Source organism: Paenibacillus sp. EKM10P (genome assembly GCF_011800655.1).
In the GTDB taxonomy this organism is placed as follows: Bacteria; Bacillota; Bacilli; order Paenibacillales; family Paenibacillaceae; genus Paenibacillus; species Paenibacillus polymyxa.
In genome coordinates this window covers 1-57671 of record NZ_JAALET010000015.1, presented here as the reverse complement: position 1 = coordinate 57671, position 57671 = coordinate 1, and the positions used below count along the sequence as shown (strand labels likewise).

The 57671-nt window shown below is 40.0% G+C and carries 49 protein-coding genes and 1 pseudogene (1 of these 50 running past the window's edge); 44 read left to right on the top strand and 6 right to left on the bottom strand.

Annotation, left to right across the window (positions count from 1 at the left end; all coding sequences use genetic code 11):
- From HFE01_RS23310 to corA, 6 genes are all read left to right on the top strand, one after another.
- Window positions 1-780, top strand: partial view of a DUF3048 domain-containing protein gene (locus tag HFE01_RS23310; protein WP_107735083.1) — the 3' portion only. It extends 315 nt beyond the left edge of the window; 780 of the gene's 1095 nt are visible here — the last part of the coding sequence; the start codon falls outside the window, past its left edge; its stop codon occupies window positions 778-780.
- Between the two features lie 188 nt (window positions 781-968).
- Window positions 969-1583, top strand: a complete 615-nt coding sequence (locus HFE01_RS23305) for a DUF47 domain-containing protein (RefSeq protein WP_007428879.1) — start codon at window positions 969-971, stop codon at window positions 1581-1583.
- 14 nt (window positions 1584-1597) lie between these two features.
- Entirely contained in the window at window positions 1598-2587 is a 990-nt protein-coding gene (locus HFE01_RS23300; protein WP_016819805.1) for an inorganic phosphate transporter, read from the top strand.
- A 241-nt stretch (window positions 2588-2828) separates the two neighbouring features.
- On the top strand, window positions 2829-4277 hold the full coding sequence (locus HFE01_RS23295) for an amino acid ABC transporter substrate-binding protein/permease (RefSeq protein WP_016819806.1): 1449 nt from the start codon (window positions 2829-2831) through the stop codon (window positions 4275-4277).
- Entirely contained in the window at window positions 4270-4998 is a 729-nt protein-coding gene (locus tag HFE01_RS23290; protein ID WP_013369518.1) for an amino acid ABC transporter ATP-binding protein, read from the top strand. Before HFE01_RS23295 ends, HFE01_RS23290 begins: the two co-directional genes overlap by 8 nt.
- A 537-nt stretch (window positions 4999-5535) precedes the next feature.
- Entirely contained in the window at window positions 5536-6495 is a 960-nt protein-coding gene (gene corA / locus HFE01_RS23285) for a magnesium/cobalt transporter CorA (protein ID WP_167438491.1), read from the top strand.
- Between the two features lie 6 nt (window positions 6496-6501).
- Here the strand turns inward: corA and HFE01_RS23280 are convergent, their stop codons facing one another.
- On the bottom strand, window positions 6502-7008 hold the full coding sequence (locus tag HFE01_RS23280) for a tyrosine protein kinase (RefSeq protein ID WP_107735085.1): 507 nt from the start codon (window positions 7006-7008) through the stop codon (window positions 6502-6504).
- A gap of 229 nt (window positions 7009-7237) precedes the next feature.
- Here HFE01_RS23280 and HFE01_RS23275 point away from each other — a divergent pair, with 229 nt between their 5' ends.
- The 4 genes from HFE01_RS23275 to rlmD all read left to right on the top strand — a co-directional run bounded on the left by HFE01_RS23275 (window position 7238) and on the right by rlmD (window position 11339).
- Window positions 7238-7528 carry a YerC/YecD family TrpR-related protein gene (locus HFE01_RS23275; RefSeq protein WP_007428885.1) on the top strand — a complete coding sequence of 97 codons (291 nt, stop codon included), beginning with the start codon at window positions 7238-7240 and terminating at the stop codon, window positions 7526-7528.
- Complete coding sequence (locus tag HFE01_RS23270; RefSeq protein WP_107735086.1) at window positions 7528-8316, top strand: sirohydrochlorin chelatase; 789 nt, start codon at window positions 7528-7530, stop codon at window positions 8314-8316. The genes HFE01_RS23275 and HFE01_RS23270 overlap by 1 nt, the downstream gene beginning before the upstream one ends.
- Before the next feature lie 177 nt (window positions 8317-8493).
- Complete coding sequence (locus tag HFE01_RS23265) at window positions 8494-9375, top strand: diacylglycerol kinase (RefSeq protein WP_019686192.1); 882 nt, start codon at window positions 8494-8496, stop codon at window positions 9373-9375.
- 224 nt (window positions 9376-9599) lie between these two features.
- Window positions 9600-11339 carry a 23S rRNA (uracil(1939)-C(5))-methyltransferase RlmD gene (gene rlmD, locus HFE01_RS23260; RefSeq protein ID WP_107735087.1) on the top strand — a complete coding sequence of 580 codons (1740 nt, stop codon included), beginning with the start codon at window positions 9600-9602 and terminating at the stop codon, window positions 11337-11339.
- A 490-nt stretch (window positions 11340-11829) separates the two neighbouring features.
- Here the strand turns inward: rlmD and HFE01_RS23255 are convergent, their stop codons facing one another.
- Entirely contained in the window at window positions 11830-12042 is a 213-nt protein-coding gene (locus tag HFE01_RS23255) for a hypothetical protein (RefSeq protein WP_107735088.1), read from the bottom strand.
- An 84-nt stretch (window positions 12043-12126) separates the two neighbouring features.
- Window positions 12127-12663: a sigma-70 family RNA polymerase sigma factor gene (locus HFE01_RS23250; RefSeq protein WP_107735089.1), complete on the bottom strand. Its 537-nt coding sequence runs from the start codon at window positions 12661-12663 to the stop codon at window positions 12127-12129.
- Between the two features lie 536 nt (window positions 12664-13199).
- On the opposite strand from HFE01_RS23250, the gene HFE01_RS23245 reads away from it, so the two are divergent.
- The 34 genes from HFE01_RS23245 to HFE01_RS23085 all read left to right on the top strand — a co-directional run bounded on the left by HFE01_RS23245 (window position 13200) and on the right by HFE01_RS23085 (window position 55368).
- The gene (locus HFE01_RS23245; RefSeq protein WP_107735090.1) at window positions 13200-14822 is read left to right on the top strand and encodes a restriction endonuclease subunit S; all 1623 of its coding nucleotides are present in this window, start codon (window positions 13200-13202) and stop codon (window positions 14820-14822) included.
- A 105-nt stretch (window positions 14823-14927) separates the two neighbouring features.
- Window positions 14928-17351, top strand: coding sequence for an N-6 DNA methylase (locus HFE01_RS23240; RefSeq protein WP_107735091.1), 2424 nt, complete (start codon window positions 14928-14930; stop codon window positions 17349-17351).
- Window positions 17341-18849 (top strand): type I restriction-modification system subunit M, encoded by a 1509-nt coding sequence (locus tag HFE01_RS23235; protein WP_107735092.1) that lies wholly within the window; start codon window positions 17341-17343, stop codon window positions 18847-18849. The genes HFE01_RS23240 and HFE01_RS23235 overlap by 11 nt, the downstream gene beginning before the upstream one ends.
- Complete coding sequence (locus HFE01_RS23230; RefSeq protein WP_167438492.1) at window positions 18842-20008, top strand: restriction endonuclease subunit S; 1167 nt, start codon at window positions 18842-18844, stop codon at window positions 20006-20008. Before HFE01_RS23235 ends, HFE01_RS23230 begins: the two co-directional genes overlap by 8 nt.
- A gap of 35 nt (window positions 20009-20043) precedes the next feature.
- Complete coding sequence (locus HFE01_RS23225; RefSeq protein ID WP_107735094.1) at window positions 20044-22953, top strand: type I restriction endonuclease subunit R; 2910 nt, start codon at window positions 20044-20046, stop codon at window positions 22951-22953.
- A 42-nt stretch (window positions 22954-22995) separates the two neighbouring features.
- Window positions 22996-24909: a helix-turn-helix domain-containing protein gene (locus HFE01_RS23220; protein WP_107735095.1), complete on the top strand. Its 1914-nt coding sequence runs from the start codon at window positions 22996-22998 to the stop codon at window positions 24907-24909.
- Window positions 24910-25057: 148 nt separating this feature from the next.
- Window positions 25058-25444, top strand: coding sequence for a hypothetical protein (locus HFE01_RS23215; RefSeq protein ID WP_243208244.1), 387 nt, complete (start codon window positions 25058-25060; stop codon window positions 25442-25444).
- A gap of 286 nt (window positions 25445-25730) precedes the next feature.
- Entirely contained in the window at window positions 25731-26135 is a 405-nt protein-coding gene (locus HFE01_RS23210; RefSeq protein ID WP_107735096.1) for a hypothetical protein, read from the top strand.
- A gap of 90 nt (window positions 26136-26225) precedes the next feature.
- Entirely contained in the window at window positions 26226-26516 is a 291-nt protein-coding gene (locus HFE01_RS23205; protein ID WP_243208243.1) for a hypothetical protein, read from the top strand.
- Window positions 26517-27363: 847 nt separating this feature from the next.
- Window positions 27364-28659 (top strand): hypothetical protein, encoded by a 1296-nt coding sequence (locus tag HFE01_RS23200; RefSeq protein ID WP_107735097.1) that lies wholly within the window; start codon window positions 27364-27366, stop codon window positions 28657-28659.
- 2 nt (window positions 28660-28661) lie between these two features.
- Window positions 28662-30377, top strand: coding sequence for a hypothetical protein (locus HFE01_RS23195; protein ID WP_107735098.1), 1716 nt, complete (start codon window positions 28662-28664; stop codon window positions 30375-30377).
- A 204-nt stretch (window positions 30378-30581) separates the two neighbouring features.
- Window positions 30582-31718: a DNA cytosine methyltransferase gene (locus HFE01_RS23190; protein ID WP_107735099.1), complete on the top strand. Its 1137-nt coding sequence runs from the start codon at window positions 30582-30584 to the stop codon at window positions 31716-31718.
- Entirely contained in the window at window positions 31711-32799 is a 1089-nt protein-coding gene (locus tag HFE01_RS23185; protein WP_107735100.1) for a restriction endonuclease, read from the top strand. Before HFE01_RS23190 ends, HFE01_RS23185 begins: the two co-directional genes overlap by 8 nt.
- Before the next feature lie 612 nt (window positions 32800-33411).
- Window positions 33412-36933 (top strand): hypothetical protein, encoded by a 3522-nt coding sequence (locus HFE01_RS23180; protein WP_107735101.1) that lies wholly within the window; start codon window positions 33412-33414, stop codon window positions 36931-36933.
- A gap of 85 nt (window positions 36934-37018) precedes the next feature.
- Complete coding sequence (locus HFE01_RS23175) at window positions 37019-37216, top strand: DUF5659 domain-containing protein (RefSeq protein WP_025686111.1); 198 nt, start codon at window positions 37019-37021, stop codon at window positions 37214-37216.
- Window positions 37217-37235: 19 nt separating this feature from the next.
- On the top strand, window positions 37236-39071 hold the full coding sequence (locus HFE01_RS23170) for a DNA primase family protein (RefSeq protein WP_107735102.1): 1836 nt from the start codon (window positions 37236-37238) through the stop codon (window positions 39069-39071).
- A gap of 260 nt (window positions 39072-39331) precedes the next feature.
- Window positions 39332-39484, top strand: a complete 153-nt coding sequence (locus tag HFE01_RS23165; protein ID WP_167438493.1) for a hypothetical protein — start codon at window positions 39332-39334, stop codon at window positions 39482-39484.
- A 558-nt stretch (window positions 39485-40042) separates the two neighbouring features.
- A complete protein-coding gene (locus HFE01_RS23160) occupies window positions 40043-41308 on the top strand; it encodes a DNA modification methylase (RefSeq protein WP_107735103.1) in 1266 nt (421 codons plus the stop codon).
- A gap of 18 nt (window positions 41309-41326) precedes the next feature.
- Window positions 41327-41488 carry a hypothetical protein gene (locus HFE01_RS23155; RefSeq protein WP_167438494.1) on the top strand — a complete coding sequence of 54 codons (162 nt, stop codon included), beginning with the start codon at window positions 41327-41329 and terminating at the stop codon, window positions 41486-41488.
- A 163-nt stretch (window positions 41489-41651) separates the two neighbouring features.
- Complete coding sequence (locus HFE01_RS23150; protein ID WP_044787549.1) at window positions 41652-42305, top strand: hypothetical protein; 654 nt, start codon at window positions 41652-41654, stop codon at window positions 42303-42305.
- A 61-nt stretch (window positions 42306-42366) separates the two neighbouring features.
- Window positions 42367-43110 (top strand): hypothetical protein, encoded by a 744-nt coding sequence (locus tag HFE01_RS23145; RefSeq protein ID WP_044787548.1) that lies wholly within the window; start codon window positions 42367-42369, stop codon window positions 43108-43110.
- A 159-nt stretch (window positions 43111-43269) separates the two neighbouring features.
- On the top strand, window positions 43270-44115 hold the full coding sequence (locus HFE01_RS23140; RefSeq protein WP_107735104.1) for a tyrosine-type recombinase/integrase: 846 nt from the start codon (window positions 43270-43272) through the stop codon (window positions 44113-44115).
- A gap of 175 nt (window positions 44116-44290) precedes the next feature.
- Entirely contained in the window at window positions 44291-45841 is a 1551-nt protein-coding gene (terL, locus tag HFE01_RS23135; RefSeq protein WP_107735105.1) for a phage terminase large subunit, read from the top strand.
- Window positions 45842-45947: 106 nt separating this feature from the next.
- The gene (locus tag HFE01_RS23130; protein ID WP_107735116.1) at window positions 45948-46796 is read left to right on the top strand and encodes a copper amine oxidase N-terminal domain-containing protein; all 849 of its coding nucleotides are present in this window, start codon (window positions 45948-45950) and stop codon (window positions 46794-46796) included.
- 128 nt (window positions 46797-46924) lie between these two features.
- Window positions 46925-47212 carry a hypothetical protein gene (locus tag HFE01_RS23125; RefSeq protein ID WP_174820586.1) on the top strand — a complete coding sequence of 96 codons (288 nt, stop codon included), beginning with the start codon at window positions 46925-46927 and terminating at the stop codon, window positions 47210-47212.
- Between the two features lie 635 nt (window positions 47213-47847).
- Entirely contained in the window at window positions 47848-49155 is a 1308-nt protein-coding gene (locus HFE01_RS23120; protein WP_107735107.1) for a phage portal protein, read from the top strand.
- Between the two features lie 779 nt (window positions 49156-49934).
- Entirely contained in the window at window positions 49935-50549 is a 615-nt protein-coding gene (locus HFE01_RS23115) for a DUF4355 domain-containing protein (protein WP_107735109.1), read from the top strand.
- A 30-nt stretch (window positions 50550-50579) separates the two neighbouring features.
- Window positions 50580-51410 (top strand): phage major capsid protein, encoded by an 831-nt coding sequence (locus HFE01_RS23110; RefSeq protein WP_107735110.1) that lies wholly within the window; start codon window positions 50580-50582, stop codon window positions 51408-51410.
- Window positions 51411-51507: 97 nt separating this feature from the next.
- Window positions 51508-51726, top strand: a complete 219-nt coding sequence (locus HFE01_RS23105) for a hypothetical protein (protein WP_107735111.1) — start codon at window positions 51508-51510, stop codon at window positions 51724-51726.
- Window positions 51719-52030: a phage head-tail connector protein gene (locus HFE01_RS23100; RefSeq protein ID WP_107735112.1), complete on the top strand. Its 312-nt coding sequence runs from the start codon at window positions 51719-51721 to the stop codon at window positions 52028-52030. Before HFE01_RS23105 ends, HFE01_RS23100 begins: the two co-directional genes overlap by 8 nt.
- A complete protein-coding gene (locus HFE01_RS23095) occupies window positions 52030-52317 on the top strand; it encodes a hypothetical protein (protein ID WP_107735113.1) in 288 nt (95 codons plus the stop codon). Before HFE01_RS23100 ends, HFE01_RS23095 begins: the two co-directional genes overlap by 1 nt.
- The gene (locus HFE01_RS23090) at window positions 52314-53465 is read left to right on the top strand and encodes an Ig-like domain-containing protein (protein ID WP_107735114.1); all 1152 of its coding nucleotides are present in this window, start codon (window positions 52314-52316) and stop codon (window positions 53463-53465) included. Before HFE01_RS23095 ends, HFE01_RS23090 begins: the two co-directional genes overlap by 4 nt.
- Before the next feature lie 64 nt (window positions 53466-53529).
- Window positions 53530-53655: an SHOCT domain-containing protein gene (locus tag HFE01_RS27720; RefSeq protein ID WP_010348683.1), complete on the top strand. Its 126-nt coding sequence runs from the start codon at window positions 53530-53532 to the stop codon at window positions 53653-53655.
- 90 nt (window positions 53656-53745) lie between these two features.
- Entirely contained in the window at window positions 53746-55368 is a 1623-nt protein-coding gene (locus HFE01_RS23085; protein WP_107735115.1) for a recombinase family protein, read from the top strand.
- 27 nt (window positions 55369-55395) lie between these two features.
- Here the strand turns inward: HFE01_RS23085 and HFE01_RS26985 are convergent, their stop codons facing one another.
- The 3 genes and pseudogenes from HFE01_RS26985 to HFE01_RS27440 all read right to left on the bottom strand — a co-directional run.
- On the bottom strand, window positions 55396-55683 hold the full coding sequence (locus HFE01_RS26985; RefSeq protein WP_174820587.1) for a hypothetical protein: 288 nt from the start codon (window positions 55681-55683) through the stop codon (window positions 55396-55398).
- 443 nt (window positions 55684-56126) lie between these two features.
- Window positions 56127-56531, bottom strand: coding sequence for a hypothetical protein (locus HFE01_RS23075; protein ID WP_199767821.1), 405 nt, complete (start codon window positions 56529-56531; stop codon window positions 56127-56129).
- Between the two features lie 12 nt (window positions 56532-56543).
- A pseudogene (locus HFE01_RS27440) lies at window positions 56544-57671 on the bottom strand (hypothetical protein); the annotation flags it as partial.

The following is a 57671-nucleotide window of genomic DNA, read 5'->3' as shown; positions in this document are numbered from 1 at the left end:
GTTCTTGCAGAAGGCGGAATTACCCGTTTGGTAGCTTTTTTCCAAAGTCATGGTGGTGATGTGAAGATCGGTCCGGTCCGAAGCATCCGACCGTATTTGATTGAACTGGGCGAAACCTATGGTGCGTTGCCGATACATGCAGGGGGAAGTACAGATGCCTATGCGATTTTACAGCAGCAGCGGAAGGAGCATCTGGACGAGATTTCAAATGGAGGGGCTTACTTCTGGCGAAGCAAAGACCGTCGTCCTCCACATAATTTATACACAGATGTGAGCAGACTGCGTAAAGGAAGCGATAGCAAAGGGGATGCCAAGCAGACGGAGGTTCCAGTATATCGTTATCTTAAAACTGGCGAAACTCCAGTTATGGTGGACGAGAGTGTTGCCTCTTTGCACATCCGATTTTTGTTAAAAAGCTATCGCGTATCTTATACCTATGATCCAGCTGATCAACGATATAAGCGTTTTGTGAACGAAAAGTCACATCTAGATCAAAATAATAATCAACAGCTCTCAGCGGCCAATGTGATTGTGATGAGCACGAGGCATCGAACGTTGGATGATGTAGGTAGACTAAGTGTTGAGCTGGACGGTAGCGGAGAAGCCATGGTGTTTCAACAAGGAAAGCTAATACGTGCTGAATGGCAGCATATATCTGGCGATGCGATTCGGTTTATGAAAAATGGGGTTGAAATCCCGTTAACGCCAGGTACATCCTATATACATGTGGTACCTGCAGATACTTCACTAGCCGAACATGTAACAACAGAAGCAAGTTAGAAAACGTAATACTCCTTTTTAGGGAAAAATTGTCGGATAATGACCTTCCATGTCGGGCATTGTATACGTATATCTAGAAATTTGCTTTTACAAACATTACAAAAACATTGATGAGTGTGATAAGATAGCAAAGGTTGTCTATTGCAGTCGAAACAGGTTGCGGATATTTTCGTAAAGGGGTAATCGTTATGAGATTGAAGAAAAAGGATATATTCTTCGAGACGTTGGAAAATATGGCAGATACGATCGTGCAAGCAGCCGATTATTTTGCCCAACATACTTCAAATCTTCAAGATGTGACTTTGTTTACCAATGAGATGAAGAAGTATGAAAATAAGTGTGATGATTACACACACACGATTATTACTGAGTTGAACAAGACCTTCATTACGCCGCTCGAACGCGACGACATCATGGAACTGACAACGACCATGGATGATGTGCTGGACGGTCTTGAAGCGACAGCCTCTCGTTTTTATATGTACAACATTACAGAGCCGGACGAGTATATTGTGCAGTTCGCTGATATTTTGCGTCAATCAGCTTACGAAATTCAAAAGGCTGTACATTTGCTTTCACAGAAAAAATTGCTGGCTATTCGTGAATACACCATTCGCCTGAATGATTTGGAAAATCAGGGGGATGAATTACTGCGTATTTGCATCAAAAACCTGTTTGCAACTGTAACTGATCCTATTGAGCTGATTAAACGCAAAGAATTGTACGAACGCCTTGAAACGACAACGGATTCATGCGAGGATGTTGCAAATATGCTGGAATCCATCATTATGCGTAACTCGTAAGGGAGTCCTTTTACATGGATACAAGTTTACTGGTACTAGGTATTGTTATTTTTCTTGCTCTGGCATTTGATTTTATTAATGGATTTCATGATACGGCGAACGCAATTGCTACTTCGGTCTCGACCCGTGCATTGACGCCGCGACGTGCGATTATTATGGCTGCGGTTATGAACTTTCTCGGAGCGATCTTGTTTACCGGGGTTGCCAAGACCATTGGTGGAAGTGTCGCTGATCCAACCAAGCTTACGAACGGAATTGATATCGTCATTGCGACGTTGATCGCCGCTATTATCTGGAATCTCTTGACTTGGTGGTTCGGTATTCCTTCATCCTCTTCCCATGCATTGATTGGTGCGTTGGCCGGAGCGGTGTATGTAGGTGCAGGACAGGATAAATTAAATTGGAGCGGCTTCATCGGGATTGTTGAGGGTCTTATTTTCTCCCCGTTGATTGCTTTTGTTGTCGGATACATTGTGATGATGATTTTGAAATACATCTTTGCTTATCGCAGTCCGCATACGGTGAACAAGGGTTTCCGTACCATGCAGGTGATTACGGCAGCTATTCAGTCGTTTACGCATGGTACGAATGATGCTCAGAAGGCGATGGGGATTATCACGTTCGCACTCGTCTCGGCAGGGTATCAAGACCATTTGGAAGTACCTATGTGGGTGAAAATCTCAGCTGCAACAGCCATGGCGCTTGGTACGTCTATTGGGGGCTGGAAGATCATCAAGACGATGGGAACTAAGATTTTTAAAATTGACCCAATCAATGGATTTGCAGCCGATGTTTCGGGGGCTTCCGTTATATTCACAGCTACTTTGCTCCATTTGCCAGTAAGTACCACTCATGCCATTACTTCGGCGATTCTGGGTGTAGGGTCTGCGAAGCGTTTTAGTGCGGTTCGCTGGTCACTAGCTGGTCGTATTGTAATAACCTGGGTAATAACGATTCCAATTTCTGCGCTATTGTCAGGTTTGATATTCAAAATTCTTTTCTAGTTTTCTTCATGGTTTCTAGAAAAAGAACATACAATATAGGATACACAATAAGCTTCCGTCCGCTTTTTGCGGCAGGGGCTTATTGGCATTCTCGGGCAAAAATGCATCTCTAAAGTTTACACATCCAGATAGTTCCATGAGATGTTTTTTAAAAAATACCTGACATCAAAGTAGTCAATTTTTAATAACTCCTGTAGAATAAACAGAAAACTTTGAACCGTTCAACTGACTGGAGGATCTTATGCAAAAACCAAGAAAACTAATAGCACTCATGATTTGTTTGTTTTCTGTGGTTGCCCTGGCCGGTAATTTCGGTGTAGTGGCCCACGCAGAAAATAAAACAAAGTATGATATCGGCACGGATACAACGTTCGCGCCTTTTGAGTTTGAAGATGTAAATGGTAAATTTGTCGGAATTGATATGGATTTACTGGCAGCTATTGCTAAGGACCAGAATTTTGAGTATACCGTTAAGCCACTTGGCTTTAACGCGGCAGTGCAGGCCCTTGAAACGAATCAAGTGGATGGTGTCATTGCCGGGATGAGTATTACAGATGAACGCAAGCAAAAATTTGATTTTTCTGAGCCCTATTTCGACTCAGGTGTTGTCATGGCGGTCCGTAAGGATAATGATACGATTAAACGCTATGAGGACTTGAAAGGACAGCGTGTCGCTGTCAAAACAGGAACACAAGGCTACACATTCGCGGAATCCATTAAGGCAAAATATGGCTTTACTACCGTTCCGTTCGACGATTCTTCTCAAATGTATGATGAAGTTAAAACAGGTAACTCTGTTGCCTGCTTTGATGATTATCCGGTACTGGCATACGGTGTGACTCAGAATAATGGTCTTAAGCTGGTGACTGATAAGGAAAAAGGTGGCTCTTACGGTTTCGCTGTCAACCAAGGCAAAAATGCGGAGCTGCTGGAAAAATTCAATGCAGGGCTTGTGAATCTTCGTAACAGCGGGGAATATGACAAAATTATGTCCAAATACCTGGGAGAATCCGGCAAAGGTGTGGCTCCTGTAGAACGCAGCCGCTGGGAACTCATTTCCGCTTCGCTGCCTGCGTTGATTAAAGGGATGGGAAATACGCTGTTGTACACCCTGGTATCCTTGCTCGTAGCCTTTTTGCTGGGACTGGTGTTTGGCTTTATGAAAGTGAGCCATAACAAGGTGTTCCGCGGTATTGCAACTGTTTTCGTTGATGTATTCCGTGGTATTCCACTGATCGTACTTGCATTCTTTATTTACTTCGGTATCCCACAGGCACTCGATTTTAAAATGCCGCTTTTTGTCGCGGCGGTGTTGACGTTATCCCTAAACGCTGGTGCTTATGTGACCGAAATCATCCGCGGGGGTATTCAGTCCATTGATCCGGGACAAATGGAAGCCGCTCGTTCGCTTGGTTTGCCGTATCGGACAGCCATGCTGAAGATCATTTTGCCACAAGCCGTGAAAATCATGATCCCGTCGTTTATCAATCAGTTGGTTATTACGTTGAAGGATACGTCCATTCTGTCGGTTATCGGTCTGGTTGAATTGACTCAATCGGGCAAAATCATTATTGCACGGACGTTCCAATCCTTTGATATTTGGCTGGTCGTTGCGGTGATGTATCTTATCGTCATTACAGTCCTGACCAAAATTTCCAACCGTCTTGAAGGGAGAGTTCGCCGTGGGTAAGATTATCGTTAAAAATCTGAAAAAAAGCTATGGCAGTAACCAGGTGCTAAAAGGCATTGACATGCAAGTGCGGGAAGGCGAAGTTGTATGCGTCATTGGACCTTCAGGTTCAGGGAAAAGTACGTTTTTACGTTGTATGAATATGCTGGAGGAAATTACAGCTGGTGAGGTCATCGTCGATGATTACAAATTAGGTGACAAAAACGTGGACATTAACAAGGTCCGTGAAAATATAGGGATGGTGTTTCAGCATTTCAACCTGTTCCCGCATATGACGGTGCTCAAGAACATTATGTTCGCGCCGACTGAGCTGGGTAAACAGACGAAGACAGAGGCCCGTGAGACAGCTATGAAGTTGCTGGATCGCGTAGGTTTGGCCGATAAGGCAGATGCATTGCCAGGACAGCTTTCCGGCGGCCAGAAGCAGCGTGTGGCGATTGCACGTGCGCTGGCAATGAACCCAGACATTATGCTGTTCGACGAGCCAACCTCGGCGCTTGATCCTGAAATGGTGGGCGAAGTGCTCGGCGTAATGAAAGATCTGGCTCGCGAAGGCATGACGATGATGATCGTAACGCATGAGATGGGCTTTGCGCGGGAAGTAAGCGACCGTGTCGTATTTATGGACGGTGGTTACATCGTGGAAGAAGGAACACCGCAAGAGGTATTTGGTAATCCGAAAAACGAGCGGACTATAAGTTTCTTGGAGAAAGTATTGTAAGTGGGCAGGGTTTACTTTGAGCGCAGATAGAGATGTGTGTGACGCTCCGCGTTCCATTTGATCTTCCGATCGCTGTTGCCCCTGAATTTTTTTGGATTGTATGACACATGAAAAGGCTAGAATTCAGGGGCAAAGGCGAGCGCTTCGCTTCTCCAGATTCAAATGGACCACTACGCTACTGCCCGCTGAATCTGCTCCTTTGTCGCAAAAGCTGCGCCACTTTTAAATAGGTGGGGATAGGCAGAGGGAATTGGCGCAGCGCTCTGCTTGCTGCGCCGAGGGGGATATAGCGAGTAAGCATCATTCGATTTGAATGGTGGAACAGGGCATCCCACAACTGTATAAGAAATGAAAAAAGATTTAAGGGGTAACGAATGAATTATTTTAAGGATATCTTCGGGAGCGTGCTGGCCCGGAGATATCCTTTTCTTCATTAGAGCATATGAAACCTAGAACTTGAGATTTGTATAATGTGGAATGGCTTATATAAAATATAAATAACACATAAGACGGCAGTATATGCGAGGGGGACGTACGGTGATACGTACATTGACTATAGGGCACGATCATCAGGTGACGGTGGGACAACCGTTAGAGCAGATTGTCATGGAAGATTACATATGGATCTGGGCTGACTTTAACGAGCCTACAGATCAAGAGTCAGAGCTGCTGACGAGTTATTTTCATTTTCACCCGCTGGCAGTAGAGGATTGTATGCATGTTCTGCAACGTCCCAAGCTGGATTATTACGAGAATGTACAGTTTCTGGTGGTACATGCGCTTGATGTAGATACATTAGAGGCGGAAGAGGTAGATATGTTTATTAGCAGCCGTTTTTTGGCTACATATCACCATCATGAACAAGAGGAGCTGGATCAGGCCTGGGAGCGGATTGTCGAGCATGCGAATGAACGCAAAATATGGTCTCGCGGACCGCTGGCTGCAGCTTATACGGTGATGGACAAGCTGGTAGACAACTATTTTCCAAGCCTTTTCATCATTGAGGATGAATTAGCCGAGCTGGAAGGTTTGGGCGCACACGAATCGGTAGAGGAATTAATGAAGCAGGTATTTGACCTGCGTGGCAGGTTGCTCAAGCTGCGCCGTACGATCGTACCGATGCGTGATCTGATGTACCGAGTTTTGAATTCGCAGCATGTGCAGGGTCAAGGGGATCATATGGCTTATTTTACGGATATCTATGATCATTTATTGAAGCTGACGGACATGCTGGAGGCCGACCGCGAGATGACAGCCGACCTGAGAGACAGTTACATATCGCTTAATTCCAATCGCATGAATTCAATTATGAAGACGCTGACCGTAATTACGACCGTTTTTATGCCCTTGACGCTGATTGCAGGAATTTATGGTATGAATTTTTCGAATATGCCCGAGTTGGGCTGGAAATATGGATATTTTGGCGTACTGTTCTTTATGTTCTTATTGAGTGTTGCGATGGTGGTGTGGTTTATGCGCCGAGGTTGGTTTAAATAAAATAGCCTACTTTCTTGTGCGTTTGCGCGGACGTCTGCGCGGGGTAGTGGTACCTTTGCGCTGTGTCTTTTTCCGGCGTCGGCGTGGTGGTGTATATTCATCCAGTTCCTCAGTAATTGGTGTTGTCGTTTTTTTGCTTGCGTTTTTGTTGAATGCTGGGAGCGAGCCCATAATCAGTTTTGCCATTGGAGCAAATTGCTGCACGCTAGACATGATCTTTTGTACCTTGCCGACCGTAGCAACAATCCCGTCAATACCGCCCATACGGTCAATAATACCTTTAATATCGTTGAGATTACCAAGACCGCCAAGCAGCCCTCCTTTGGCTGGGGCGGGGTCTGGCGTGACCACGGCGGCATCTGTTATGCTCGCTGGTGCCTCATAAGGCACCACGGCGGAGGAATCGACTTGCGGAACCTCGCTGTAGGGATCGAGTCCAGGGTAAGGAGTTGAACTATACGGATCGGAAATGGAACGCGTTTGCGCCCTCCGATGATAGTAATGTCCAGGCATGAGATCACATTCCTTTGCAGATTGATACTCTACTGTATGTTACAAACGCACAGTGGGTTTAGGCACGTGTCCTGAAATGAGGTATAAAAGCGGATTTGGGCATTCGTACAGGAAGTTTCTGTAGTCATGTAATGTTGTTCTGTAATGCGTGAAACCGTTAATGCTTGAAAAACTAACTATTTGTCGAGTACAATGAGGAGAGATTGTAACCTTTGGGAGATGATAATCTATGCAGCTTAAAAAGCTTAATGATAAAAGTATTGATCAATTGTTCGAAGCTATTTTAACTCTTAAAAATTTGGAAGAGTGCTATGTATTTTTTGATGATCTGTGCACAATTAACGAAATTCAATCCCTCTCCCAACGTCTGGAGGTTGCCCGTATGCTTGGCAAAGGCAGCACATATAATCAGATTGAAGCTGAGACAGGCGCCAGTACAGCCACCATTTCACGTGTGAAACGTTGCCTGAACTATGGGAATGACGGGTATAAAATGACTCTGGAACGTCTAGGTCGCTAATGCAGAGCCCTGGGATACTAGTCATCAGCCATGGCTCTAGAGAGCCATATTGGGTGGAACAGGTGGATCAGGCAGTTGCAAAGCTTCAATTGCTGGAAGCAATGCCGGTAGAGGTTTCATTTTTGGAAACGGTTAAAGGAAGATTGATTCAAGATGGGATTGACCGTCTGGAAGCCTTGGGGGTAACAGATTTACTGGTTATTCCTTTGTTTGTGTCGTCAGGCAGTACGCATGTAGATGAAATTAGCTATGCGCTGGGAGTCAAAGCTGCGCCAGACAAAGAAACGGATTTGGAGCCGTTTCGATTGAAGGCACGTGTGCATTTGGGTAGTCCATTGGATGATGGCGAAGATGTTGCCCGCATGGTGTGGGACAAGGTTCGCCCGTTGTCGGTCGATCCTGCGAGAGAGGTCATTTTACTCGTAGGACACGGGAGCGCGCACAACGGCTTTCTTCAGCGCTGGGAGCAAGGAATTTCCTCGTTGGCCCGTACGGTGCAAAACGTGAGTGGTATCATCACGGATTACGCTTTGCTAAATCCTGAGGGTGTGCATGACAAGGCAGCGTATTGGAATCAGGAGCGGGGTCATGATGTTATTGTGGCACCGCTGTTTTTGAGTTCGGGTTATTTTACAAGTCATATGATTCCCAAACGCTTACAGGGACTCGATTATCGTTACTCAGGAGATCCTTTATTGCCGCATCCTTTGCTTACAAGCTGGATGGACAGACAAGTTTGTGAACTGTTACAGAGTATGCAGAAACAAGCAAGGACTGACAATAGATAAGATGGTATGAATTCGGTGATAGTGTTTCTAACCTGAAATTCCCTTATTTGGATAGTGACTGGCTTCTTTTATTGTAAAAGAGGTCTTTTTCCAGTATGATGATATTTTGTACAGACTGAATGTGATGAACTGCGATGTGAATATAAATATCATTAAATATACGGGTGGCGTAACGGAATGAAAAGAGCTAGATTAATCTATAACCCGACCTCTGGGCGTGAGGAAATGAAACGTCGCCTTGCGGATGTCTTGCAGCGCCTGGATGAAGGTGGCATTGAGGCCTCTTGCCATGCAACTACAGGAGAAGGGGACGCAACGCGTGCCGCAACAGAGGCCGTTGAGCGTGGCTATGATATGATTATTGCCGCTGGTGGCGATGGTACATTGTATGAGGTCATCAACGGGATGGCTGAAAGGGAAAACCGCCCGCCTCTGGGTGTGTTTCCTCTGGGAACGACGAATGATTTTGCCAGAGCACTGGGCATTCCCAAGCACTGGGAGGATTATTGTGACCTTGTTATTCGTCAAAATCCGAAGCCACTGGATATCGGAAAAGCCAATGACCGCTACTTTATCAACATCGCAGGCGGCGGAACTTTAACCGAGCTTACGTATGAAGTTCCAAGCAAGCTCAAAACGATGATTGGCCAATTGGCGTATTATTTTAAAGGTATGGAGAAAATGGTCAGCCTTGCTCCACAGGAGCTGATCATCAAGGCAACGGGCCAGGAAGTGATTCACGACGAATTTATGCTTTTCCTGATCGCGAATACAAATTCGGTGGGCGGGTTTGAAAAGCTTGCTCCTGGGGCGACAATAGATGATGGACTGCTCGATGTCATCGCTGTGCGCAAATGCAATCTGGCGGAAATGATCCGCTTGGTTACACTTGCGCTGCGCGGAGAGCACTTGCAGGACAAAAAAATCGTTTATTTCAGAACCGATTACATGGAAGTGACCTCACCTGGCTATGTCCAGCTTAATCTGGATGGCGAACTGGGCGGTACCTTGCCAGCGACTTTCCGGAATTTACCTCATCATTTGAATGTTTTTCGGTAGGAAGGGGATCGGAAATGATTTTATTTCCGGTTGGTTGAGTAGTTCGATATACAGAACGCAGAGTGGATAGTTGTTTTTTGTAGGGAACATATCGGTCCTTGCCGTTCTCCGTGGGGAGTAACGGCATTTTCGAGTTGATGTTTAAACATCGTCTAGATGACGATTTGAATGATGTGGCTGAATGAAGATAAGCATGAAAAGAAGAACAGAAAGAAGTGACCATCATGACGAATAACCGTAGCGGACGTGGAAAAAGCCGCCGGAATACAGCAACAGCAACTCCAGTTCAAGGAAAGCAGCACCACAAGACCATGCAGGAGAAAAAAGAGAGAGAACTGGAACAGTCACGAGTTGGAGCTGGGAATAGAATGCTTCGGGCTGGAACCGAAAACAAAAATGGAAATATGGATAATTCGGATCGGGAAATGCGGGGGAATGAACGGAAATCTCGTCATTTTTCCAAAGGTGAACGGAGTAACGATAGACGGAATCAGGAAGCTTCCAATCGTAGCAGGTCTAATGCAGAGCGTAGCGATCTGCCTGTGCAAAAGAATGATGAGGCCGTGTTAGACATCATCGGCATGAACCATGACGGCGAGGGTGTAGGTCGTGTCGAGGGTTTTACACTGTTCGTTCCAGGTGCGTTACCGGGTGAAAAGGTACGGGTCAAGGTGCTGAAAACGAAAAAACAATATGGCTATGCCAAGCTGCTGGATATTGTGCAATCTAGCCCTGACCGGATTGCAGCTCCGTGCGCCATCTACGATCAATGTGGCGGTTGTCAGATCCAGCATATGAGCTATGAAGCGCAGCTCAGTTGGAAGCGACAGCATGTAGTGGATGTGCTGGAACGTATCGGGAAGCTGAGTGTGGCGGATGACGACGACACATCCGTTGATTTGCCGCATGTACAAGGTGTAGTGGTGCATCCTACGCTTGGTATGAGTGAGCCGTGGCGGTACCGCAACAAAGCCCAGGTCCCGATTGGTGTCACCGAGGGCGGGCTTGTCGGCGGCTTCTATGCACGCGGCAGCCATCGCATCGTGGATATGAACACTTGTCTCATTCAAGACGAGCGCAATGACGAAGTTGTCGCACGTGTGAAAGAGATTGGCCGAATGCTGGGCATCAGTGCATATAATGAAGAAACCGGACGTGGGCTGCTGCGCCATGTCGTTGTAAAGACTGCTTTCCGCACGGGTGAAATGATGCTGGTGCTCGTCACGAATGGACGAGATATTCCGCATGCAGATGCGTGGATCGGCAGTATCCGTGAGCATATTCCACACGTGGCAAGCATATGCCAGAACGTGAATACAAAGCGAACGAACGTTATTTTTGGCGACGAGACTCGTGTACTGTGGGGTCGTGACGTGATCTACGACTACATTGGAAACGTCCAGTTTGCGATTTCCGCGCGATCCTTTTATCAGGTGAATCCCGTACAAACGGAAGTGCTGTATGGCAAAACCGTCGAATATGCTGGACTCACAGGCAAAGAAACGGTAATTGATGCCTATTGTGGCATTGGCACGATTTCTTTGTTCCTCGCTCAGCATGCGGACCAGGTGTATGGGGTGGAGATCGTCAAAGAAGCCATCGACGATGCACGAAGTAATGCGCTATTGAACGAAATGCGTAATGTAAAGTTTGAGGTAGGCGCGTCCGAAGATGTCATTCCTGCATGGAAAGAGCAAGGCATCACCGCCGACGTTATCGTCGTCGATCCACCCCGCAAGGGCTGCGACCCACGCCTGCTCGACACCATTCTGGAAATGAAGCCAGAGCGCGTGGTGTATGTATCCTGTAACCCAAGCACACTGGCGCGGGATTTAAGGATATTGGAGGACGGCGGGTATAAAACAGTGGAAGTACAGCCTGTAGATATGTTCCCGCATACAGTGCATGTGGAGTGTGTGGTAGTAATATATCGAGATGAGAAGCATGGATGCACGAGGGTTTAAGGAAAACTTGAATATGTTCCTACATTCAAAAAAACGCTTTAGAGTTGAGTGCGGGTATATATTATTTTCATTCACAAGGCATGTGGAGTGTTGTTCACTGCTTGTGAGGGAAAATTAATACAAGATACATCGGTGTTAGTCCCCCTTCAGTTAGGGGATATTTTCCATTTCCCTTGATATGTAGACCTTGACGCGCATTGATTATAGCTAGAAATATCATTGTCACTCTATAATTTATGATGAGCGCGGAAATAGCATTTTAATAGGAATGCGTCAAAGTTATTTTTACATTCCAGTTTTACAGACAGCCCCCTACTACCAGGTGCACTGTAGTGGGTAGACCAGCCACAAGCAGGGGCGTAATTATTTAGATTGCCGCTAGGGTAAAGCTCATAATAAAGATAAAGGGGAATTGGTGACTCGTGGAGTTCACAGTTCTACAAGCCACCGAACAGTTTTAAGGTTCAGCGGAGTGAATTCACAGATTGCATTAAGCATTGTCGTTCTTGTTGACGTCATTCTCGGAAGAATCTACTTTTTCTTGGTCGGGTGGACTGGGTTCTTGATGGGTTTTGCGGAATTGACGGTACGCTACATATAATTCGTAGTATCTTATCAATTCGTCCACTGTATTATCATGAACTTGCTGAAGTGTATCTACGTTATTTATGAACCAATGGATGATATCAAGAAGTATATTCATTTGGGTATTCCTCCTGAAAATGAATGGTAAGGATTGCTCCCCTCACTATCCACAGGACAGAAGAGGTCGTTTTGAGTACCGGAACTAGCGAAGATTTTTCAAGCGTTCTCTCAGTTGGGCGAATAACTTCGTTTTCCTCTTATTTATCGCTTTCTGTGAAAGCCCAATATCAGCGGCGATATCCCGCTCGGATTTACCATTACTGAAAAGTTCCATAATCCTGCGGTTTTCAGGGTCCAATTCCTCCAGGGCTGCGAACAATTCTTCGAGCAGCAGCCTGTCCGCTACGAGTTCAGCCAATTCGACTGTGTCGGATACTTGGAAACCATCCTCGGTGAACTTATCCAATGAAAGGGTACTGCTTGTCCGTTCTATTGGCGGAAGTCCATTTTTCGCACGCTCTAAATCGCATTCGCGACAACTTTTGGTGCAACGATTACCTTTTTCATCTAAACAGCGTATTTCTCGCTCTTTGCGCTTACGCTCTGCCCAAGCAGGACGTTTATAGGCTCGATAGACTTCTTCGGAAGCAGGGATTTGCTGGCCGTCAATAATTACGTGCCACGCACCTTCGTAAAAATTACTGTTCTTTGGTTGACTCTGATTTTCTTTGCTTGACATGTAAAAAGCCCTCCTTCGGTTTGAGCCGAAATGGAGAGCTTTTTTGATATTACAAACCAGACCACAGATGGTTGGTAGCAATTCAATAGGATTTCTCCATTTCGAATTGCAACCTCAATTCCGGTGGTCGATTGCAAATATTTAGTTGTAGTTCACACAACACCGGAATGCCCTGCAGGTGGCTGTTGTGTGAAGGTTTCAATCTATGTATTAATAGTAATTCAGTCATAATCGTCCCAACAGGAAGTCGGACTTCATGATATTGGACAAAAAATGAGCCCTTACAAATAAACAGAAATACTGTTTATTTGTAAGGGCTTTGGTAATGCCCTAAAAGAAACACGAAGTCGGACTTCATGTTTTCCCGAAATTTATTTGATTGTGCGTATGAAGCAATAGAAATCAGAAAATATATTAGCGCATTTAGTTTTGGTATCTACATACCAAAACTAAATATTAATTGACTTGACTCGTATGCGTTGCTATATTTTATGTATGAAAATAACAGTGAGTTGTTTTGCAAGGGAGGGATAAAGATGCGCAACGACAAGCAGATGAACCATATTTGGAATCGTTATAATGCCTTGAGGGGATATACTGCTCAGTCAGAGCTGCCAGGTGCATTGTTCCTTTTGAAAAAGACAAAAGATGAATTTGAATCAAATTCAAAAAAACCAACTGAGCAGAAAGCTTATGAGGTAATGCTTTCAATATCGAATAGTTACGGAATGAAAAATCCATACCCGGATTCTAAGACGTTTTTTGGTGCTTTTATGGCGATGGATGATGAAGGTATTGATTGGGAAATGGTGCTGGCATCTGCAGATCATAAAGAGATGTTTTATATACCGAAAGTGCTGATTACCGAATTTGAAAAACACTTTAATCTAAACACTAAGACGGTCTTGATTCCTGAAGCTGAAAAATTTGTACCTTACCTTACTGAAGTAGTAAGCCGACATTCTGAATGTGAATTCTTCATAACTACCATGAATAGCGTGAGTAAAGTTCTTCTCGACGAAATGTTTAAGGAGTATGTCAATGTAATTGTCGAGCAGACAAGTATTTATGATTACGAGTTCTCAGCAAGGAAGTTTGATTTAATTTTAGCGGTACCTGTATTTGGAGCAAGAGAACGCGGAGAAAATAACGGAGATTTCATTTGTAGGGAATATGAAATGATAGCTGTAGAAAACTTGCTCTTACACTTGAATAGTTCGGGTGTATTGGTAATTGTACTTCCAGCTCGAATAACTTTTGCTGCGGGCTCAATTAAAGACTTAAGGGAATTTATACAAGGCATGTATAAATTGGAGGAAATAGCTGAGCTGCCAACTGGGATATTTTCATCTACCGCTATTAAGACGTATATGTTTACGATCACAACTGGCCGAACAGAAGATGTAATGATTAAGAGGTATGATGCTGCTACAAGCAACATCAAAAAAAATGGAATCAATGAACTGGTTCTCATAGATGATACATTTGTTATGCTGGAAGAGTTAATGGAAATGGGTTACTGGAATGTTGATCATATTTTTGGGATGGTGGATGAAGATTGGCAGCGTTATCAGAACTCAAGTATTAAAAAAGAAGAATTAGGTAATATTGCTGAAGTTTTTCGCGGAAAGGCGATCAACAAAAAAGATGCTAATGGTAGCATTGGAGTCGTAAATATATCGAACCTTAATGATTATGATATTGATTATACGGGTCTTGATCACATCGAAGAGGAAGAGCGTAAAGTTGCAAATTACTTACTTAGAGATGGGGATTTATTATTACCAGCACGTGGAACGGCGATCAGAATAGCGATTTTCCAAGAACAGAAGTATCCTTGCATCGCGTCATCAAACATTATTGTAATAAGACCGAATGAAAAACTGCTTTTAGGGACATACCTAAAAGTTTTCTTGGATAGCCCCTTGGGGAATAAAGTTTTAGCAGGAAAACAGCAAGGAACAGTCGTCATTAATATTAGCTATAAAGACTTGAAGACGCTAGAAATCCCGTTGCTCAAGGTTGACGAACAAAAGGTGATCGCACAAGAATATGAGCAGGAACGTTCCAGATATGTAGAAAACATTCGTCTTGCTGAGGATAGATGGAATAAAGTTATGGAGCGTCTTCAAAAAACTATTATGAATGTGAAACAATAAAATATTGACATTAATAACTGTGTTGTAATGGGGAGCTATTTAAAAAGTTTGTATGCATGCTGAGACTTCATTAAAAGTATCAGCCCAGCACCAGGGAGGAATTGCATGATCGGGGCTATCATTGGCGATATTGTCGGTTCCAGATTTGAATGGGATAATCATCGCTCGAAAGATTTTGATTTTTTAACATACAAGTGTTTTTTCACTGATGACTCGGTAATGTCATTAGCGATATGTGATGCACTTATGATCTGTAAACATGATTTTAGTGACTTGAGTGACCAAGCTGTTAAATCCATGCAAGTTATTGGGAGACCCTACCCGAGTAGCGGGTATGGAGGTATGTTTTATAAATGGATATACAGTGATTCGCCGGAACCGTATTACAGTTTCGGAAACGGTGCAGCAATGAGAGTTAGCGCCTGTGGCTACGTAGCTACTTCTATCGAAGAAGCTAAATTGCTATCCCACAAGGTGACAGTTGTAACACATAATGATCCTGAGGGGATAAAAGGTGCGGAGGCTATTGCTGTTGCAGTCTATCTGGCTCGTAGGGGGGAAAATATCTTAGAAATTCGCGATTACATTGATAAGCACTACTATCCCATGAATTTCACTCTTGATGGAATCCGGGAGACATACCAATTTAACGAGACTTGCCAAGAGACAGTTCCGCAAGCACTTGTTGCATTCTTCGAGTCACTCGATTTTGAAGACGCAATCCGGAATGCTGTCTCTATTGGTGGAGATAGTGATACGTTGGCTGCAATTACGGGAGGTGTGGCAGAAGCCTACTACGGAGTACCGACACATATTAGAAAGTACGCACTGACATTTCTTGATGAGCGCCTCCTGAAGATACTGCTTGAGTTCGAAAACTTCTATCCCGCAAAGATGGAAAAGATACAGTCTTCAGGGAGCGTCAGCATAAAAGAAGAGTCTGCCGGAGCGAAAATAAAAACGGGAGGTAGAGAAGAAATGATCCAATCAGCAATGGATGCTGCTGATGAAGCACTGAAAAACAGTACTTCGGAGCCAGAAGAAACAACAAGTCAAAAGCTATTTTCTCACCTTTTTGAAGCCTGCAATATTTTGCGCGGCCCAATTAATCGGGATGAGTATAAAAGCTATGTAACCCCAATTCTATTTTTCAAACGACTATCTGATGTATATGACGAGGAAACACAAGCCGCGTTAGAAGAATCTGGTGGCGATGAAGAATTTTCCAGTTTTCCTGAAAACCACCGTTTCATTATTCCCGATGGCTGCCATTGGCAGGACGTTCGTGAAGTAAGCGAAAATGTTGGAGTTGCAATAATCAATGCTATGAACGGCATTGAACGTGCCAATCCGGACACACTCTATGGCGTTTTTTCTAGCTTTGACGATGCAAACTGGACTGATAAAAACAAACTGTCAGATGAACGCTTAAAGGATCTCATTGAACACATGTCAGAAATCAAAGTAGGCAATGAAAACTACTCATCTGATGTGATGGGAGATAGTTATGAATATTTAATTAAAAAATTTGCTGATCTTTCAAAGAAAAATGCAGGTGAATTCTATACCCCTAGATCAGTTGTAGAATTAATGGTCAAAATCCTAGATCCGAAGCCAGGCGAGACAGTTTATGATCCTGCTTGTGGTACAGGTGGTATGTTGATCGAAGCAATTCGGAATGTACATGATGATAAGAGTACGTATGGTAGGATTTATGGTCAAGAAAAGAACTTAGCAACTTCCTCCATTGCAAGAATGAACCTCTTCTTACACGGAGCAAGGGACTTTAAGGTTAAACAAGGGGATACATTAAAATCACCTCTTTTCCTACATCGAGGAGAATTACAAACATTTGATTGTGTAATCGCGAATCCACCGTTCTCGTTAAAAGCTTGGGGGGCAGATCAATTTGCCTCAGATATTTACGGTCGAAATTTATGGGGGACCCCTTCTGATTCCAGTGCGGATTTTGCTTGGTTACAGCATATGGTGAAATCTATGGATAAAAAAAATGGACGTTGTGCAGTTGTTCTTCCGCAGGGAGTCCTTTTCCACGGAGGCAGAGAGAGAGAAATACGTGAGCAACTAATAGAATCTGACAAGTTAGAATGCGTCATTACTTTGGTAAGTGGCTTGTTTTACAGTACAGGGGTATCAGCATGTATTTTAATATTAAACAACAATAAAGTGCAGGAACATGAAGGGAAAGTCTGCCTGATAGATGCATCAAAGATATACACTGCACAAAGAGCTCAAAATATAATGACTGAAGAAGATGTTGAAGAAGTCTACAATCTGTTCAAAAATTACGAGTCAGTTATTGAAAAATCTAAAATAGTGTCCATTGAAGATATAAAATTAAAAGAGTGTACTCTCTCTGTGAATAGTTATATTGAAAAAGCATCTATAGAAACGATTTGTCCTCAGAAAGTTAAGAAGGCATTTTTGTCAGCATTAGATGAAGCTATTGAAGCAGAAGAAAACTTGAAATCCTTATTGATTGAAGGAGGATACATTAGTGAGCAGTAGTAGAATCACACTTGATGAATTGAAATCATACTTATGGAATTCAGCAGTACTCTTAAGGACTCATATTGATGCAGGTTCGTATAAGCAATACATTTTCCCACTTATGTTTTTCAAAAGAATATGCGATGTATATGATGAAGAATGTGCAGAAATCCTTGAGGAATATGACGGGGATGAGGATGCACTCGAGTGGGAAGAAAATCATAGATTCATTGTTCCGAAAGGTTTCCACTGGAATGATGTCAGATCAGTATCAGAAAATGTGGGCGTTGCAATTGTAAATGCATTTCGAGCTATCGAAAAAGGAAATCCTGAAAAATTGCAAGGTGTTTTTGGAGATGGTGCTTGGACTAATAAAAACAGATTACCTGATAAATTACTAAAAGACCTTATTGAACATTTCTCTTCAAAAACGCTCAGTATGAAAAATTGTCCTGAGGACGAACTCGGACAAGGCTATGAATATTTGATCAAGAAATTTGCTGATGATAGTGGACACACTGCACAGGAGTTTTATACAAATCGTACCGTCGTTCATCTTATGACAGAGATGCTAACACCCCAATCTGGCGAAAGTATTTACGATCCTACCTGTGGCAGTGCAGGAATGCTTATTTCAGCCATTGCTTATTTGAAGCAACAAGGACTTGAATGGAGAAATGTAAGAGCATACGGGCAAGAGATCAATGCTCTTACATCCGCGATTGGAAGGATGAATTTGTTTTTACATGGTGTAAAGGACTTTCATATAGTAAATGACGATACTTTAAAAAAACCTGCTTTTGTGGAGCATGGTGATTTAATGCAGTTTGATTTAGTGTTAGCTAATCCACCATATTCGATTAAACAATGGGATAGAGAAGCATTTTTAGCTGATAAGTATGGCCGGAATTTTCTCGGCACACCACCGCAAGGTAGGGCTGACTACGCGTTTTTCCAACATATTTTGAAGAGCCTTAATCCGAATACGGGTAGATGTGCAATTTTATTCCCACATGGTGTTTTGTTTAGGGATGAAGAAAGAGAAATGCGTGAAAAGCTTGTAAGAAGTGATTTGGTCGAATGTGTAATTGGGATCGGCAAAAATCTATTTTTTAATTCTCCGATGGAGGCATGTATTATTATATGCCGAACGAGAAAGGCACATTCTCGTAAAGGACAGGTATTATTTATTGATGCAAGATATGAAGTAACTCGAAGAAAAGCAGAGAGTTATTTGGAAGAAGACCATATACAGAAGATAGCACAAGCTTACACCGAATTTAAAGTTCAAGATGGTTTTTCAGCAATCGCCACAGTAGAACAGATTATCGGATATGACAGTAAACTGAGTATCCCGCTTTATGTTAGTGGATCTAACAGCGTTGACAATGAGGAGACGTTATATTCTGCGGAAGAGGCACTAGATGGATGGCTTGCTAGTAGTGATGCTTTTAGAAAATCTTATGAAACTTTGAAATACATGCTTTTTGAGAATGGTGGTGATGAAAATGCCTAAATATCGATTTGAAGATATTGCATTTAATATAACTAAAAAAAGAAAGCCAACATCACATGATATGAAAACATATATCGGACTAGAACATTTAGATAGCGGCAGTCTCTCTGTTACTAGATGGGGAAGCAACGTGCCAATAAAAGGCGATAAACTCCTAATGCAAAAGGGGGATATTCTTTTTGGGAAAAGGAATGCCTATCTAAGAAGAGCGGCTATTGCACCCCATGATGGACTATTTTCTGCTCATGGTATGATTCTACGACCCAATGAGGAAGTAATCTCACGAAAGTTGTTTCCTTTTTTCATTTGCTCGGATTATTTCTTTGATGCAGCTATTAGGATTTCAGTTGGATCATTGTCACCTACTATTAATTGGAGTGCACTTAAAGAACTTGAATTTATACTTCCTAATATGTATGAGCAAGAAAAACTTGCTGAGCTATTATGGGCTGCCAATGACACAAAAGAAGCTTACAAGAAATTGCTTTATCTCACTGATGAGCTTGTCAAATCGCAATTTATCGAGATGTTTGGTGATCCCAATAAAAATCCGTTTAATTGGGATAATTATCCAGTCGGAGAGTGGATAAAACGAGACTTTATTGAACGTCCGATGGACGGTAACCATGGCGGAAAACATCCTAGAGCAACAGATTATGTTTCATCGGGTGTGCCCTTTATTATGGCAAATAATTTGATCAATGGAAAAATTGACTACCATTCATGCAATTATTTAACAGAACCACAAGCGAATTCTCTTGATAAAGGCTTTGCCAAGGCAGGTGATGTGCTAATTACACACAAAGGGACTATTGGAAGAACGGCAATTGTAGACAACAAATTTGATTTTATTATGCTGACACCGCAGGTTACCTACTACCGTATTTTGAAAGGTTTAAATAACATATATCTTAAAGCATATTTCGACTCCGACTATTTTCAAACAGAAATGTTTAAGATTGCCGGAAGTGGAACGACAAGAGCATACATTGGTATTACTGCACAAAAGAAATTACCTTTAATTGTTCCACCTATTGAACTACAAAACAAGTTTGCTGATTTTGTTCAACAGAGTGATGAATCAAAATTTGAATTAAAACAAAATATTGATAACCTTGAAACCACTATTAAAGCTTTAATGATGCAAAACTTAGGTTAACTGAACTTAAATATTAAAGATTGGAGGCGTATTTGATGTTTAATGAAGATAATACGATTGAACAACTGGTAATCACAACACTTAAGAGTAATGGGTGGAAGTATGTATCATCAGAAGAATTGCAACGTGAATACTCGGATGTTATGGTTGAAACTATGGTTAAAGAGGCACTCATTCGACTTAATCCTGAAATTGCTGAAGAACCATCCCGCGCAGATGAAGTTATCTATAAACTGCGTACGTTAATATTGACGGTTCAGCCGCACAACCTAGTAACGCAGAATGAAATGTTCAAGAAGATGGTTTTTGAAGAGAATTCCTACCCATTCGGCAAAGATGGACGAATGATTCCCATTCGATTCTTTGGAACAATGACTAAAGAAGACCAAGTGTTGAACGAATATGTTGTCACCAATCAATGGGTATATCCACAAAAAGAGAACGGTAAGAGACTAGATATTGTTCTATTGATTAATGGATTCCCTGTGGCGATTGGTGAGTTAAAAACGCCTGTTCGTAATTCTATTACATGGTTGGATGCTGCTGGAGATATAGCTGCATATGAAAGAAGCATACCAGGCATGTTTGTAACTAACATATTCAATTTTGCTACAGAAGGCAAATGTTACAGATATGGTTCAGTTTGCATGCCGGTCGGAATGTGGGGCCCATGGCATACTCCGGATCATAAAAGTGAAGGAAGTCTTGCCGATGTGAAAATCAGTGTTGAAGATATGATTACACCTGAGAAGATCATGGACATTTTTCAGTTCTTTACATTATTTGCAACTGATAAAAAGTATCGTAAATATAAAGTCATATGTCGTTATCAACAATATGAAGGTGCGAATCTTATTGTGGAACGTGTAAAGGCTGGATACCCGAAACAAGGTCTTATCTGGCATTTTCAGGGTTCGGGTAAATCATTGCTGATGGTTTTTGCAGCACAAAAACTTAGAATGATGCCTGAATTAAACAATCCTACCATAGTTATCGTTGATGACCGAATTGACCTAGAGACGCAGATAACTGCAACATTTAATGCGTCTGATATTCCTAATCTTGTAAGTCTTGGCTCAAAGGACGAATTAGAATCCTTTTTCTTAGGGGACCAGAGAAAGATTGCAATAACAACAATCTTTAAGTTTGGTGATGTTAAAAAGGAACTTAACCCTAGAGACAATATCATACTTATGGTGGATGAAGCTCATAGAACTCAGGAAGGGGATCTAGGTAGTAAGATGCGTCTTGCTCTTCCGAATGCGTTTTTCTTTGGCCTTACAGGTACACCGATTAACCGTATTGATAAGAATACTTTCAATACATTTGGTGCAGTTGAGGATAAGAGTGGATATATGAGCAAGTATTCCTTTTCGGATTCAATCCGTGACAATGCGACGTTACCATTGAATTTCGAACCAGTACCAGTGGACCTACATGTGGATAGAGAAAAGCTCGATGCTGAATTCGAAGCATTAACAGAGAATTTATCTAACGAAGATAAAGCAGAGCTGTCTCGGAGAGTCAACATGAAAGCTATTATGTATGACCGCAAGCGTATCAGAAAGATATGTGAGCATATAGCGAAGCATTACCGGGAGAAAATTGAACCGAATGGATACAAAGGTCAGGTTGTTTGTTATGACAGAGCATGCTGTCTTATGTATAAAGAAGAACTTGATAAATTGCTAGGTCCAGAAGCAACTACCATCGTGATGGACACAAATAATGACAAAGAGGATAAATATAAAGCGTATAAACGTGATAGGGATGCAGAAGGAAAAGTTTTAGACAGGTTTAGAGAACCTAACGACCCATTAAAGCTTGTTATTGTAACGTCAAAGCTTCTTACTGGTTTTGATGCACCTATATTGCAGGCTATGTATCTTGATAAACCAATGAAAGATCATAATTTGCTGCAGGCCATCTGTCGTACTAACAGAACCTATAATGAAGGTAAGACTCATGGTTTGATTGTTGACTACATAGGTATTTTTGATAATGTAGCAACGGCTTTGGACTTTGATGAATCGAGCATGAAAAAGGTCATTTCGAATATTGAAGAAGTGAAAAAGCAGATTCCTGCACTAGTGCGTAAATGTTTGAGTTATTTCATGGGAGTAGACCGTACAATAGATGGCTGGGAAGGTTTAATTGCTGCACAAGAATGTTTGCCAAACAATAAGATCAAGGATGAATTTGGAGCCGATTATAAAGTGCTCAATCGAGCGTGGGATGCGCTATCGCCAGATCCGTTTCTAAATTCAATGAAATTCGATTATCAATGGCTGACAAGAGTATTCGAATCCGTGAAACCTACTGATGGCAGAGGCGGGTTGATTTGGGCTTCTCTTGGGGCGAAAACATTGGAACTAGTTCACGAGAATCTGCAAGTCGGAGAAGTACATGATGATATGGAAATTCTTACGATGGATGCAGATTTAATCGATGAATTTATTGAAAGACAAAAAGATCTGAGAAAGACAACGATCAAAGTTGAAATTGACTTGGTCGCAAGAATTCGAAAACATAGTAATGATATTAAATTCGTTAAATTAGGAGAAAAACTCGAGAATATCCGCGAGAAACATGAACAAGGTCTAATAACCAGTATTGAGTTTCTAAAACTGCTATTAGAGCTTGCGCGGGAAGCTGCAGAAGCTGAACAAGAAGTAGTGCCTGAGGAAGAAGTGGATAAAGGCAAGGCGGCATTAACAGAGCTTTTTGATGGTTTGAGGAATTCAAAGACTCCAATTATCGTCGAACGAATTGTTGGTGATATAGATGATATCGTTAAGATTGTACGATTCGATGGTTGGCAGGGGACAACTGCAGGAAAACAGGAAGTGAAAAAAGCTCTTCGGAGTGTTGTCTGGGTCAAATACAAAATTAAAGACAAAGAAGTCTTTGATAAAGCCTATCAGTACATTGAGCAATATTACTAATTCGGAGACCAGATGTGATGAGAATCCGGTAGGGGGGATAAGGTGCATAATAACTATAATTCATTCGAAGCTTACCTCGAAAACACTTATTATGATGAAATGCATCGAGCAATAAAAAACGCCATCCTTCAAAAAGGAAGATCGTTTGATCTTAATTCGTATTATATATTAGATCCATCATATATTGATATAGAGAACATACGTGTAAGAAGCATAACATTCTATGGTATAGAACACCGTCAAATTTTTTTTAATGTTACTATCAATGCTGAAATTGTTCTAAAAGGGATAGGTAAACGAAACTATGAAGCCGATAGGCATTCTATATGGTTTATTTTATCCTTCTACGGACATCTAATATCAGGCCTTCGAAAAGTCATGATAATTGATGTTAGGAATTACAGTAAAGAGAGGTTTAGCAAAGAAAACGCACTATCAAAGTACCTTGTCCCTTATTTATATTCGGAAGACCTGGATAATGAAGCTGAAAAATTCTTGCAAAGGTATTATCCAGAAGCACTGGAGAATCCAATGCCATTAGACATGGCCGAACTGCTGGACAATATGTGTCTAACTATGCATTATGCTCCTTTGCCAGATAACATCTTTGGTAAGTCATACTTTGGTGAGGCTCAGGTGGAAGTATTCGAGGAAGACATGAAACACACGCGAACAGAAAATGTTGATGTTGGAACCATATTGGTAAATCCCAATGTGTTTTTTATGAGAAATATTGGTTCTGAGAATAATACAATTGTTCATGAATGTGTTCATCACGATCTCCATGCAAACTTTTTCGAATTACAGAAGCTGCTGAATAATGACGCAGTTTCAATAAGTTGTGAAGTAGTTGAGGAATACGGAAGAGATACGGTAGGGATTGATAAAGCTTTACACTGGATGGAATGGCAAGCAAACGTTCTAACACCAAGAATCTTAATGCCTTTAAAAACTACAAAACAGAAACTGAATGAAATATTGGTACGGTTACATGGTGAAAAGCAAGATCTGCGCAATGCAGAGATTTTGCAACTTGCAATTGAGGAACTTGCTAGTTTTTTTGGCGTATCCAAATTAGCAGCAAAACTACGAGCAATTGACGTTGGGTTTGAGCAGGCAGCGGGGACTTTTGTATATGTCGAAGGTAGATACTATCCGCCATATTCCTTCCGAAGTGGCGTCCTAGGAAAGAATCAAACATTTGTAATTGATGAGATGAATGCTCTTAATGAAGCAAAAATGTCGCAAGAGCTTTCAGAGATGGTTTTCTCAGGTAAAGTTGTTTATGTAAATGCCATGTTTTGCATTAACGATCCCCATTACGTAATACGGTACGAAGATTGCTCAATTGAGTTGACCGAGTATGCATTAGAGCATGTTGATGAGTGCTGTTTGATCTTTGATAGAACAAATCGAATCAGCAAATTGTATGATGATTCCTTCTATAGAAGGTGTTTTCTCTGTAAGGATGTTAATGCTGTCAATTTTGTTGAGGCAACATACAATCCCAACTATATAGATAATCAAACTGCACAAGAGCGTGCAGAGGAGACCGCAAAAATAAGTGCTTTCTCCAAAGAAGTTTCGGATGAACTAATGAATATGCCGGGGAGCTTTTCAAAAACACTGGGATACCATATTAAAAGAAGAGGCATAACCAATGAGATTCTAGCTGAACGTTCTGGATTAAGTTCGAGGATTATTAGTGATTATAGGAATAACGAATCGTTAACAAAAGAATTACCAACGGTTATGGCATTATGTATTGGATTGAATTTACATCAGTTTTATGCGGATGACTTTATTGCAAAGGCTGGGCATCAGTGGAAAATGACGCCAGACCACATGTTATATAGATGGTTATTGGCTTCACATTCGGATGAAAACTTATATCAATGGAACAAGAGGTTAGAAGATGTAGGTGTACATCAACGTCTTCCAAGTAATAAACATTAGCCATCATTGGCGATAATCAATTCATTAGAGGTATTTTAAATAAGCCATTTACTATAGTTATACAGGACATTACAGAAATAAAAGTTGATGCTATTCTCAATGCGACGAATACCATGTGCCGGATGGTGTGTATTCATTATTTGAAATTATGGGACAATTCTTTATTGGGTATGAAGCTGAACGAGAAACCGTAGTGCAAATCAGTAATACGCCTTCTCTAGTGGACGAAAAAAGCACTCGACGAGTGTTGAAAAATTACTTGTTCGGCTTCAGCACCTTGAAAAAGTCTCAGGAAGAATCGCAGTCGGTAGCTGACCAAGTATTGGGTAAGAAACTACAGATTCAGGTGGTCGAGCATAACTATGTTCATATTGTAGATGAGCAGGGTAAAGTGAAGTGTATCATTCCGAGAGATCAGGCCATTCGTCGGGATGAGGGGTTATCCTTTCTAGATTTTGACGGAGCGACAATTAAATTTATCAGGATTGAGAAAGCAACGAAATCAAGCTTTAAAGCTATAGTCCATATTGAATAAAACTAAATCATAGGTCTGTCATGATTTGGCGCCTGTTAACACGGGCGCTTGGGTGACATCTAGTATATGGATGCGATCCACAAATGAGAGGAGTGAATCTGAATGAGCTATTTTTATTGTTATGATGGTCTGATGATGCGGAATTACAGGATAAAAATATTCGGTACATTACTCGTGCTTTGACGCTTGATAAGCATCAAAAGTTTTGGCTGTATGCTATTAATGAAGAATTTCAACAGGCTTTAGAAGAAATTAAGAACCCGAAAATATAAGGAGTGAATCTAATTTGGCAGTGAATCAATGGAGCGATCTGGAAGCTTATATTTCTCGTTCGCAAATGAACAGTCTCCACGAAGAGGCGTTCATGGAAACATATCATGCTTTATCAAGTTTTATACATAAGGGATTTCAAATGAATATGGATGAATCTGAACATGAAGAATCCTATTTGTCATGGGTAGTTAATTCAGCCCCAGATACAGGGAAAAGTACAGCATTAAATGTTCTATGCAAGAGTCTATTAAAGAAAAATGCTTCAAATCAACATGAAAAGTATCCGCTATTGCTTGTGTTTAATAATAACGACACGATGAAGAATAATGTATACAAGGATGTCTCTGAATTTGCCAAGCAACATGAAATACCAGATGCCATTGCTATGTCAATTCTGATGAGATTCATAAAGCGATAGATACCATGAGTAAATATCAAATTTTATGTATTCCTCAGCAGAGACTTCGGGATTTGATGTTAGATGATGAGTATACCATTCAAATGACCGATGAAAAAATTATTCGAGCAGCAACCTATGCATACAGGAGATATTGTAGATTATCGTAATGAACGATATTTAATTACCAGTCAGGTGGACCAAAATAAAAAGTCGTGTCGAGGTAGGATGAAAAAGTGTAATCAATGGTTAGCTTTGAATTGGAATGGACAGGTAAAGCGGTTTGATGCTGTGGTAGAAGCCAGAGCGTTTTCAGTTGAAGCTGGAAAACTGATTTCTGTACCAGAGGGAAACATTCTAGTCAGTCTAGAGGACAACGTAGATACGAAGGGCATACATTAAGCCAACGATTTTATATGACGCGTAGATCAGCAAGTTCGGGTTATGGGCAACGCTTTGGGCCAAGCAAGCATCACCGCGAAAATGTATATATCGCTTGAACGATATATTTACTTTATAAAATGACCCATTCATGGGAATACTTTAAATGTTTAAAATTGGAAGGGAGGGTTGTGGGAAGAGAAAAAGCTGATAGTAATTTTGAGCCAATTACCTTCCAAAGTCAGGAACGGAGCTGATTTAATCGTGATTTATGGATTCGGGTAAATTAAAATTAAATACAGGCTCATATTGAATCAGTGGGATCGATAGAAGTGAAGAGAAAACGGGCATCATCTGGAAAAAGGGGTGTTGTGAGAAGGAGTGGCTTTTGATATTATAGGTAATTTATATAATAGAAAGAAATATACTCCTTTTGGTTGTCTCGACACATGTGGAGTGCGTGGTAGTAATATATCGAGATGAGAAGCATTGATGTACAAGGGTTTAAGAGCAACTTGGATATGTTCCTGCATTCAAAAAACCGCTTTAGGGTTGAGTGTGGGAACATATTTTATTTTCATGCATAAGGCACACGAGAAGTTGGTGGAGTTGATATATAGGGAAAACACTTTATTACTTTGGTTTAGAAGTTACTGATATTCAAAATTAATAATATTCTGTAGGTTCTATGTCATCAAAAATTATTTGATTTCAGTCTGACTACTTTGGAGTTATTATCAGAGGGTTTATCTTTTATAAAAATCTTCAGGATGATTTTTGTTGAAAATTAGAGGGAAATTTACCCATGATGACGAATCTATAACTAGTCGAAAAGACCTACTTCAATAAAGAAAGAGATGACTATATAATGGACCAATTAACAAAAGGTACTTGGGTCGTTAATTCAAATAAACATTTGATGCAAATTAAAGCTAATACGTCAGAGCTAAGTTATTTTGAAGCAACTGAACAATCAGGAAAAGCAGGAACGTTACTTGGCAGGTTGATTGCTGATAAGCAAGAAATAATTCCTTTTAAAACAGCTAAGATCTTTGCTCGGCAATCCGGGATTACTCCAGCTGAAACCAAGGTCTATTTGGATTACTTAAAAAAAGAGGGAAAGATTGATTATAATAAGGATGCGACTAACAAGATAAAAGAATTAGAAATATATTGTTTTTCAACAGTTGATGCTTTACAAACTGTTGCTAATATGTATGAAAAGTTTGACCCAAGCGAGTTCGAGCAAGCTAGTCTTTTGGGACTTCAATCCACATATGAGTTGCCTAGATATCATGATGAGATGGCTAATATTCTTACCACTAATGGTATAAGTGAAGAAGCTGCTAAAACAACGATTGAACTTCAACAAGTGCTTGGACTTGTAAAAACAAGTGGAGATCCGAGTGAGCAAATCTTATATAATGAATATGCATTTACTGGTGACCCCTCAAAAGTTGTAAAAGCATTAAGCAGTTTGGATTCAAATGAAAGAGATATGGTGAATGAAGTTCAGCAATTAATAATTGATTCACCTGGTTTTCATGCAGAAGCAATACCTCAACATATTAGCCCCAAAATTATTAGTTTAATGGAGGGGGTTGGCCTTTTAGATGGTATAACTGTTAAATCACCTTTTGGAGAAGCTGTTTACTATACAACCCCTCAAGTAAAAGGTCAAGGAGTTGGAAATGTTTTCTCAATATCAGAGGATATATTTCATAAAGCAAAAATTCTCCTTAGTTGTTTAAGATTTGGTCAAACTAAGTCTGCATATGGTAGAGGTCGTATATCGACACAAGATAAAATGGTTAATATAGTAAATAAGCTTTGTCGAAAAGAATGGGTTGGTCCATGTACAGCCATTGGACAAGATTATCAATTACTCGAACTGGATGGAGTCATTGAAACTAGTCCAGTTGGAGGTAATCAGTATCTAATGAGATTACGACAAGCAGAAGTTGGAAATATGGTTAAACAACTTTTAACCTTCAAAAAACTACTTCCAGAGGACGAAGTAGATGTTAGTGATTTTTTAAAAACACAGCCTACTGGATATTTAACTCCTGAACTAAGACGAAAAATGATAGAAGCTACTGATACTGCGCCAGTAGCTGATGCTAGGGCAAGGTTACTTACCTCCCTCAGAACGGGGATGAATTGAAGATGAACAAAAATATTGATGGTAGAAATACTTTTAATAATCAAACACCTAAGAATACTGGAGAAAAAGGCTATTCATTAGAGTATATGGTGACAGGCCTATTTCAAAGTCAAGGTTATTTGGCGAGGCGGTCAATACCTTTGCAATATGGTCCTGTAAATCAAGATGCAACTGATGTAGATGTACTTGGCATTCAATTTACGTTACCATTTAGGGGTCACCGAATTATTTGCGATTGTAAAAATAAACAGAAATCAAAACCATACGAACGCATTTTTTGGGCGAAGGGGTTAGGGGAATTCACCAATGCATCTGATGTATATGTGGCCTTGCCCAAAACTTCTTCTGAAATTATTAATTTTGCTTTGACTGGAGGTGTACGAGTGCTGACTAACGATAAGGTCAGCCAGTTTTCCAGCATACCTTCTGGTTCCTATGGTATAGCCGATGAAAAATTTTATAAAGGCTTCTTTGCTGCTATTGATAGAGTATTAAAAAATGATAAGCAAGCAGAGAAAATATGTTTAATAGTTAGAAAACTCTATCTAAAAGATGACCCCTTTACTTCTGTTAATATTGCATTTGATTATTTGAAGATAGCTACAAAACAATTATCAATATCAAAATACAATTCTGACCATAATACATTTTGGAAGTATCTCTGTTGTGAGCTTGTTGTGTTAATTGGATTACAAATTCTTTGGATATGTGCTGATACTTATTCTTTGTCAGAAAAAGCTAGGGAAGAACGAATTCTAACCAAACTAACATATGGTGAACTGGAAGCATCACAAGTGCATAAACTATTAAATTCTGCTGGGGATTTAGCAAATGAAATAGTACGAGCGAGCATTCCTTCGTCATATTTGCCTAAAACAAGATTAATCGAGTTTGGAGAGTTTCCACCTCCTGAGTATGCGTATAGTCTTATTGGTATTGTGGAAAGAGCTTTACAAAATCCGCAATGGTATGTGGATATGCCCCAACTATTGGATTTTTTGTTATTTGAACAAGGCTTAAAAGGTAAAGATTTTTCAGACAATGCATATCGACATATGTTTAAAAGTGGTCTCTCAGATGAAAAGTTAAAAGCTTCCAAAAACATACTGTCTTTTGTCAAAGACTCTGTAGGCTTTGAATGGAAATCTATTTGGTCCAAACCCCTCGAGGAGAAGTTGGTTCCAGACACAAATAAACAATCGAATGATGGAAACTCTGATCCTCATGTTGAAAAGATAAACGATGAAGTGAAAAATATTAAAACTATCTCAATTAGTGATCAAGAGACGAAAAACATTCCTTCTCAAACGATTTTGAATGAGAAGTCTATAGAAATGAATAATGTTTCCTCAACAAAAAAAATAGATAATAAAGTGCAGTCGGGCATATCAAAAGACCCAAGGACTTTGTTTAAACAAGAAATGATTAGTCTAAAGGGAAGTTCTGTTGCAAAAAATAGAAGTACGGTTAGTCAAGATCCATTTACTTTACTTAACGATGACTTCATCAGTAAGTATACAAGCTATAAAAATCTCAACCAATTATTGAAGGATAATCAGTTCAGAACGTATGATGACATCATGAGTATGAAATATGATGAACGTAATTTATTTTCACAGAAAGTGAGTAAGTTTAGTAAATGGGATGACTTATTAAAAAAAGCTGTTTTAGAGATTACAGAAACAAGATTAAAAGGTTTAAAAGAGGAGCAAGAGTAGCATCGTTCAGAGAGGGTATAACTGTCTATACCTTTGTTTATATTATTTTAATACCTGTAACTAAAAAGTGTTGGCTAGTTCTGACTAGTCAATGCTTTTTTATTTTGTTATTATTAATTGTTAAGAAAGAAGGAGAATGCAAACAAAATGGCGAATTTTAAGATTTGAAATGTCGAAATTTGATTTGAGGTAGGATAAACAACAATGGATAATGCACCAACTATCTTTTCATTTTTTTCCGGAGCAGGTTTTTTGGATTTAGGGTTTGAAAAAACCGGATATAATGTTGCGTTTGTAAACGAGTATCATCGTCCTTTTATGGAGACATATATACACTCACGCAGAGTTATGGGGATTCCAGAACCTGAATTTGGATATCATTTATGCGACATAACTGAGTTTGAGCAAGAGGTTGAAAGTGAGTCTTTATCAAGATTAATTAATAGAACAAAAAATGAAAAACGTTTAGTTGGATTTATTGGTGGTCCTCCTTGTCCTGACTTTTCTGTGGCCGGAAAAAACAGAGGTCAAGAAGGTGAAAACGGTAGATTGTCTGCAACATACATTGATTTAATTTGCAAACAAAAGCCTGATTTTTTCTTGTTTGAGAATGTAAAAGGACTTTGGCGAACAACCAAACATCGAGCGTTTTATGAAGAGATGAAAATAAAACTTCATGGATGCGGATATTTAACAACTGAACGTTTAATTAATTCAATTGAATATGGTGCACCTCAACAGCGTGAACGTATTATATTAATTGGTTTTCAAAAAAGTGTATTAAAGAATCTAGGGATTAAGCTTGATGCAGGTCAATCTCTAACAGATATCTTCCCTTGGGAAGAACATTTGAAATATCGTACTGATGATATTAATGCTATGCCCTGGCCTGGAATGGAACCATTTCTTGAAGAAGTTGAGCGTGAAAAACCAGAAGGTATAAGTGAAGAATTGACAGTTGATTATTGGTTCAAAAAAAATGATGTTGAAAATCATCCCAATGCTCATCAATACTTCACTCCAAGAGCAGGACTGGCGAAATTTTTAGTTATTCCAGAGGGGGATGATTCTAAGAAGTCATACAAGCGTTTGCATCGATGGAGGCCTTCTCCAACAGTAGCGTATGGTAACAATGAAGTTCATCTACATCCATATAAAGCTCGCCGCTTGTCAGTTGCAGAAGCATTAGCACTACAAAGCTTGCCGAAAGAATATGAATTACCTCCAGCCATCACGTTATCAAACGCATTCAAGACAGTGGGAAATGGTGTTCCTTATGAAGCAGCCAAAGGGATTGCTGAAACTATTTTGGATTTTTTAAAGGTGGATCAGAATGAGTAGACTAACCGCAGCTAACCTTGTCCATGAAATTGGAATGTTGCCAAAAAGTAGTGTATATAATTATGTTCACAGCAAGACCCCTACACTTATTAAAATTGTTAATGTGGTTAAGCCAGAAGGACCAATTGTTATTCAAAGGATTCGCCCCAATAAAGGTGAGACCTGGAATAATGCTAAGGATGAATCCATTTCTACGCAAATGATTTGGAGGCTAGCAAATACACTTGTTCCAAATCATCCAATAAATGTAGATAGAATATTTGGTGGAAGCTACAATACTCGTTCTGCACTGGAAGCGTTACTTGCCCACACATCTCAATTTTATTATTGTTATCCAGGCCGTATCGAGAGCATCAGTTCTAATAATAAAATTAAACCTGGTCATAAGCATATTATGTGGTGTCCAGATAATCCTCATGCTCCAAACGTTATGGTCAAAGCTGAAGTGGATATAGTCATTTCAGAAGTTCCCAATACTGAAATTGTCTATGATGCATTGGTTCTTCCAGACGAGATTCAAACGCCTGAGTTAGACATTGAGATGAAGCGTAGACATTGTCAAATGCAAATAGCTCTTATTGAAATTGGTCAACATCTTGGTTTTAAAACATGGATTGCTCAAAATGATAAAGGCATTATCTATAAGAATCGAAAAATAGGCGAAATGAAAGATGTTATTGCTTCACTAAAAAAAGAAGAAAATGTAATGCAAAACTTTTATGATGCTCAAAAGGCAGCATTACTTATTGATTGTATTTGGTTCAAAAATGGCAAGTTAATGCCAGCTGTGATGGAAGTTGAGCATAGCACAGGTGTTACAAGTGGATTAACACGTATGAAAGGGCTACAAGATGCTTTACCACCATTTCCAACTCGTTATGTCATTGTAGCTCCTGATGAGGATAGAGATAAAGTGTTTAGAGAAGCATCAAGACCTCAGTTCCAATCCTTAAATGCCAGATTTTTCCCTTATAGTGCAGTTGAAGAAATGTATGCCTTATTCAAGAGACGTAAATTAAAAGGTATTACAGAAGAGTTTTTGGATAGCTATATGGAGCCAGTGCTGTCTCAATTAGCTTAAAAGTAGCCTACCCTCAATTATTGTGGGTGGGCTACTTTTATGATTGGATATTTTATAATTTTACTTTTTGTTTAAAGGGAGTTCATTAGATGCCTGTTAAAATCATTCATAATCGAACCGAAGCAGAGATTTACCTAAACGAAACGAAAATTTATTTGAAAGGATATATCTAGAATTTATTAAATAATCTTAGTCGTAACTATCGCGCTGTTTAATTTGCGTAAAGTTTGAAAGTTTATTAATCTTACTGAGCAAATTGCTTGTGAGCTTTTTACTGCTACTACTAATGAAGGTAATAACAAAAAGTGAATTCAATAGTATTACAGTCAACTCAAATCAAGTCGATAAATATATATTTTTTGCCTCCCAAAATTAGTTAGAGTCAGGTTTAATATTGGATGACAATAGATATTATTACTGGTGTTAATCTAAAGTGAATTGGCATTTATTAAGAGGAGAAATATCATCCTCTGTTTGTTGCGCCTTTTTAAAAGCTTCCCCTCTTTATAAAAAGTTCTCTAAACCTCGGTCTTTTAAACCGACCGTATATTCTGTATAATGTAAATAGAACACTTGTTCTGTATTCTCATTAATAATATCGGAGGCTAACAGATGATCAAAAAAAGACAATATCACCTATGGCAATACCAACTTGGCGATGTAACAGAACGGAACGGCGAGTTTACATTGGTTTATACTTTGGCAGATGCCAAGCAAACAAGTGAAACTTTCATGTATTACATTTTGCACGAAAAAATAATGAATAAGCAATTCGATGCTACAGTAGAGTACATAACCAATCAAGATACTTCCAACCTTAAATCCAATAATAGCAAGCCGATCAGAAAAAAGAAGAATCTCCTCCCAATCATGACCATCGAAACTGGACGTGGACGTAGTGAAGAGGACAATGACAAACTCAAACGTTTGCTGGAAAAGGGCTTTACCGCCATCTATTCAAATACAAACGGTCAAGAGAGTGCTCGACATACCTATGTATTTTTGAATAATGTCCTTTCCGGTGCTCAAAACAAAGAATGTCGTCAGCTATTTGTACTGGAGAAATACGCTGAAGCGTTGAAAGCACATGTTTCCCTTGGAACTGAACCGACTAAATGTACTGTATCTAAAAATCTGACGCGCAATGCCCTAATGACAACAGACGTGTATCTCTATCCTGTAGATATGAAGCAATTAACTATTTGTATCCTCCCTGATAAAGAAATACCCGTGACGGAAGATGTGGAGATGATCCTTCCATATGATCGTACACCCGAAGAAGAAGGCAGATATGCAAAACTTCAAGCCTACATGGAAGAAGAAAAACACTATGAAAAGCAACGCCAAAAAATCAACAAAAAGGTCAAAGAGCATAAAATCGAGCTTCCTATCGCACCTAACGATAGAGACCAATACAAAACGACTGGTCGCTGGGAAAAAGAGAATAATAGACGGGTATGCTTAGAGCATCTCAGTAAGCCTGCATGGAAAGTCGAAAAGAAAGATGGCGTTTCGGTTCCCGTATGGACTATCGACCAAACTGAGCCGCATGAGAAAAAAGAACTCCCCATCACACCATGGTCAACGGGATTGCAATTAGCTGAAGTAAAAAATCATACGGTTATGGAAAATGTATTTGACGGTATGGGTTTGGTCTCAAAAGAGTTAGGCCAGCAGATGGAGCGTTTCCTACAGGTAGACTATACGATTGCAGGTTATCAATTACGCTTGCCAGCAATCAAAGGCTTTTTTCCTTGTGTAGATTTTCATGGATATTTCCGTAAGCATAACGTAAATCGAATTCAGGATATATTCGGAACATGGCATGATGTAGATAAAATTGATATTTTGACCACCGAGTCTACTTTTAAAGCGAAGCTGCAAGTGATCGGAGAAAAGCCAGACGGTTCAGAGGAGAAAGCCTGGTTATTTCCCTCTATAGCAGCATACCAGTCTAAATTGATCGAGTATGGCTATGATGCGATTGGGATCTCCAATATTGCTAAGCCAGTACATGAACAATACCGGAAATCATCATATCAGTTATTACTGGCACTTGATCTGCAAGCCAGAGATGTCGTTTGCTTATCCCGTGTGCAGGGTGATCTCATATATCAGGCATTAAGCATCTATCGCAAAGAGGAGCTGGATTGGGAAGATCTCCGCTATTTGCAAGCATTTTTGCACTTGGTGTATCGGGAAAATTCAGATAATGGAATTGGTAAACAGTGTAGTGATGCCATTCATGCTCTACACCTTAATAAAAAATTGGCATTCGATCATAAAGTAAGGCAAACGATCAAGGAAGTAATCGATCATAAAATAGATGAAATGGGCTTGGGGAAGTTTTATGTTGAAGCCAAGTATCTGTATGTGACACAAGATATTTTAGCATTTTTGTCTTACGCTGCGGCAGCGGATCATCATACTTGGGAATATACAGGGTTTTTGTCTGCCAAGCAGAGTTACTGTGGCGGTGCGATATTAGGTCAGAATCTGTTTGCGAGAAATCCGATCATGTCCTTCAGTGAAATCACGCGAACCACATTCGTGGATTATGAAGGTGAGGATGCTGAGTTTATTCGTCATATCGACAATATTGTGCAGCTTCCTTTGGGGACCGAGCCAGATCGTCTTGGCGGCGCAGACAGGGACGGCGATGAACTACTGGTTTTGTCTACAGAATTAAATTTGGTCGAGACTCAGATTGAATACCTTCAGCAGTACAATTTTAAGGTTAATAACGAAAAAAGTGAACACCACGGTAAAAATCGGCTTGACCTGTTGAATGAGAATATTCAGCAGCATTTTGCGGAACGTTTTCCCGCTCAGGCTAAAGTATCACTGGCAGACTATGTGATCGATTCACTGGTACAAGTCAACGATGCAGATAAATCCACCGCTCCTTCACAGGATTGGAACAAGGCAAATGTTATTGATTTTATTATTCGCTCTGAAGATAAAACGGGTGAAATCACCGATATTAATACAACGATTGAAAATATCGCTAACGCGAAGGATAGGTTATTGCAATACAAGTTTCCGATTGCGATCATGAAGCATTTACAAGCCCTATGTATAGATGCTTCCAAATCCGGTCTGTTCGACCAAGTTGTCATTCCAGATGTAATTCAGCATCGGTATGGAACATTGAAGCCACAATTTACATTTTTCAAAGACGGAAAAACCTACAACAAGGATCGTGAGCACATCTCGGCCTTAGATCTGCTTGCTAATTCCATGTTTTCGTTTAAGAAATATGTAAACCAAATCATGCTGGAGGATACAGATCGAAAAATTAGAAAGCATCAGTTTGAGAATGTCTATCAGTATTTTCAAAATCCTGACTTGGATATAGTTTGTGTGGATCAAGCGATTGATGCGTTAAATGCAACCTATAAAGCGTTTTTGCAAAGAAATAAAGAGCTAACGCAAGAGAAGCAAAGCCTGAATCCATTCGCATCAGACGAGAAGCAGAAGCGATTGCGAAAAGAAGTGGATGCCAAATTTGCAGAGCTATATCGGGAAACGAAAGCAGCAGCAGAACACATATGTGATTGTCCTTCTCTACTTGCTACGGCTGCTGTGCGGAAGACTTACGTTGACTCCAAAGCGAAAAATTCGAATGAAAATTATTCTTTCTGCTGGGTGGTCGCTAGTGAAGGAATGCTGCAAAATGTACAGCTTTATTATGAGGATAAAGATAAAGTTTATATCCAGCAGGCAAAAGAGAGCGATAAATATACCTTTGAGTGGTTAGGCCATAACTATACCACAGTGATGAAACGAGAAGCCTACACATTACAATGGCCTGAAGGCAAAGATATGAGTATCCCTGACATGTACCTTAAACGACAGGATGCGAAGCTCGAAGATCTCATCGACTATAAAATTTCCTTGGTAAGCAGCGAAAAGAGGACATGGAATCCCAAAGAAGTAGCTGAGAAAATAATGGGGCAAACGTATACCCTGTTCGATGACCGAGGATGGCTTGGCGTGGCTGAAGGATTGAGTATTGCTCGCAAAGCAGGAGATTCCATCTTCAATTGCTATATAAACAAGTCGATAACCATTAAACAGATTATAAAGACAACGAACGCTTCTATCATTTGCCAGGCAGACTTTCGAGCATAATCATGCGGCTTGTCAGCCGATAGAGAGGGATGTGGGAGAATTCACCTTTCACATTCCAATCAGTTATTTAGATGGGAGGTCAAATATGGAAAGCCATACCATTGTCATTACCCAGTCTCGGATGGCAGGATGGTTGATGTTTAATCGGTTTCATAAAATGGATGAAAAAGTAGATTTAAAGGATTCCAATCGGAAAGTATTTATATTCAAGGATTCACCTCCATTGAGGAAAGCCATGGAACAATATAACGAATTTAAACAGGTAGTCGATAATATCTATTAATAAGGGGGATCATAACAATATGACAATAGCTTTAGAGAAGCACGATGATAAACACAAGTATTATATTGACCAATTCACCATTAACGGAAAACAGGTGGATGTACGAAAAAATAGCAATAGCAAACAAGTAGAAGCTTGGATAGATGGTATGTGGAAGCCGATCACCAAGGAAGATATCGATAAACAGTATCGGATACAGTTTGATTATCCTCCATATGAGTTGGAGTTTTCGTATAATGGTGGCAAAACGTGGTGGACATACACGGACGAAAAATATATGACCGATTCGGAACGAGCGTATTTCAAGAAGGAGATCGCGTTTTTTGAGAATTGGGAACTTGAACAACGGATTGCAGAGGAAGAACGGAAAGCGAATGATCCTGAATATCAAGAGTGGCTTGCCGAACAATATGAAGAATGGTTAGCTCATGAGGAAGAGTATTACCGGAGTCAAAGCAATTCTAAGCCTATATCTTATTTGGATATTTCAGATGTGTTCAAAGGTGACGAAAAGTCGGCAGAGGAGAATCCGCCATCGATTGAGCCTAACTATAGGAAATACTTTGAGATGAATGGGAATCAGAAGAAATTCCAGCCTATCTGGTACGGTAAAGATATTATAGATCAGCATATGAAATGTTTTTCTGATGGTACGTTTTTGTATCGGTATGATCAGGGCGTATATGTCAATGATGGTGAGCGTCACCTGGAGCAATTATCCGTTACCCTGCTGGACAATGAGTTTCGCCATAGTCGGATTAAGGAAGCACGTTATTACATAGAAGCCCAAAGTTATATTGCAGGAACCCAAATGAATCTGTTGGACGACTATATTAATGTGAAAAACGGTTTGTTGAATTGGAAAACGGGAGAGTTAAGGGAGCATACGCCTGATAGACGGAGCACTATTCAATTTCCTGTCCTATATGATCCTACGGCCAATGACCCTGTCATGCTTAAGTTTATCGAATCTGTGCTGGAACAGGATACGCATGCAACATTGTTTGAAATGATCGGCTATTTTCTGATTCCTACCTTGGAGTATGAAAAAATATTTTTATTCACAGGTACGGGAAGCAACGGGAAATCGGTATTGATTAAAACGATTGAAGCGATGATAGGTAAGCTAAATATAGCCAAAGTTAAAATTCAAGATTTAGAAGGAGACAGATCAAGGTTTAAAATTGCTGAACTTTATGGAAAAGTGCTGAATTGCTTTACAGATATCCCTGCGGATGCATTGAACTCAACAGGTAACCTCAAGGTGCTTGCCAGTGGCGAAGGCTTAAACGCAGAGAAAAAGGGGAAAGATCCCTTTAACTTTGAACCGTTTTGTAAACTGTTGTTTAGTGCGAATGAATTGCCAAAAAGTAATGACAACAGTGATGGATTTTTTAGAAGGCTGATGGTGTTTCCTTTTAATCGTAAATTTACGGATCAACAAAAGGACACTAAATTAATTCATAAACTGACGACTCCATCTGCTTTATCGACATTATTGAATTATGCGCTTGAGGGATTAAGACGACTCGAACAACAAGGTGGATTTTCATATTCACAAACGATTAAGGATCAAGTTAAAACGTATCAAATGGAATCGGATGTCATTATGCTGTTCATAGATGAAGAATGTCAAATCGAAAGTGAAGCTTCAAAACAACATGAAAGCCGAATCGAATGTAAAAGGTTATATGCGAAGTATGCTGCATGGTGTAAACAAGGTGGATTTAAACCTGAAACGACGATTAAATTTAATAAGCATCTCGATGCAAAACTTAAGGATAAGATTTACCGGAAGAAGGCCAAAACAATAAGTGGCAGCTCAGTTCCCTTTTGGTTTGGTATCAAAATATAATGTTTCCTGTTTGATACATTTGTTTCCTGTCCGTTTTCTGTTTTGAGTACAATTGGAAACGGAAAAATAGTTTGTTTACATAGAGAATCATGAGTTTGTTTCCATGTTTCCTGTTTTTTTAACTCTTGAGAGAAATACATATAATAATATTTGATCGAATATTATGTGCTGGTGAGGAGTGTATATATGATAAGGAGTGCTCAAAACTGGAAACATGGAAACAGCTTTTAAAAATCTGCAATTATATTGGAGAAATTGAAGTGAAGATAGGAATTGATCGTCATAAGGTTGGAAACAAACGGACGGAGAATAGGAAACATCAGCCTAATAATGAGGTTTATATCATGGGCTTGTCAGCCCGTAGGGAGGCTATGATGGGATTGAATATATTTGTTCATCAGCCTGAATTTTAGAGTAAAGGGATGATTGGAGTTGCGAAAGTGAACTTAATAAGCCGCAATGGGGTTGGGTGTGGGAGGGGAAACAGCGGCAGCAAATATTTGTCCGAAGTGCAGCTCAAGCGAAACGAAGGAAAATATTTGGAGAGTTTCCCCTATCCCACAAATACATTATATATACATTCAGCAGAATTCATACACATAATCAAGTCATATTATTAACTGGCTAGGAATATCGTTTTAAAATTTTTGATTTACATATAGAAATTAATCTTGCTGAATGTAGGCTGATATTTTCAAAATTTCAAACCACACGAATTGAGGACTTGAACTTACAAAGAGTAAAATGTGTCACGTGACACATTGAGCAGATTTACAAATTAGACTACACGGGAACTCTGGCTATGAGCTAGGGTTCCTTTTTCATTTAGAGAGGAGTAACAAGAATGCTATTAATGTTGCAAGCAATATTCGTAGAAATATCACGATTTATTACTGTAGTTGGTGTGTTTTTCACTTGGATGTGGATTGCAGCCTTTTTAAAAGCGAGTTTAGAAAAGGGGATCAAGTGGATTGGAAATCAAATTCGTAAACGTAGAAACGTTAAATCCGTACATAAAAAACGCCAGAAATAATGAGAAAGCTGTAGATTATGTAGCAACAAGTATTCAAAATTATGGATTTAAGAATCCAATTCTAATAGACAGCAATCATGAAATCATAGCAGGACATACACGCTTGTTAGCAGCCAAGAAGCTTGGATTAAAGCAAGTTCCAACGATACTGGTGGATGATTTAACTCCTGAACAGGTCAAAGCCTTCAGAATCGCTGATAACAAAACGGCTGAGTATGCAGATTGGAATTTTGAATTGTTGGCGCAGGAAATGGAAGAATTAAAACTGGCTGATTATGATCTTTCTCTAACTGGATTTGATATGAGCGAGTGTGAGAAATTGCTGGATACATTACATGAAGATACAGCCGATGATGAGGATGATTTTAATGTGGAAGAAGCATTACCTGAACATCCAATAACTCGAAAAGGTGACATCTGGTTACTTGGGAAGCATAGGCTCATATGCGGAGATTCAACTAATCAGCAGGATATTACATTATTGATGGATGGTAAGAAGGCTCGGCTTATTGTAACTGACCCACCTTATAATGTGGATTATACGGGCAAGACGAAGGATGCATTGAAAATAGAGAACGATAAAATGGACAATCACCAGTTTTATAATTTCCTATTGGCAGCTTATACCCGAATGTTTGAAGTAGCAGATGACGGAGCAAGCATCTATGTGTTCCACGCTGATAGTGAAGGTTTAAATTTTAGGAAGGCATTTATTGAAGCTGGATTCAAACTGGCACAATGTTGTATATGGGCTAAGCAGGCGATGGTAATGGGACATGCCGATTATCACTGGATGCACGAACCCGTATTATATGGTTGGAAGCCGACAAGTGGACACTATTGGAATAGTGATCGTAAGCAGACTACATTATGGCAATTTGATCGCCCCTTTCGGAATGAATATCATCCCACGATGAAGCCGATTCCCCTGATTAGCTACCCGATTAAAAATTCGAGCAAGTTTGGTGATATTGTGTTTGATCCATTTGGTGGTTCAGGTTCAACGTTGATTGCTTGTGAGGAAACGGATCGGATTTGCTATACGAGTGAGCTTGATCCTAAATATGTTGATGTGATTGTGAAGCGATATATTGCCCATGTTGGCGATTATAGCGGCGTGTATCTGGTTCGAGATGGTAATCAGTATGGTTATCATGAAGTTGTTGCTGAGTCGGCAAGGTCAGAGGTATCATGTGCTGACTAAACCGAAAGGGTGATTGAATTGGGTAAGGCAAAAGTGAATATGGTGATTCGGTTCCTAAAGGGCATGCAAGCCGAAAAGGTAAATGTGCTAGGGGCTGAGGAGGCTCAAGAGGATAACGAGTTGATTCAAAAGGTGATTGAGGATATCGAGTTGTTTTACGAGGCTGAATTGGAAGGGTAAGCTGATACATATGGGGAATGGGCTATCATAGTCTGTTCTCTTTTTTTGATGTCGGCGATATAGTTACTACTTATAGGGAAAAGAAGGGATTACATTCAAATTTGTTGAATTAAATCTGATAAGATAAATCAACATGTTCAACAGCATGAAAAGGGGAAGCTAGATGATCTGGAATATAAGAAATCTTGTCACATTTGTATTTGTCATTGTCATGTGGATGATTGTGGATCGTTTACACATCAATAATGCGTTAGCTTTTATAATCATTTTCATCCTGATATTTTTGATACTATATATGCCTATTCTTTTTACTGTATTATGGGATTCTAATTTGAAGAGAATTGAAAAGTTTTTACTGTCGCGAAAGAGTAAGCCAGAATACCATCTATTTTATGCTCTAGCCCATGAAATCGATGAAGAAGTAGAAGACTCAATCCGACTATTGCTCCAAAAGTATAAGGGAATTCACAAACAAGCGTTATATAAAACCGTTTTTGCTTTCTATAAAAAAGAAATTCTGACGGTTAAAGAAGAAATCGAATTGATCAAACCACCTGCATATAAAAATTACTATCGAGCTATCGTGTGTATAGAAGAAGGAAATAATACGGAAGCTCTCAAAATCATTCATGAGATTCCAACGCCATGGATGAAAAACGCGCTTCTTTCCGAATTGGAGCTGAAATCAAATCATTATGCAGATGCCATTGAACTAGCACAACAAGCCTTGCATCAATCCAAAGGTTTACAAAAGTATGTGTTATTTAAAACGTATCAACGGAAATTCCCAGAGATGCAGCCTGCTAAGGAATGGTAACCTTAAAAACAGAAGTCTATGCACATTCGCATAGGCTTTTTTTCGTGATGGAGGTGAGTTAATGAGTAAGAATAGTAACAATCCAAAAAGAAATAAACCTAAAATACTGACCAAATATGATCAATTTGTTGTGCCAAGGCTCAGGGATATTCCTGTTTGGGTACGTGAGGGGGCAACAGATGAGGAGATTGCTAAGCGATTAAATATTCATATCTGGACGTTAGGTGACTATCGCAGGAAGCACCCCAAATTTGCGGAAGCATTGGAACGTCCAACCAAGTGGGAAACTCATGTATATCCTCGGTTAGCGGAGATTCAGCAATGGTTCGAAGAAGGCGTGAATGCAGAGGACATTATCAAGAAACTCGACATTGGTAAAACGACTTGGTACGAGTATATTGATAAGCATCCGATGCTGGCTGAACTAGTCAAATGGAGCAGATCTGTCCCTATCTCACACGTGGAGAATTCACTTTTGAAAGCTGCTACAGGGTATGAATATGAAGAAATAAAAACGATTATTGAAGAGGACAAAAATGGAAAAAAGAAGACACGTATTGAAAAGGTAAAAAGGTATCAGCCTCCCAATCCGACAGCGATGATCTTCTATTTGAAGAATCGTGCACCTAACGAGTGGAATGATCGCCGTGAGCTAGTGGTCAATACGAAGGCACTGGAACAGGAGCGAAAGCAGCTATTCCTGGATATGATCGAAGCCGATGTAGTGGATGCCGATTATGAAGCTATTGAGGAATCGGTCGAAATGGAGGAAGGATATATAGAGCCGGATGATTCGCAGTCGTAACGTTATGTCGTCAGTATTTGCATAGATAAACGCCAGTTTCAGCCCTGAATGAGCCTGTAAATTGCCCAAACTAAGTGCATAAGATAAGTTATGTAATCAGTGGACTTTCCCCCACATCAACGCTATGATGTGACACACGAGCGAAGGGTGGGGGAGAAAATGAAGTATATTCAAGGGTTTGAAGCACATTTACGGAGCAAGGATCGGAGTGAAAATACGGTTTCCTGTTATATTCGGGACGTATTGCAGTTTATAACCTGGTATCAAAGGAAAACAGAATTTGGGCTGGACAAGTGGATTGAATTGGATGGCGTAGAATACAAGAAGTATCTGCAAAGCACCAACCAAGCGATACTAACCATCAACCGAAAGATCGCCAGTATCAACGTATTTTCACAGTGGATGCATCAGCAAGGCTACATAAAGGAAGAAATACATATCGAAGCGGTCAGGAATAAGGTTGTTAGCCAATACAAAGGGTTAGCAGAAAAGGATTTGTGGAAGCTGCGGAATGAAATTCACCGGATGGGCAATCGGATGCATATCTGTATGATTGAATTGCTGCTGGGTACAGGGATACGGGTAAGCGAATTGGTTGGTATCAAGCTGAAGGATATTGAAATAAGTGAACGCAAAGGATTGTTGAAGGTATTAGGTAAAGGGAATTCATTTCGTACTATTCCATTAAATAAGGATGTGCGAAAAGCCATTACCCGATATCTTGAAGTCAGGCCAACAGTGGAATCAGAATATTTATGTATTGGGCAGCGAGGGTCATTGGAACGGAATGCAATCAACCTGATTCTGAACAAATATGGGGATCGAGTCAACGTAAAGGTCACACCCCATATGCTCAGGCATACACTTGGCTATAAGCTGGTAAAAACGACTCCATTGACGACCATCCAGCAAATTCTTGGACATGATCATGTAGCAACCACCAATATCTATACCCTAACAACACAGCAGGATATGGCGGAAGCTTTGGCAAATATCGAGTGGTGATGAGCCACTCTTTTTGTCGTGGAGGGAGGGGGGCTTCTATGTAGATAAACGGAGGCGCCAGCAAAGGGTACAGAAATTTTTGCGATGATTTTATAGTGAATATGAGAAAGGAGCTATACCGATTGAAACGATAAAGCAAGAAGAGCAGCGACAAGCTGAACTGCTGAAGCAATACATGGAGAAGCATTTTAAGCCGCCCAAAATGAAACAATTAATTGAAACATTCTCTTTCTCTGAACTAAGAAAGCTAATCGGTGAGATAGACATTGAATATTTTGCATTGGCCTATTTTCCTAAATATTTTGATCGAGCATTTGGCAAGTTTCACAAAGAGTTATTTTCGGAATTAAGACATATGCTTGCGAATACAGGACTGATTACAGCTTTCGGACTCCCAAGGGAGCATGGAAAGTCAACGATCAGTTCTTTTTTATTTCCGCTGTATGCAACTTTATATGATAAATCACAATTTACATTGATCATATCTGCCACAGAGCAGATTGCATTGCCCTTCCTCGATATGATCAAAGATGAGCTGGAAACCAATCAGATGCTGATTGAAGATTTTGGGATTCGTAAAGGGGGCCGCTGGAACAACAATGAAATATGGCTCAAGAGTAAAGGTGGACTGGACTCATGTATTATGATTCGCGGGATTGATGGTAGCTTGAGAGGTATCCATTATAAGCATCACCGTCCTACGCTGGTGTTGATGGATGATTTGCTCAAGGAAGACACTGCACGATCCGAAGCCAAACGAGAACAAATTAAAAATACGTTTACGGATGTCATTTTGCCTATTGGCACAAGGGATACGAATATTCTGATTTGTGGAACGATCTTGAACGAAGAAGATATTATGGCCGATTTGCTCAAAGGTAAGATACCGGGTGTGAGAAGTGTTCGTAAAGCAGCCGTGCTTCAATTTTCAGAGCGTGATGATCTGTGGTCAGAGTGGGAGCGACAATATAATAATTTGCAGGATGAAGATAGGATCAATACGGCCTTATCTTTTTTTATAGCTCATGAGGAGGAAATGCTGAAGGGTACGGAAATCCTGTGGAGCGAGTATTTGGACTATTATTATTTGATGTGCAAGAAGCAAGCTATGGGTGAAAAGAGTTTCTATAAAGAATTACAAAATGATCCGCGTTCAACCGATGAATACATATTTCAGAATCTCATGTATTGGGACAGATTGCCTGAATTTGAGGACATGGAAATCACGATGTACATTGATCCAGCGATTAAGGCCGGGAAGAAAAATGACTATTCGGCTATTTCAATTATTGGGCAACACCGAAGGACGAAGCAAATGTATGTGATTGACGGCAATATCTATAAACTGCTGCCGGATGATTTATTTCAAGTGGCTATTGAGAAATTGAAGCTTTACCCTGTAGATAAGCTCGGTTTTGAGGTAAATCAGGCACAAAGCTACATGAAGCAAAAGTTTGAAGAAGAATTATGGAAAGCGAAGATACATACGCCTGTTGAAAGTGTCCATTCCAAGGGGCAGAAGCATGAACGAATTATTAGCTTGGAGCCGGAAGTGAAGAAGGGCCATATTCTTTTCAATTCGGATAACCTCAGATATAACCATCAAGTGAAGGATTACAATCGAAACTGTACATACGACGATGCGCCAGACAGTTTATATGGGGCTGTTCAATTGATTCAGTCGGTCAAGAGTTTAAAGTTTTATGATCGCAGTTTGTTGTTTTGAGGGTTCTGCTAATGGGCAGGGAAGTGCAACAAATTTTATCCAGCTGCGTCTTAATATGGGGGAAAGTTACTGTGCAACGAATTTAACCAAAAAAGGAGCTACATTTATGAAAAAAGCATTCTTTGGGGTTTTTCTTGCAATCTTTTTATTTATTTTATCGTCAACTACGTATGCAGCAGAAAATCAAATCAAAGTTGACGGTGTTGCTATTGCATCCGATGTGAAGCCTGAAATGAAGAACAAACGTACAATGGTACCTTTACGTGTTATTAGTGAAAATTTGGGGGCTAGCGTCGAATGGTCCAATTCCGGGGTTATTCTCGCTAAAAGCGATATGAAAGTTATATTAACACTGAACAGTAGTACAGCGGAGAAGAATGGTGAAAAGATGCTGCTTGATGTTAAACCATACATGAAGAATAATCGTATATTTGTTCCACTTCGTTTTATTGCAGAGACGTTTGGATGCCATGTCAATTACAACAACTTTGTAGTGACTGTTGATACTGAACCATTGTTTATAGACGGTGTACAAGTAAAAGCATTGCAACATGAATACCATATGACTATGGGCGGCGTAGTTCAGCGAATTAATGGAAATGCATATAACAAAACGATCTATAATATTTTGGTGAAAAACAAAGGTAAAAAGATCAAAGCACCTGCAAACTACTCTTGGAGAGGTACTATTGACACACTTGGGTCCTATTATAAAAATGCGCAATATGATTTTCTAGACCCAAAAGGGAACAGCTTAGTTCGTTTTGATGTTTATTCTTTAATTCGTTCTTTTCCATCTGAATCTTTAACAGGATATCCAGAGATTTTGATTCATGACGTATCTAAAGATGAGTGGTACTTGTTTAGCGATACCGCAAATCGATCCATTGAAGAGTTAATTTATACCGCTAAAAAGAACGGTTTTCTGAAGGTTATAAGTAATACAGTTGTATAAAGTGATTTTTTCTTATTACACTAATTGGAACGATAGTTGACGAGCTTGTAATAGTATATCGATGCCAATAGATGCTTGTTATAATCCCCGTTTGCTTAATCACGGGTATGTAAGGAGGTTAATATTCTATGAACGGCTGGAATGAGGAGAAGGCTCTGGAACAGAGTGATATTCATCAATTGAGTGGTGAGATCTATCAGATCCTACACGAGAGAATTGACAAGCTAGGTGTAGCATATGGCATCGTTAGCGAATTTAGTTATAACCCTGAGGAACCACCGTTCTGGACTATTACTATCGAGGACTATGAAACCGTGCTTACCTCGGCCATCTTGTTCCAATATATAAAAGAGCATAGAAATTTGAAGGATGCATTAACTCATTTTATCCGCGATCACTTCCCATACTTCACTTAAGCAGAGTATTAGCGTTGAAAGAATACTCAATTACGAGAGTTCAACTAACTGATCGGCAGTCTTTCAGCTAACGGGCAGTAAACAGAAACAAACTTCTTTTTCGTTCGTAAGGGCATTCAGGGTTAAGGAGGTGCTGACTTGACGTTTACTTTAATGGCTTTATTGCTATTTTTGGGGGTTATAGGTGTTATCATGCCATTAGCACAAAGTATTAGAATTAGATTTTCACCGAAATTTATGAGTCTTACTAGACGGACACGATATACACTTTCAGTATTAGTGATTTGTTCTTTGCTGTACGAATTAAGCTTTCTGTTTGTCTACCTGACTAACCATTTATATAAATTCCCGAGACCCTGGGGGGATATATATTGGGTAAGCACTGGATTGAGTGGAATTATTTTTGGCATGCTTGGGGTTAACTGCCCTCCAAGATTAATATGGATGTTTTCCATATTGCAATTTATTATAGGATTAGGTCTTTTGGGTTTATTAGTTTTAGCGATAGGCATCACATCGATGTGATCAATATGCTAACGGAAACATTGGTTTAACAAGGAACTATCTTATTAAAGGTGGTTCTTTTATTTATTTAAGCAACAATTACTTTATCTATTTTGAAAGGAAGAACCTATTTGCAAATAACCGAGTCCATCATAATTGAATGTCTAAATGAACTCCAATTGGCTGCATTAGCCAAACAGAAATATGCAGATTACTATGATGGTCAGCATGCTATTCTCAAGAACTATGCGATGCAAGAAAGTCGAAGTAATCAAAAGCTTATTTTTAATTTCCCTCGTAAGTTTGTAGATAACGAAGTGGGTTATCTGCTTGGTAAGCCAGTAAACTATGTGTCCAAGTCAGATCAGGATGAGGCTATACATAACATTGACGTACATATGAGTCATTGGAACAAAGAGCATAATCTACAGCTTCGGAAACAATCCGAAATCTTTGGTGAGAGCTTTGAATTGAACTATATCGACTCGGATGGACAGTTTTCAGCCACGGTATTATCTCCTTTAAATGCGTATGTGTTGGAAGACGGAACAGCAGAACGAAATGTATTACTTGGCCTACATAAATTTATGAGACGTTTTGATAAGCAGGTGTATTTAGACGTGTATACTGACCATGAGATTCTACACTATACAATTAGTAGTGATAATAAAAATAATCAAATGAAGCAGAACCAAGCACCTGAATTGAAATATATCGGCAAACATAATCACATCTTTGGAAGAGTCCCGCTTATCTCTTGTCCAGCCAATACGGAGAGAAAAAGCGGCTTCCAGGATGTGATTTCTTTATTTGATGCCTATAACGCTTTGAACTCTGATTTGGTCAATGAAATTGCAGATCACCGTAACGCCTATCTGGTGATTGAGAATGCAAAGCTGGAAGCTGAGGACTTATTGAATATGAAGAAGATGGGCATTATTCAGGTTCCGGCTGGAGGAAAGGTAAGCTGGCTTACGAAGGAGATTAATGATTCCTTTGTGAAAAACGAGTTGGATAACATTGAACGCAAAATTTTCGACATGATGGATCAGGTTAATTTTAATGAAAACTGGGCCAGTAATACCTCCTCCTTGGCACTGCGAAATAAGTTGCTAAATTTGGAGAATCGAGTGGCGATGCGTGAAGCGTTGATGGAAAAGGCGATCAAGCAGCGTCTACGAAATTTCTTTGCGTTCCTGCACATTAAAGAAGGCGTTCAATATGATTATCGAGATATCGCCGTAAAATTCACAAGGAACCTGCCAACAGATTTGGTGGGGATGGCAGATGTGATTGTGAAACTGAAAGAAGTGGTCTCACAGGAAACACTGCTGACGTTGCTTCCGTTTGTAGAGAATCCCAAGCTGGAATTCAATAAATTTCATGCAGAACAACAACGATTAGTTGGTACGGATAAGAAGGTAACGAATGCAGAATAAAAATAGCATCAAGCGGCTGATTAAGAATAATTGTGCGTGTTATCTCGGAACGAAACATGGCATCCCGAATTATTGCTGTTTACAAGATAGCCCATGTATATTCTTTAGTCAAAATGATGCTCTGCCCCGTTGTACATATTTTGAAAATGGGGTTTTGCCAATGGACGAGAAGCTGGATCAAGAATATAAGTTTAAACGTAATGTAGAGACTGAGCCTAAGACAGCAAAGCCGAGGGTGAACTGTACACGTTGTGGAGGAACATTTTCGGCAAATTCGAATCGGCAGAAATATTGTGACAAGTGTAGAGGTAGGGCGAGAAAAGAAAGTATCAGGACGCGTGTTCGGAAGTTCAGACAAAAAGACAGCCCGATGTAACGCTTTAGAGGTTGAAAAAGTCATATAAACAAAGGGTTAAAAATAGGCGAAAATGAGGAGTTGGTATGCTTGTACCTTTTCGTCACTTTTGCGTTTTCTAATGCGTTACATGATTGTCTTGAACATGATATTCAATATGATACAGTTTCACCATACATATACGTTTCTGAGGTTTAGGTAAGCAATAGGGTGGATGTAACGCTTTAGGCTATCCAAAATACGCATAAACAAAGGATGAAAAACAGGCAAAAGTGGGGAGTTGGTATGTTTGTACCTTTTCCTCGTTTTTGTGATTTCTAAAGCGTAACATCCCTGTCCTGAGCATGACATTAAACGGCTCCATACATATATAAGCGTGTTCGGTTCTGCGTAGTCGAATGGGCAATAAAGGAGATTATCAAAAATGAATTTAGAACAAATGAAGCAGTTAATTGAAGAAAACCAAATGAATGAGGAATGGCAAACGTATCTTCAGGGTTTGAATCCGTATAACGTGGAAGGGATAGAGCAATACATCCAATCCAATAAGGATGCGAAAAGTTGGTTCGATAGCACGGTAGACAAACGATCCGCTAAATCGCTGGAAACGTGGAAAATCAATCATCTAGAGGATTTACTGAATGCTGAAATCAAGAAGCGATTCCCGGCTAAGGATGAAAAAGATATCGAGGTCGAGAAGCTACGAGCCGAAGTCGAAAATATGAAGTTAGAGAAGCAACGTGAACGGTTAACCAGTCAAGCGATCAAAATTGCATCCGAAAAGAAACTTCCACTTCCGTTAGTGGATTTTTTTATTGGTGCAGATGAAGAAGCGACGATAGCGAATTTAGCTATGTTGGAACAATCACTACAACAGGCTATACAACATCAAGTCGAGCAACGGCTTAAAGGGGATGGATATACCCCTCCGGCTGGTTCAACAGGTAGCACATTTACATTGGATTCGATTAAAGGGATGTCCCCAAACGAGATTAATCAGCATTGGGATCAAGTCAAACAAGCATTACAAAACAAATAATAATAAACGAAAAGGATAGGGTGAATAGATATGTCAGTACAGAATTTTATTCCTACAATTTGGAGTGCACGTTTAAATGAGAGTTTGAAGAAGAATCTGGTGTATGGGAACGTGGTCAACACTGATTATGAAGGTGAAATTAAAGGCCAAGGTTCCACAGTAAAAATCAATTCGATTGGAGCAGTAACCATTGGCAACTATGATAAGGTGGCAGGAATCGGTAATCCGCAGGAGTTAGATGCTACACAAAAGACGTTGGTGATTGACCAGGCCAAGTATTTCAATTTTCAAGTGGATGATGTAGATGCTGCCCAAGCGAATGTAAATCTACTGGATGGTGGAATCGTGGAAGCTTCGTATGGACTGGCCAATGTGGTCGATCAGTATCTTGCTGGATTCTACACAGAGGTTAAAGCTGAGAATACAATTGGTAACGATACAACGCCTATAATTCCAACCAAAGATACAGCCTATGATTTACTGATTGATTTAGGCGTATTATTGGACGAAAATAATGTGCCGGAAAGCGAACGATTCGTGGTGGTTCCTGCATGGTACTATGGCTTGCTTTTGAAGGATGCTCGTTTCACCAAAGACCCGAACATTATCCGTACAGGCTATGTGGGAGATATTGATGGCATGACCGTTTATAAATCCAACAATGTGCCGAATACCACAGGAGCCAAGTATAAAATCATCGCAGGTCATAAGAGTGCGATTTCGTTTGCAGGTCAAGTAGATTCGGTTGAAGCCTTCAGACCAGAGAAGCAATTCTCGGATGCAGTGAAAGGGTTGCAAGTGTTTGGAGCAAAATGTATCAAGCCGGAAGCTCTCGCTGTACTCACAGCCAATAAGTCTTAATTGAAAATGGGATCATATGAAAACACATTATAATAGAAGAAACACGTTTGGGTATCCGTTTTGGATGCCCTTATTTTTAATTTTGGAGGGTGATAAGATGTGGTTTTTGAATCAGGAAACAGGCTGCACATGGGAAGTCACAGATCAGGAGTTAATGCTGCGGTTACAGACCAGTAGGCATTATGAGCAAGTAGAGGAACCGCAACCAGATGAGACTAAGCAATATGTACCCCAAACGAAAGCTCAAGCTACCAAGAGCATGAAGCGTACCGAGAAGGAACAGGTAAAGGAGGTACAGGAGACAGCACATGAGTGAGCTAATGGATTTGATGAAACGATTATTAGGCATGGAACCAACAGACATATCCAAGGATGATATCCTGATCCACTATTTGAATAAAGCGAGGAGTAATATTTTTGGCTATTGTAATGTGGTAACACTGCCAGTGGAATATGATGAAGTCATGGTCGATTATGCCGTGTATCTATATAAAAATAGGGATTCGATTGGCCTAATGAATAAGCAGGAAGGTGAACGCTCAGCCACCTATGAAACAGGCATTCCGACAAGTATCCGGCTTGCTCTTCCTTTACCTAAAATCAAGGTCGGGACAGATTAATGTTCTACGATACGAAGCTGGAAATTTTAGATGCTGAATTCATATCTATTCGGTCAATGATGGCAGATATACAACCTTATCGTAAAAGCTTTTTATTTGAAGATGGCTACACACTGGAGACGACATATCGAGCTTTCTGTCCATTGGAATCTTTATTGCTGTCGAACTGCTATATTCGAATTGGCAAGGATGTTTTTATTATTTTGGACATGAAGAAATGGAGCGATTATATGGAGTTGTACCTGTATCGCTGTAAGGCAGATTTTGCATTGGAGGTAGAGAAATGACACGGAGCTTAGAGCCGATGCTTGATTTCTTCCTACGAGAGAAAGGCGAACTTGTGCATATCAACAGTGTAAAGCAGCTTGCTCTGATCCGGGATGCGACAGATATCATTCAAATGACTGATGAAAAAATTATTCGTGCAGCAACACTATTACATACAGGTGATATCGTGGATTATCGTTATGAACGTTATTTAATTACTAGTCAGGTGGATCGAAATGAACAGTCTTGTCGAGGCAGAATGAAAAAGTGTAATCAACGGCTAGCTTTAAACCGGGATGGACAAGTGAAATGGTTTGATGCTGTGGTAGAAGCCAGAACGTTTTTAACGGAAACAGGAAAGGTTATTTCAATACCGGAGGGAAGCATCCTGGTCAGTTTACAGGACAACGCAGATACGAAGGGCATTACATTAAGCCAACGATTTTATATGACTCATCAGCCGTTTAAAGTAACTGGTACTGATCGCACGATGAATGGCATCATTCAGTTAAGCTGCACATTGGATAGCATAAATACAGCTTATGATGACGTGGGAAATAACATTGCAGACCGATGGAAGTACGAGATTGCTCATACATATGCATTACATATTCATCAGGGAACGATGGTCCATGTACCTCTAAACGAAACAATACCGTTGAATGTGACTGCTACGGATAATGGAAATGAGATAGCGAATCCAGCCATAACTTTCATTTCGAGCGATCCGAATGTGGTTAGTGTAGATCAGCAAGGTCAGGTTATGGGCATCGCTTTGGGACAAGTAAGCATTACCGCGAAATTAACGTATCACCCAACAGTACTGAGTACCATTGAAATGAGAGTCGTCGAAACTGGAGCGCGTATTTATTCGATAGCCATTACTGGTAATCCCATTCTCAAAACAGGCCAAAGCACCTCATACGTCAGCCATATCTATGATCATGGAACAGAAGTGTTTGACCAGTCGGTGGAGTGGAGCCTACGCAATCAAGATCATTCAACTCCTATTATGGGAAGCATAACAGCGAGTACAGGAAATAGTGTAACCATAAAAGCAGGAAGCAGTAGTGGAGCGATTAATAGAGCACTTGTACTGACTGCTACCTTAGTAAGCGATCCTAGCATTACCATAGAAAAGACTATTAACCTTAAAAATTTATTCTAAGCATTATATCTATCGGCTTGCCTTAGAGGGCAGCCATTTTTTATTTCAAAGGAGCCACATACATATGCAACGAAAATCTATCGACTACCTACTCAGTCTGAGCCTATTGAAGCAATTGAGATCACAACATGTCATTACAGAAGAAGAGTTTATAGCGATTGATGAGCTTAATAAAAAGTCTTTTAAATAGCTATAACATGGGCAGAAATGGACTTGATGATGTGCCGCAAGCATTATACCATGTGACCGTATAAAGAAGATATCGAAGGGAGAAAAACCTATGGCACAAGCCGTAACCGCAAAAAAAGTCGTGATCGTTCCCGTGAAAACGTTGAACATCGTAGAGGGAATTCAATCGATTCAAAAGAAGAAAGTCGCTGCCTATTGTCGGGTTAGTACCGATTCTGAGGAGCAAAAGGAGAGCTATACCAACCAGGTTAATCATTATACCCAATACATTCAAAACAACTTGGAATGGGAAATGGCTGATATTTACGCCGATGAAGGCATCACCGGAACCAGCACTAAAAATAGAACACACTTTAATCGGATGATACAGGATGCCCGAAACGGTAAACTGGATCTGATTCTGGTCAAGTCGATTTCGAGATTTGCTAGGAATACACTGGATTTATTGAAATATGTACGGGAACTCAAAAGTCTCGGAGTTGCTGTATTCTTTGAACGAGAGAACATTAATACACTAGATACCACAGGTGAAGTATTGCTGACCATCTTGAGTTCCCTTGCCCAAGACGAGAGCCGAAATATTTCTGAGAATAGTCGATGGGGCATATTGCGTGGCTTCCAAAACGGCAAAGTCTTCTGCAACACCACTCGCTTCCTTGGCTATGATAAGGATGAACATGGTGAACTGGTGATTAATGAGCCAGAAGCAGAGATTGTACGCAGAATATACGAGGAGTATTTGGATGGGAAAAGCTATCAGGCGATAGCCAGAGGTTTGATGCGAGATCACATTAGAACAGTCACGGGTGGCGATACGTGGTGGGATTCCTCCATTACCTTAATTCTGACCAATGAGAAATATTACGGAGCTTTACTACAACAAAAGACGGTAACTGTTGACTTTCTAACCCACAAACGAATAAAGAATCGGGGACAGGAGCAGCAATATTTAATTGAAAACAACCATGAACCGATTGTATCCAAGGAAATATTTGAAACGGTGCAAAAGGAGAAGAAACGAAGAGCCAAGCTGAAAGGGAGCGTGATGGGAGAGAGTAAAAGATACTCCAGTAAATACGCACTGAGCAGTAAAGTATATTGTGGATGCTGCGAGGCCATTTTTAAACGCCGAACCTGGAACAGCAATAATCCATCCAAAAAAGTGGTATGGCAATGCAAAACGTATGTCAATGAAGGGAAAGCAGTATGTGATGCCAAATCAGTTGATGAACAAGTTTTACATTCCGCGTTTGTGCGATTGTTCAACCGGATGTATGAGAACAAGGAAAGATTCATAAAGACGTTGAAAGCCAATATTGAATCGGTACTTTCGAGCAAAGTAGGGCAAGAACCGCTATTGGACATCGAAGGACAGATGCAACAATTGAAATCCGACCTGAAGGAATTGGTGAATCTTAAGCTGCGGAATCAGATCGATGAGACGGTTTATGATGAAGAAACGAACAGACTTTCCAGTGAGCTAAACGAGCTACGGCAACAGATGCTGATATTAGAGGAGGAAGAGGATCAGAAGGAAAAAATTAAGGAACGAGTCGATGAGATTATTCAACTTTTAAACTCGCGGCAAGATATACTGGAACAATTTGATGATAACCTATTTAATGCGTTGGTGGAGAAGATCACTATTCTCTCACCAGCGCATTTTGTTTTTACCTTGAAAAGTGGAATGAGCTTGGATGAAATACTGGACTAAAAAACATAGGCTAATACGATAAATAGACTAACGAGTAACTGTGGGTTGTATGACGGGAAGGATCAATCGAATCCCGTCTTTAACTCCTTCCATATAGATGGACTGTTTGTCCTGACTTAGCTGATAGCCGATAGCTTCTTCCCATTCAGATAGTAGATGTTGAATATCCTCGTTTTGATTCATTTTGAATTGATCCATTTGAGTGAATAGATTTTTGTCTTCTGATGAACATGAAGCCTGTTGCTCACTGGTAAGTTCTAATTGATAAAATCGTTGGCGTAATGCTTCCAGAAACCAATCTGGCCAATTTGACATAGCGTATTATCCCTCCCGTTTGTTGAAGTGTGTGTATGTTAACTCTGATGGGGAGGGATGGCAAGTCATTATTTTTGTGTGGAGGGATGTTGAATTATCTTTAAAAAAATATTTTTCATAAAGAGAATTTTGGGTCTATGTGTAGATTGAAATATTAGGTGAAATACCTATTTAAGTAATAAAGATAACAAAAAAACAGGTCAACCATAGTAGTATCTGACCATAATTGACCTGTTCAATGTAACGCAGTAGCGTTATTTAGGTTATAAAATTAAAGCATTTGATGTGCGTACAACCGAAATGAAGAATTTTTTTATACGGGTATTACATGGGTTATATGTGTTATTGGTTGAGTGATAGGTTCATTCGTCACCCACCTCCTCCAAATAAACCTTGAAAAGTATTTAACAAATCAAGATTATGACAGTATTCGAGTAGATAGATTAAGATTTTGGAAAAGGATTATCATTTAGGATTTTGCATGATATTTTTTTTGCCACTATGATAATCGGCGGGCTATCAAAACCCTCTACACTTATTTTGAAAATGTAATTCCCAAATTCTACATTGTATTTTTGATTCATTTCCATTGCTTCTTCATCATTTGCCAATTCAATAAATATTTTAGATGTATCCCCATGCCATAAAAACAAAGTAGAAACAAAATACGGTTGTTCAAACTCAATATCAATTGCATACTCATCACTACTTTGATCTATGCTACCTGACAACACAATTTGTCCTGCGTTCATACGACAAAACTCAAAATCCATCCATAAGCATCTACTTAAATAAGTATTAATTTTGTCAATCTCTACATTTACCTCATCTAAATTCATAATAAACACTAGAATCATCTCCTATGGTAAATTTATATGTGTATTTTTTGCTCCAGTGGCATTAAAATTAGGGTTTTTCGTTCCATCCTTAAAGAATTCTTTAAGTTCACTTTCCTTATACCACTTACCATCCGTCCCCAAATACTCAGTACCACTTCCTTGAATTTTAGGATCAGGATTTGGAGCTGACTTTCTTGATACTCTATAAATACTATTCGCATTCGTATGTTGACTATTACCGGGATGTATTCTTACCTCATATACAAATCCATCTGCTGTCCAAGGATGCTTAAGTCCCTTTGGTATACTCGTCAGACCCTGTTGTTCCAAAGCCTCATCAAGGAAATCCTTAGGATTTGTAGTGTTAAGGAGATTCCTACCACCATTCCCCGTCCCCTTAAGAACATTCTTCTTCTCTATTTCTTTAAGTAATTCCTTCTCTTTTCTTAAATACTCATCGTAATTTGAAGTTTCTCGGGCGGCTTTACTTTTCTCAATGTTCTCCAATACACGCTTTTTGGTATTCGCTTCTTCTCTCTTTTTATTAGGTTTACCCGTCCCCTCAGTTTTAGGAGGTTTCTCCTTGGGTTTGCCTGCTTTTGAAGGCATAACTTCTGATGTGTTCTCAATAGGTTCGGATGCATTTTTTGTGGTGATGCTCTTCTGATCTATTCGCTGTTGAATTCTTCTCACATTTACTCTTGCGAGCCTAGCGTTCTCAGATGCCCCTTCTTTGCTCATTTTGGAGAATTCATTTTTAAAGGCTCTACCTTCACCACCTCGACCGTCGAGTGCAAACGGCTCTGCTGTTAGGTTTGCATAGCTCATCCATCGTTGTTCTTCCGGTGTGATGCCCTCTTGATTAGATAGAACCAAAAAATCTCCTGGATAGTTTTGTTTCCAGTCATCGTAGTATTTAAAATCTGGATCTCCATTCGCTATACGAACCACCCCGTCCTCAGCACGGTAGCTTCCTAGCGGAATTTCAGGTCTGCGATCACCTTCTAATGAAGCCCAATAGACATAATCACTATAAATTCTCTCATACTCTTCATCTGTAAGCTCTGGTGGCGCAGCTTCTTTTTTCGCTTTAAGGGCTTTAGCTCTAGCTTCTTTTTCTGCTTTAAGAGCAGCTTCAGCCCTAGCTTT

Bases quoted from the DNA above. Each gene is read 5' to 3' on its own strand.
- HFE01_RS23305 (WP_007428879.1), top strand. From the start codon at position 969: ATGAGATTGAAGAAAAAGGATATATTCTTCGAGACGTTGGAAAATATG.
- HFE01_RS23300 (WP_016819805.1), top strand. From the start codon at position 1,598: ATGGATACAAGTTTACTGGTACTAGGTATTGTTATTTTTCTTGCTCTG.
- HFE01_RS23295 (WP_016819806.1), top strand. From the start codon at position 2,829: ATGCAAAAACCAAGAAAACTAATAGCACTCATGATTTGTTTGTTTTCT.
- HFE01_RS23280 (WP_107735085.1), bottom strand. From the start codon at position 7,008: ATGCCTGGACATTACTATCATCGGAGGGCGCAAACGCGTTCCATTTCC.
- HFE01_RS23275 (WP_007428885.1), top strand. From the start codon at position 7,238: ATGCAGCTTAAAAAGCTTAATGATAAAAGTATTGATCAATTGTTCGAA.
- HFE01_RS23270 (WP_107735086.1), top strand. From the start codon at position 7,528: ATGCAGAGCCCTGGGATACTAGTCATCAGCCATGGCTCTAGAGAGCCA.
- HFE01_RS23265 (WP_019686192.1), top strand. From the start codon at position 8,494: ATGAAAAGAGCTAGATTAATCTATAACCCGACCTCTGGGCGTGAGGAA.
- rlmD (WP_107735087.1), top strand. From the start codon at position 9,600: ATGACGAATAACCGTAGCGGACGTGGAAAAAGCCGCCGGAATACAGCA.
- HFE01_RS23255 (WP_107735088.1), bottom strand. From the start codon at position 12,042: ATGAATATACTTCTTGATATCATCCATTGGTTCATAAATAACGTAGAT.
- HFE01_RS23250 (WP_107735089.1), bottom strand. From the start codon at position 12,663: ATGTCAAGCAAAGAAAATCAGAGTCAACCAAAGAACAGTAATTTTTAC.
- HFE01_RS23245 (WP_107735090.1), top strand. From the start codon at position 13,200: ATGCGCAACGACAAGCAGATGAACCATATTTGGAATCGTTATAATGCC.
- HFE01_RS23240 (WP_107735091.1), top strand. From the start codon at position 14,928: ATGATCGGGGCTATCATTGGCGATATTGTCGGTTCCAGATTTGAATGG.
- HFE01_RS23230 (WP_167438492.1), top strand. From the start codon at position 18,842: ATGCCTAAATATCGATTTGAAGATATTGCATTTAATATAACTAAAAAA.
- HFE01_RS23225 (WP_107735094.1), top strand. From the start codon at position 20,044: ATGTTTAATGAAGATAATACGATTGAACAACTGGTAATCACAACACTT.
- HFE01_RS23215 (WP_243208244.1), top strand. From the start codon at position 25,058: ATGGGACAATTCTTTATTGGGTATGAAGCTGAACGAGAAACCGTAGTG.
- HFE01_RS23205 (WP_243208243.1), top strand. From the start codon at position 26,226: ATGAAAAAATTATTCGAGCAGCAACCTATGCATACAGGAGATATTGTA.
- HFE01_RS23200 (WP_107735097.1), top strand. From the start codon at position 27,364: ATGGACCAATTAACAAAAGGTACTTGGGTCGTTAATTCAAATAAACAT.
- HFE01_RS23195 (WP_107735098.1), top strand. From the start codon at position 28,662: ATGAACAAAAATATTGATGGTAGAAATACTTTTAATAATCAAACACCT.
- HFE01_RS23190 (WP_107735099.1), top strand. From the start codon at position 30,582: ATGGATAATGCACCAACTATCTTTTCATTTTTTTCCGGAGCAGGTTTT.
- HFE01_RS23185 (WP_107735100.1), top strand. From the start codon at position 31,711: ATGAGTAGACTAACCGCAGCTAACCTTGTCCATGAAATTGGAATGTTG.
- HFE01_RS23180 (WP_107735101.1), top strand. From the start codon at position 33,412: ATGATCAAAAAAAGACAATATCACCTATGGCAATACCAACTTGGCGAT.
- HFE01_RS23175 (WP_025686111.1), top strand. From the start codon at position 37,019: ATGGAAAGCCATACCATTGTCATTACCCAGTCTCGGATGGCAGGATGG.
- HFE01_RS23170 (WP_107735102.1), top strand. From the start codon at position 37,236: ATGACAATAGCTTTAGAGAAGCACGATGATAAACACAAGTATTATATT.
- HFE01_RS23150 (WP_044787549.1), top strand. From the start codon at position 41,652: ATGATCTGGAATATAAGAAATCTTGTCACATTTGTATTTGTCATTGTC.
- HFE01_RS23145 (WP_044787548.1), top strand. From the start codon at position 42,367: ATGAGTAAGAATAGTAACAATCCAAAAAGAAATAAACCTAAAATACTG.
- HFE01_RS23140 (WP_107735104.1), top strand. From the start codon at position 43,270: ATGAAGTATATTCAAGGGTTTGAAGCACATTTACGGAGCAAGGATCGG.
- terL (WP_107735105.1), top strand. From the start codon at position 44,291: ATGGAGAAGCATTTTAAGCCGCCCAAAATGAAACAATTAATTGAAACA.
- HFE01_RS23130 (WP_107735116.1), top strand. From the start codon at position 45,948: ATGAAAAAAGCATTCTTTGGGGTTTTTCTTGCAATCTTTTTATTTATT.
- HFE01_RS23125 (WP_174820586.1), top strand. From the start codon at position 46,925: ATGAACGGCTGGAATGAGGAGAAGGCTCTGGAACAGAGTGATATTCAT.
- HFE01_RS23115 (WP_107735109.1), top strand. From the start codon at position 49,935: ATGAATTTAGAACAAATGAAGCAGTTAATTGAAGAAAACCAAATGAAT.
- HFE01_RS23110 (WP_107735110.1), top strand. From the start codon at position 50,580: ATGTCAGTACAGAATTTTATTCCTACAATTTGGAGTGCACGTTTAAAT.
- HFE01_RS23105 (WP_107735111.1), top strand. From the start codon at position 51,508: ATGTGGTTTTTGAATCAGGAAACAGGCTGCACATGGGAAGTCACAGAT.
- HFE01_RS23100 (WP_107735112.1), top strand. From the start codon at position 51,719: ATGAGTGAGCTAATGGATTTGATGAAACGATTATTAGGCATGGAACCA.
- HFE01_RS23095 (WP_107735113.1), top strand. From the start codon at position 52,030: ATGTTCTACGATACGAAGCTGGAAATTTTAGATGCTGAATTCATATCT.
- HFE01_RS23090 (WP_107735114.1), top strand. From the start codon at position 52,314: ATGACACGGAGCTTAGAGCCGATGCTTGATTTCTTCCTACGAGAGAAA.
- HFE01_RS27720 (WP_010348683.1), top strand. From the start codon at position 53,530: ATGCAACGAAAATCTATCGACTACCTACTCAGTCTGAGCCTATTGAAG.
- HFE01_RS23085 (WP_107735115.1), top strand. From the start codon at position 53,746: ATGGCACAAGCCGTAACCGCAAAAAAAGTCGTGATCGTTCCCGTGAAA.
- HFE01_RS26985 (WP_174820587.1), bottom strand. From the start codon at position 55,683: ATGTCAAATTGGCCAGATTGGTTTCTGGAAGCATTACGCCAACGATTT.